Genomic DNA, 40,765 nt, shown 5'->3' on the forward strand with positions numbered 1-40,765 from the left:
ACCAACAGGAACAACCCGATACCGAGATCGGGCGATCAGCCACGCCCACTGGGACCTATACATCAGCTCAAAGCCTCACAACCAGATTCAACCCCACACCAACCGCCGATCGGTGTATCCAGGCTAAGTGACAACGCCGTCAAGGGCAGGTGCGCCGGAGGTGACCGCACCTAAAGGGCAGCGCTAACCTTCCGGACATGACTGATGCCACGCTGACCGATTCCGTTGCGAGCGCGGGGGCCGCCGTCGAAAAGGCGGTTGCGGTGTTCATGCTGCATCCCGAGACCTTCGGCGGGAGCGTCGCAGCCGGCTACCAGAACCCGCTGGCGGGCTACATCGCCGGGCGCGGCGGAGTGCTGGGCGAGGCCACCGGCAGGACGGTGGCCGCGGTGTTCGCCGTCTTCGAACCGACCGGTGTGGCCGCGCTGTGGGACGAGGGTGTCGCGGTGCGCGGCGCAGCCGGCGCGGCGCAGACCTACTGGGAGCAGACCGCCGAGTTCGGGCGCAAGTACCTGTCCGGCGCCTCCGGGCTGGACCGCATCGCGGCGCTGGGGGAGAAGCTCATCGCGGCGACGCCGATCGCGGCCCTACCGCTGTTTGCCGGCTGGCGTGAGATGCCGTTGGCCGAGGACGCCCCCGCCCGGGCGCTGCAGGTGATGTTCGTGCTGCGGGAACTGCGGGCCGGGGTGCACTTCAACGTCCTGTCGCTGTCGGGGATTACACCGATCGAGGCGCACATGCTCAACAAGGGCCCGCAGTACGCGGCGATGTTCGGCTGGCCCGAACCGTTCGCCGACGGTGCGGACAAGAAGGATCGGTACGACGAGATCGAAGAGGCGACCAACCGGCGGATGGCCGACCTCTTCACCGAGGCGCTGGACGCCGAGGAGGCCGCCGAGTTCGCCCGGCTCGCCACCGAGGCGTTGGCGACCTTGAAGGCCAACGTGCCGGCCTGACCTAGCCTGCCGCGGTCGCCACGGCGGCGCGCACAGTCGGCCGTAGCGTGTGGCACAGAACGAAAGCGCCCTCCAACGCGGTGAGCGTGATCATCGCCGGCCGCCGGCTCTCCTCTTCGCCGACACCGACCAGGCCGAACCGTGCCGCGAGACCTGTCGCGCATCGAGTGCCGGAAGCATACCGTTTCGGTAGGTAGAACGAGCTATCCAGGAGGGGCGAATGCGCACCGTCGACGTGCCGGCTGGATCGATCGCCTACGGAGACACCGGAGGGGACGGACCGGTCCTGGTGTTCGGACACGGGCTGCTCATGGACGGGCGGCAGTGGCGCAAGGTCATCCCGCTGCTGCCGGGCTACCGGTGCATCACGCCGACCCTGCCACTGGGTGCGCACACGATGCCGATGGTTGACGACGCCGACCTCACACAGACCGGCGTCGCGGGCATCCTCGCCGACTTCCTCGATGCGCTCGACCTCGACGATGTGACCCTTGTCCTCAACGACTGGGGCGGAGGACAATTCGTGATCAGCGAAGGTCGCGACGAGCGCGTCGGGCGACTGGTGCTCGCTTCCTGCGAAGCCTTCGACAACTTCCCGCCCGCGCCGGCCCGCCCCGCCGCACTGCTGTGCCGACTGCCCGGCGGTGGCTGGGTACTGAGCAGGCTGCTCGGCACCCGTTTCTTCCGACACAGCCGCCGGGCGTACGGAGCGATGGCCAAGAACGGGATCCCGGACAGTCTGTTCGACGAGTGGTTCGGTCCCGCCGCGCGCAACGCCGCAATACGTCGCGACCTGGTCAAGTTCGCCACGGGCGCGCCCCCGCGTCGCCGCCTACTCGAAATGTCACAAAAATTGGCGGGTTTCGGTCGGCCGGTGCTCGTCGTGTGGGCGCGCGAGGACCGGATGATGCCGCTCGCGCATGCCGATCGGCTGGTCGAGCTCTATCCCGACGCGCGCAAGGTGATCGTTGACGACTCCTGGACGTTGATACCCGAGGACCAACCGGCGATCATGGCGCAGCTGCTGCGGGACTTCGTGGGCTGACCCATCGCGAGCAGACACAAACTCGCATCATTTCGGCGTCTCCCGTGCGAGTTTGTGTCTGCTCGCGATACTCACGGCGGCGGCGCACACGGCTAAGACGGATTCGAAAAGCCCGGTGGCCGAGGCGCGTTGAGCTGGTAGCGGACGCCGAGCATCCTAATCACGAAGCACACCGCCGCCGCCCCGAGCGCGGCGGCCAGTCCATAGACATCCAGGCCGATGGCCGCCACGGTGATCGCGGCGGCCACCAGCGCCGGAATCGCGTACAGCTCGCTCCGCAGCACCGTCGGGACCTGCCCGACCAGGGCGTCACGAATGGTGCCGCCGCCGACCGCGGTGATCACGCCGAGCAGCACCGCGGGGCCGGCCCCGAGGCCGAACTCCACCGCCTTGCTCGCGCCGATCACGGCGAACACGCTCAACCCGACGGCGTCGAGGATCGTGATCGACATGCCGAGCCGGTCCAGCCAGTGATTGAGCACGAACGCGATGAGCGCACCGCAGACCGCGAGGGTGAAGTACGGCCAGTACAGGAACGTCGCCGGCGGCACCGCGCCGATCAGCACATCGCGGATCACCCCGCCGCCTAACGCGGTCATCATGCCGAGGGTCACCACGCCGACCACCTCGAGATGGGTCACCCGCAAGGCCGTCAGCGCCCCGTTCAGCCCGAACACGAACGTGCCGGTCAGGTCGAGCGCAAACAACAGCGGCGGTTGGGTGCTCACCCGTCCTGCCTATCACGCGGGGCCCGTACGCTGAGCAACGATGCGGGAGGGAGGCGATGCGATGAGCTCCGGCGAGGAGGAACCGGACTACCGCTTCACGCTGGCCAACGAGCGCACCTTTCTGGCGTGGATCCGCACGGCTCTGGCGTTGATCGCCGGCGGCATCGCCGTCGTCCAGTTCGTGCCGTCGTTCGGGATCCCCGGCGTGCGGCACGGTCTCAGCGTGGTGCTGACCGCCGGCGGCGGGGTGCTGGCCGTATTGGCCGTGCGCCGCTGGCAGCGCGTGCAGGCGGCCATGCGCCGCGACGAGGAGCTGCCGCCGACCCATACCCCGGTGCTGCTCGGCGGCGCGATCTTCGTCGTGACGCTGGCGGTCCTCGCGGTGCTGGTGATCTGGCCGCCAACCGGACAGTGAGATGCCCCGCCGCGAACCCTCCAAACCGGGCCTGCCCGCCGAGCGCACGTTGCTGTCTTGGGAGAGAAGCTCATTCGGTTTCCTCGTGGGTGGAGCCCTGGTGCTGTTGCGTCAGCACGGGCCGCTCGGGCCCGGACGGATCCTGCTCGCCGTCACCGCGGCGCTGCTCGCACTGCTGGTGCTGGCGCTCGGCTACCGTCGGTCGCGGCAGATCAGGGACAGCCCGGTCGTCGCCGGCCGGGTGGTCACCGGGGCCCCGCAGGCGGAGGTGCTGCTGATCGGCAGCGCCACAGTGGTTTTCGCTGCCGCCGTCGTCGGCGCATTGTTGTTCGCGATCAACTGACCAGACCGAGTTTCTCTGCCTGGTCGAACGCGTCGTCGACGAGGACCACCGTGCGGCCGGGTCGGTCGATGATCGAGGCGGCGATCGAGGAGCGGTATCCGGACGCGCAGTGCACCCATACCTCGCCGTCGGGGACATCCTGGAGGCGCTTGCTCAGCTCGTGCAGCGGAATGTTGACCGCGCCGGGGATGTGCCCCTCGGCGAACTCGCCGCTCTGGCGGACATCGAGGACGGCCGGTCGCCTCTCCCGGATGGCCTCGCCCAGCGCGGCGAAGTCGGAGACGCGGTAGGACCGCAATGGCGTGCCCGCGGCCAGCGCGCGGATGTCGCCGACTGCGGAGCCCGTGAGGTTGTCCACCCCGATGCGGGCGAGTTCTCTTCGGGCATCGGCGATCTGGTCGACATCGTCGCCGATGAGCGTCAGCGGTGAGCCCCACGAATACAGCCACCCCAGATAGGTGACGAAGGACTCCGACAACTCGAAGCCGAGCGTGCCGCCGAGATGCCCGGCGGCGAACGCGGTGCGGCTACGCAAGTCCACCACCCATTCGCGGGCTTCGATACGGCGCCGCAGTTCGTCGGGATCGACCGGTTCGGGCAGCGACAGGTCGACGGGCTCCGGGCCGGCGGTGTTGATGACGCCCATGTGCGCGTAATACGCGGGATAGGCGCCCAACCCGGCGATCAGTTCGTCGACATAGCTCTGCTCGTCCCGGGTGAGCGCCGGATTGGTCTGGCGTTGATCGGCGATCGTGGAGGAATCCCCGCTGGCCGGGGTGGCCGAGCAGAAGCTGCCGAAGCCGTGGGTGGGGTACACCTGGGCGGTGTCGGGCAGTTCGGCGGCGAGCCGACGCACCGAATGGAACTGTGCGTGGCTGAGTTCCTGGGTGTGCTCGGCGCCGAGCAGGTCCGTGCGCCCGGTGGTGCCGTGCAGCATCGACCCGCCGGTGAATACCCCGACCACCGAATCACGGGAATCGCGCGCCACGTAACTGACGTGGTGATGGGTGTGGCCGGGAGTGTGCATCACCTGCAGCCGGACCGGGCCGGCGTCGACGACGTCACCGTCGCTCACCGCGCGGCGCCGGTATCCCACGTCATCCCCGGCGGGCACCACGTACTCGGCACCGGTGACGCGGGACAGCTCCAGGCCGCCGGTCACATAGTCGTTGTGGATGTGCGTCTCGAGAACATGGGTGATCTGCACCCCGCGCTCGCCGGCCAGATCGAGCACCCGGTCGATGTCGCGTTGCGGGTCGACCACGACGGCGGTGCCGTCGGCGCTGATCAGGTAACTCCGATCACCCAGGCCCGAGGTCTCGATGATGGTGACCTCCACGGCGGTGTCCATGTCGAATCGACGTTCCTATCGGTCGTCGGTGGACTGCAGTGCCTCGATCGCGGCCCGCAGCTTGGCGGCGGCCTCGTCGGCGACCTCGCGCAGGCCCGGTTGATCCGAGACCTGGACCATGATCTGTGGGTCCATCGCGTCGACGATTACCGTATCGTCGCCGCCCGATGTGTCGGCGCGGACGGCGACGTTGCAGGGCAGCAGCAGTCCGATCTGGCGGTCGGCGTTGACCGCGCGATGCGCCAGCGGCGGATTGCACGCGCCGAGGATCAGGTAGTCCTCCATGTCCTCGCCCAGCTTCGCCTTCAGGGTGGCTTTCATGTCGATCTCGGTGAGCACACCGAAACCCTGGTCCACCAACGCTTTCCGGGTGCGTTCCACCGCATCCTCAAACGTTGTGTGCAGCGTGGTCGACAATGCGTAGCCCATGATTTTTCCGATCTGTTGGTTTTCAGGCCAGAGCCAGGAACAGCTTCTCCAGCTCGGCCTCGGACATCGGCTTCTGGCCGTCGGCGGCTTCTCCGGTCAGGCATTCCCGCAACCCGGTGGCGACAATCTTGAAGCCGGCCTTGTCCAGCGCTCTAGACACCGCCGCCAGCTGCGTGACGACGTCCTTGCAGTCCCGGCCCTGTTCGATCATCGAGATCACCCCGGCAAGCTGACCCTGCGCCCTGCGCAGCCTGTTGAGCACCGCGGCGATCGCGTCTTCGTCACCAACCATGGCGCATCTCCTTTCATCGGACGTTACAGCGATGGTACCCGCGGGGGTATTCCCCGCGTCACGCCGGCGCGCCCCCCGAGGCCCCGATGCCGGTGATCCGGCGCAGCGGGCAATGCCCGTACCGGCTGCAGGCGAACGTCATGAGCGCGGCGACCGCGGTCGATGCCGCCGCGGCGATCCCGACGCCGATGTGGATCTCCTGGGCCAGGATCACCGAGGACATCACCAGCACGAACCAGCCGAACGCCTTGCGCAGCGAATCGGGGTTGACCATCGCGGTCAGCCGCGCGCCGATCAGTGCGCCCACCACGGCCGCGGCCGTCACGGCCAGCGCCACCGTCCAGTCGATCTGCACGCTGGACAGATATCCGCCCAGACCCGCGAACGACTTCATCGCGATCACGATCAACGAGGTGCCGACCGCGACCGGCATCGGCAGTCCGCCGAGCAGCGCAAGGGCGGGTACCACGAGGAAGCCGCCACCGGCGCCGACCAGGCCCGTGACCAGGCCGACCACCAGGCCCTCGGCGAGGATCTTGGGAACGGGCAGCCGGTGGGTGCCCTCGGCGGTGTGAACGTTCTTCCGCCCGCGCAGCATGGCGACAGCGGTGGCGATCATCATCAACGCGAAGCCGATGAGCAGCACGGTGCCCGGGATGAAGCGGGCCAGCAGGCCACCACCGTAGGCGCCGGCCATACCCGCGGCCCCGAAGATCAGCCCGGTGCGCCATTGCACACACCCGGCCCGGGCGTGTGAGACGGCGCCGATGGCACTGGTGACGCCGACGACCAGCAGTGAGGTGGCGATGGCCTGTTTGGCGTCCATGCCGGCCACGTAGGCCAGCAGCGGGACGGTCAGGATCGAGCCGCCGCCCCCGAGCAGTCCCAGCGCGACGCCGACGAACACGGCTAGGCCGATGGCGAGCGCGATCATCGCTCGACCAGCTGGCTGACGATGGTCTGGGCGTCGCACGAGGCGCCTCGGTTGTACGGCAACTTCGACAGCAGCATGCCCATCGCGCAGGTGTTGGACACGCCCGCGAACGTCAGTCCGCCGCCGACCGCGCCGGCCACCCACTTCAGCTTCGGGGCGGCGATGCTGCCCAGGATGGTCGACAGCACGATCGAGCCGGCCACGAACCGGACCTGACGCTCCAGATCCCAACGCGCAGCGCCGCGGTTCACCGCGAATCCCTCAGCCTCCCAGGCGGTGATTCCGCCGTCGAGGATGTGCATGTTCGACAGGCCGGCGTTGCGCAGAGTCTCCTCGGCCTGGGCGGCGCGCTGGCCGGACCGGCAGACCAGGACCACGTCCTCGTCGAGGTGCTTGATGATCCCATCGCGGTGCTCACGCAGCAGGTCCAGCGGCACGTTGTAGGCCCCGGCGATATGGGCGGTCTCGAACTCGCCCGGGGTGCGCACGTCGAGCACCCGCGGCGGGGCGGCCGACCCGAGCATCCGGTTCAGGTCGTGGGAATCGATGGTGGCGAGTGCGGTCATTCTTCGAGTCCTTTCCTCGGGAGCGGCTCGACCTATCGATACCGCCGGGGGTATGTTGAGGGCCATGGTACACATACCCCCAGGGGTACAGACCAGATGGAATTTTTATACCCCATGGGGTACTTGACATACCCATAGGGGTATCGGCAGTCTGGGATGCAGAAGGTCGGACCCACCTACCGAATGAGAGGACCACCGTCATGAAGTTCATCCAGTACTACCTGGACTGCCTGTCCCACGCGTCCTATCTGATCGCCGACGAAACCACCGGGCGAGCAGTCGTTGTCGACCCGCAGCGGGACGTGGCCGAGTACCTGTCCGACGCCGAGGAGTTCGGCTACACGATCGAACTCGTGATCGAGACGCACTTCCACGCCGACTTCCTGTCCGGCCACCTGGAGCTGGCCAAGGCGACCGGCGCCAAGATCGTGTACTCCTCGGTCGCCCAGACCGAGTTCGACTCGATGGGCGTGGCTGACGGCGAGCGTTACTCGCTGGGCGAGGTGACGCTGGAGTTCCGGCACACTCCCGGCCACACGCCGGAGTCGATGAGCATCGTGGTGTACGAGCACGCCGACGACGAGGTGCCCTATGGAGTGCTGACCGGCGATGCGCTGTTCATCGGTGACGTCGGCCGGCCCGACCTGCTGGCCTCGATCGGGTTCACCCGGGAGGAGCTGGCCGAGAAGCTGTACGACTCGCTACACAACAAGCTGATGACGCTGCCTGATGCCACCCGGGTGTATCCGGCCCACGGCGCGGGCTCAGCTTGCGGCAAGAACCTGTCCACCGATCTGTGGTCGACGATGGGCGAGCAGAAGGAGACCAACTACGCGCTGCGCGCGCCCGACAAGGACACCTTCATGGCGCTGGTCACCGAAGGTCAGCCGCCGGCGCCGAGCTACTTCGTCTACGACGCGATCCTCAACCGTAAGGACCGGGAATTGCTGGACGAGACCAAGATGCCGGCAGCCATGACCTACGAGCAGGTGCGTGACGCGATGGCCGGCGGCGCGGTCCTGGTCGACGGGCGCGGACCCGAGGAGTTCGCGATGGGCCACCTGCGCGGCGCGATCAACATCGGGCTGGAGGGCCGCTACGCCGAGTTCGCCGGATCGGTCGTCCCCACCGACGTCGACATCGTGCTGTTCACCGAACCGGGCCAGGAGCTGGAAGCCAAAACCCGCCTCGCCCGCATCGGATTCGACCGGGTCATCGGCTATCTGGATCGCCCGTTCGAGGTGATGTCCGCCCATCAGGACGACGTCCAGAGGGCGTCGCGACTGACGGCCAAGGCCTTCGATCAGCGCGCCGCGGAACTGGCCGACCTGCAGGCCGTCGATGTCCGCAACCCGGGTGAGGTGGCCGCGGGGACCATCCCGGACGCGCTCACCATCCCGGTGGGCCAGCTGCCGGCCAGGCTGAGCGAACTGGATCCGGCCAAACCGACCGTCGTGTACTGCGCCGGCGGATACCGGTCCTCGGTGGCCGCAAGCCTGTTGCGGCGCAATGGTTTCACCGACGTCAGCGACATCCTGGGCGGATTCGGCGCCTGGGAAGAGTCCCGGCAGAACGCCTGAGTGGTGAGGAGAGATCATGACCACCGGCAGGCATCAGATCGTCATCGTCGGCGGCGGTACCGCCGGCATCTCGGTGGCGGCCCGGCTGCTGCGCAAGGGTTACTCCGATGTCGCGGTCATCGAACCGTCCGACGTGCACTACTACCAACCGCTGTGGACGCTCGTCGGCGGCGGTCAGGCCAAGGCGGCGACGACCGCCCGGTCTGAGGCCTCGGTGATGCCCACCGGTGCCACCTGGATCAAAAACGCCGCAGCGACGATCGACCCCGACAACAACACGGTGAGCTGCGCCGACGGTGCGGTCTACGAGTACGACGTGCTCGTGGTCTGTCCCGGCATCCAGCTGGACTGGAACCGCACCGAGGGGTTGGCCGACGCGCTCGGCAAGGACGGGGTGTCCTCGAACTACCGGTTCGATCTGGCGCCGCGGACCTGGGAGTTCATCCGCGACCTGCGTTCGGGGACAGCGGTGTTCGCGATGCCGTCGGGTCCGATCAAATGCGCCGGCGCGCCGCAGAAGATCGCCTACCTGGCCGCCGACTACTGGCGGGCCCAGGGCGTGCTCTCCGACATCGACGTGCATCTGGTGTTGCCGACGCCACGGCTGTTCGGCATCCCGGCGATCGCCGACAGCCTCGACGCGGTCGCCGCGGACTACGGCATCACCGTGCACACCGACGCGGAGGTGACCTCGGTCGACCCCGCGGCGCACAAGGTGGGCGTGACCCGCGGCGGGGACGGCGGCTCCGGGACCGTGCTGCCCTACGACGTGCTCCACGCCGTACCCCGGCAGTCTGCCCCGGACTGGATCAAGTCCGGCCCGCTGTCGACCGGCGATGCAAACGGATACGTGGAGGTCGACAAGCACACCATGCAACATGTGCGGTACCCCAACGTGTTCAGCCTCGGCGACGCCGGATCGTCCCCGAACTCCAAGACCGGGGCCGCGATCCGCAAGCAGGCGCCGGTGGTGGTCCAGAACATCGACTCCCTGCTGACGGGCCGTCCACTGACCGCCTCCTACAACGGCTACGGATCATGTCCGATCGTCACGTCCTCGCACGCGATGCTGCTGGCGGAGTTCGACTACGACCTCAACCTCACGCCGTCGTTCCCGCTGATCAACCCGACCAAGCCGCACCGGGGCTACTGGTACCTGAAGAAATACGGCCTGCCGTTCATGTACTGGAACCTGATGCTCAAGGGCCTGGCCTGACGGTTCGATCCCCACTGCCACACACGGACACTCGAGAAAGGAAACGTCAATGGCGACCACAAGCCTGACCTACGACGACTTCGAGTCCACCATCACCGGCAACGCGATTGTGCTGGTTGACTTCTGGGCCTCATGGTGCGGCCCGTGCCGCGCGTTCGCCCCGGTGTACGAGCGGTCATCCCAAGCGCATCCCGAGGTCGTGTACGCCAAGGTCGACACCCAGCACGAACGCGACCTGGCCGCCACGCTGGAGATCACGTCGATCCCGACCGTGATGGCCTTCCGGGACGGCGTACTCGTCTACCGGCAGGCCGGCGCCATGCACCCCGCGGCGCTGGAGGACCTGATCGACCGCGTCAAGGCGCTCGACATGGATGATGTCCGCGCCAAAATCGCCGCCCGCAAGGCCGCCGCCCAGGTGTAGCGGTGGAGGTTGCGGGGGCATCATGTCCCCATGGTCGAACGCACCCGCGACGAAGCAGGCCGGCCCCGCAACGCCCGTCCCCGGGACGCGCTGGGCCGGCCGCTTCCGCCGGGCAGCGACGGCGTGCCCCGCATCCCGGACGATCTCGCGCTGCCGCCTGCCCAGTCCTTGGCCTACGCCCAGGACCTGCTGAACAGGGGCTTGGCCTTCAACGCCCACGAGGTGCTGGAGGCGGCGTGGAAGAACCGCCCCGAGGATGAGAGGCCGCTGTGGCAGGGACTGGCCCAGCTCGCCGTCGGCATCACCCAGATCCAGCGCGGCAACCCGGCCGGGGCATCGGCATTGCTTCGCCGCGGCGCCGGCCGCTTGCAGGAGGTCGGCGCGCCCGCACCGCATTCGGTGGACGTCGACGGACTGCTCGGCTGGGCCGCCCACCTGATCGGCGCCGTGGACGCGGCAGCTGAGATCTCACCGTCGCGCCTGAGGCCGATGTTGACACGGTCCGGCTAATCGATCACTGACATGGACCGCCGGGGTGGTCCGTGTGGCAGTGTTGGTCCCATGAAGAAGCGGACGCTCGCCGCACTGGCTCCGGCCGCGGCTCTGGCCGGCATCGCGGTGCAGGACCTGCTGCAGAAGGAGCACGCCCTCCGCCACAATTTCCCGGTCATCGCGCGGATGAGGTATCTGCTGGAGTCGGTGGGCCCGGAGCTGCGCCAGTACATCATCACCAGCAACGATGCGGAGCGGCCGTTCAGCCGCGATCACCGGCGCTGGGTGTACACCTCGGCGAAGAAGGAGAACAACTACTTCGCCTTCGGTACGGACAACGACACGGAGAACGCCGCGTACCCGATCATCAAGCAGGCGACCTTCTCCGATGTCGTGCCCGCATCACCGATCCACGGCCGCGACATCGAGGTCCCCGGCGCCAAGGTTCTCGGCGGGCCCCGCGGACGCCGGCACGCCTTCCGCCCGGCCTCGGTGGTCAACGTGTCAGCGATGTCGTTCGGCTCGCTCAGCCCCCAGGCCATCGAGGCAATGAACAAGGGCGCCAAAATCGCCGGCTTCTGGCACAACACCGGCGAGGGCGGCCTGTCGGACCACCACCGCCAGGGCGGCGATCTGGTGTTCCAGATCGGCACCGGCTACTTCGGCTGCCGTGACGAACACGGGAACTTCGATCTGAACCGGCTGGTCGAGGTCGTCGGCTCCGGACCTGTGCGCGCCATCGAGATCAAACTGAGCCAGGGCGCCAAACCCGGTCTGGGTGGCCATCTTCCGGGCGCCAAGGTGAACGCCGAGATCGCCCGGATCCGCGGCGTGGAGCAGGGCAAGGACGTCGCGAGCCCGTCCCGGCACACCGCGTTCAACAACGTCGACGAGATGCTCGACGTCGTGGAGCGGATCGCAGACGCCACCGGACTTCCCGTCGGCATCAAGTCTGCGGTGGGGGAGCTGGGCTTCTGGGAGACACTGGCCGACCGGATGGAGGACGGGCAGCGCGGCGTCGACTTCATCGCGATCGACGGCGGTGAGGGCGGAACCGGCGCGGCGCCACTGGTTTTCGCCGATCATGTGTCGTTCCCGTTCCGGATAGGCTTCTCCCGCGTGTTCGGCCTGTTCGCAGAGCGCGGCTTGTGTGACCGTGTCACGTGGATCGGTTCGGGCAAACTAGGGCTGTCCGCCAATGCGATCGTGGCCTTCGCCTTGGGGGTGGACCTGATCAACGTGGCGCGGGAAGCGATGCTGGCGATCGGGTGCATCCAGGCGCAGAAGTGCCACACCAATCGCTGCCCGACCGGCGTGGCCACGCAGAACCCCTGGCTGGCAAGCGGATTAGACCCGGAACAGAAGTCACACCGGGTGGCCAACTACGTCATGACCCTCCGGCGTGACCTGCTGAAGGTTTCGGAGGCGGCCGGTGTGCGCCACCCGGCGATGCTGAGCCCGAACCACGTCGAGATTCTCGACGGCGACCGCGGGCACCGGCCGCTCGGCGATGTGTACGGCTACCGGGAATGGTGGGGAGTACCGGGTCCGGAGATCGTCGCCGAGATCGACGAGTACATGCGCCGCTACGACGACCGGCCCGGCACCCATGAGGTCGTCGAGCACGCACCGCTCAAGCTGGCGGCTGAGCCCAATCAGGCGACGGAGTAACAGAACTCAGGCCGCCCGGCGTCCTCAGAAGTCCCTGTCAGCGGTTCCCGACTCGGTGGCCGGTGCGCCTGAGAGGGCGTTGCCCGCAAGGTCCTTCGGCGTCGTCGACGGCGTCCAGACCATGGTTCCGGTTCCCAGTGCGATGTTGCGGCCGGCGCCGAGGAAGATGGAATCGTAAGTGCCCAGCACGATGGTGATCGTGCTGCCGCTCATCGTCATCGTGGACGGGCTGCCGGAAGCGCCGAATGTGATGGTGCCGCCGAGCAGCCCGGTGACGTAGTCGTCGCGGCCCAGGTCGAGGGTGCCCAATGGCAGCAGACTGCTGTTGGCCGAGTCGTAGACCTGGAGGGTGTCGTTGCCGCCCAGCAGGCCGAGCAGGATGTTGCCGTCGTAGGCCCGGACGACGACGTTTCTGGATGTGCCGTTCCAGCCGGACAGGATCGAAGCGGGATCTATCGGCTCGCTGAAGGTGTAGGTGATGCTGTCGCCTTGCTGTAGAAGCCCGTTGGTGCCGCCGCCGTTGGAGGTCTGAACCCCGACCGCCGCCGGCGCCACGTTGTCCATGACCGTGATGCTGACGGCGGCGATATTGCTGTCCGCAGCACCGTCGTTGAGCCGGTAGGTGAAGCTGTCGGCGCCGTGATAGCCGGTGTTCGGGGTGTAGGTGAAGGTGCCGTCGGCATTGAGGATCAGGGTGCCGTTGGCGGGGCCGGTGACCACCGTGGCGGTCAGCGCGGTCTTGGGATTGTCGACATCGGTGTCGTTGTTGAGCACGTTGCCGCTGACCGCGATGTTCTGGTTGGTGGTGACGGTGTCGCCGGTGGCGACGGGGGCGTCGTTGACGGCGTTGACTGTGATGCTCACGGTGGCCACCGTGCTGGTGGCAGTGCCGTCACCGGCGGTGTAGGTAAAGCTGTCGGTGCCGTGGTAGTTGGCGTTCGGGGTGTAGGTGAACGAGCCGTCGCTGTTGAGGGTCAGGGTGCCGGACGTGGGTCCCACGACCATGGTCGCGGTCAGGGCGTTGCCGTCGGCGTCGACGTCGTTGGTCAGCACGTTGCCGCCCAATGGCGTGTCCTCGGCGGTGGTGTAGCTGTCGTTGACGGCCGCGGGTGCGTTGTTGACCGGGCTGATCGTGATGCTCACGGTGGCAAAGGAACTGGTGGTGGTACCGTCGTTGACCGTGTAGGTGAAGGTGTCGATGCCGTTGTAGTTGGTGTTCGGGGTGTAGGTGAAGGTGCCGTTCTCACTGAGGGTGAGGGTGCCGTGCGCGGGCCCGTTCACCAGGGTCGCTTTCAGCATGTCGCGGTCGACGTCGGTGTCGTTGGCCAGGACGTTGCCCGTGAGGGGGGTGTCTTCGTTGATGGTGTAGCTGTCGTTCACGGCTGCGGGGGCGTCGTTGACGGCGGCGATGGCGATACTCACGATCGCGGTCCTGCTGTTGAGCGCGCCGTCGTTGATCGTGTAGGTGAACACGTCGGTGCCGTGGTAATTGGCATCCGGGGTGTACTCGAACGACCCGTCGGCGTTGAGGGTCAGGGTGCCGTGCGCCGGTCCGGTGCCCACCGCCGCGGTGAGCGGGTTTCCGTCGGCATCGGTGTCGTTGGTCAGCACGTTACCGGTGAGCTTGGTGTCTTCGTTCGTGGTGTAGCTGTCGTTGACCGCGACCGGTGCGTCGTTGACCGGGCTGATCGTGATGCTGACGGTGGCAACGGAACTGGTAGCGGTGCCGTCGCCTACTTCGTAGGTGAAGGTGTCGGTGCCGTGGTAGTCGGCGTCCGGGGTGTAGGTGAAGGTACCGTCGCCGTTGAACGTCAGTGTGCCCCGGCCGGGCCCGGTCACCACCGTTGCGGTAAGCGGGTTTCCGTCGGCGTCAATGTCGTTGGTCAGTACGTTGCCGGTCAGCTGAGTGTCTTCGTTGGTGGTGTAGGCGTCGCCCGCGGCGACCGGTGCGTCGTTGACCGGCGCGACGGTGATGTTGACAGTGGCGGTGCTGCTGGCGGCCGCGCCGTCGCCGGCGGTGTAGGTGAAGCTGTCGGTGCCGTGGTAGTCGGCGATGGGGGTGTAGGTGAAGGTGCCGTCGGCGTTGAGCGTGAGCGTGCCGTTGGCGGGTCCGGTGACAAGCGTTGCGGTGAGCGGGTTGCCGTCAGCATCGGTGTCGTTGGCCAGGACGCTTCCGGTCAATGAGGTGTCTTCGTCGGTGGCGTAGCTGTCGTTGTCGGCGACCGGGGTGTCGTTCACCGGGTTGATCGTGATGCTCACGGTGGCAGCAGAACTCGTGGTGATGCCGTCGCCGGCCTCGTAGGTGAAGGTGTCGGTGCCGTGGAAATCGGCGTTCGGGGTGTAGGTGAAGGTGCCGTCGGCGTTGAGGATCAACGTGCCGTTGGCGGGTCCGGCCACCACCGTCGCTTGCAGCGCGTCGCCGTCGACGTCGGTGTCGTTGGCCAGGACATTGCCCGTCACCGAGGTGTCCTCATTCGTGGTGACGTTGTCGTGGATCGACACCGGGGCGTCGTTGACGGCGGTCACCGCGATCGTGACCAGTGCGGTGTTACCGGTCGTGGCTGCGTCCGAAGCCCGGTAGGTGAAGCTGTCCACACCGTGGTAGTCGGTGTCGGGGGTATAGGTGAAACTGCCGTCGGCGTTGAAGGTCAGCGTGCCGTGGGCGGGTCCGTCCACCACCGTCGCGGTCAGGTTGTCGCCGTCGACGTCGGTGTCGTTGGACAAAACGTTACCGGTGAAGGTGCCGTCCTCGGCGACGGTGTACGAATCGTTGCCGGCGACGGGGGTGTCGTTGACCGGGTTGACGGTGAAGCTCACGGTGGCCACCGAGCTGGTGAGGGTGCCGTCGGTGACGGTGTAGGTGAAGCTGTCGGTGCCGTGGTAGTCGGCGTTCGGGGTGTAGGTGAAACTGCCGTCGGCGTTGAGGATCAGGGTGCCGCGGGCGGGGCCGTTGACGAGGGACACGGTCAGCGAGTCGCCGTCCACATCACTGTCATTGGCGAGCACTCCACCGGTCAGGATGTGGTCCTCGTCGAATGTGAACGAGTCGTCGCCGGCGACGGGGGTGTCGTTGACCGGGTCGATGACGATGCTGACGGTGGCCACCGAGCTGGTGAGGGTACCGTCGGTGACGGTGTAGGTGAAGCTGTCGGTGCCGTGGTAGTCGGCGTGCGGGGTGTAGGTGAAGGTGCCGTCGGCGTTGAGGAGCAGGGTGCCGCGGGCGGGTCCGTCGACCAGGGACACGGTCAACGGGTCGCCGTCCACATCGTCGTCATTGGTGATCACCGTGCCGGACTGGACGGCGTCCTCGTCGATGGTGAAGAAATCACCGACCGCGGTGGGGGTGTCGTTGACCGGGTTGATGGTGATGCTGACGGTGGCCACCGAGCTGGTGAGGGTGCCGTCGGTGACGGTGTAGGTGAAGATGTCGGTGCCACGGTGGTCGGCGTGCGGGGTGTATTCGAACGAACCGTCGGCGTTGAGGATGAGGGTTCCGTGTGCCGGGCCGGTGACCAGCGTGGCGGTCAGGCTGTCGCCGTCGATGTCGGTGTCGTTGGTCAGCACATCGCCCGACAGCCCGGAGTCTTCGTCGGTGCTGAAGGAATCGCCGACGGCGACCGGCGCGTTGTTGACTGGCGTGACGGTGACGGTGACAGTCGCTGTCCGGCTGGTGAGGCGGCCGTCGCCGATGATGTAGGTGAATGAGTCCGTGCCGTTGTAGTTCGCGGCCGGTGTGTACACGAACGTGCCGTCGCCGTTCAACACCAGCGCACCGTTCGCCGGCGCGCTGACCAGAGACACGGTCAGTGAATCTCCCTCATCGTCAACGTCATTCGACAGCACGTTGCCGGCCAGGATGCCGTCCTCGACCACCGTGTAACTGTCGTCGTTGGCCACCGGCGCGCCGTTGACCGGTGCGACCACGATCACCACCACCGCCGGTGTGCTGACGGCCGAGCCGTCGGAAGCGAGGTAGGTGAACCAGTCCACTCCGCTGAAGTTCGCGTTGGGCGTGTACTGGAAGTTGCCGTCGGAGTCGAGAACCACGGTGCCGTTCAGGGGGCCGTCGGCCACAGACGCCGTCAGTGACTGGGATTCCACGTCACGGTCATTGGTCAGGACGTTGCCGGTCAGCACGGCACCTTCGTCGACGCTGTAGATGTCGTCACCGGTGACGGGAACATCGTTGACCGGGTTGATCGCGATGGTCACGGTGGCGGCGTTGCTCGTGGCGGTGCCGTCGCTGAGGGTGTAGGTGAAGCTGTCGGTGCCGTGGTAGTGGGCGGTGGGCGTGTAGGTGAACGAGCCGTTCGCATGGAGGACCAGCACACCGTGGCTCGGTCCGGATGCGACTGCGGCGGTGAGGGTGTCGCGGTCCGCATCCGCGTCGTTGAACACCACCGAGCCGGCCAGGATGGCGTCCTCGTTCATCGAGTAGGTGTCGTCATGGGCGACGGGCGCGTTGTTGACGGGGGCGATCGTGATCTGGATGACGGCGGGCGCACTGGAGACCGTGCCGTCGGAGACCGCGAACGCGAACCAGTCCGTCCCGCTGTACTGGGCATCGGGGGTGTAGATGAACGACCCGTCGGTATCCAGTGTCAGCGTGCCGTGGTTCGGGCCGGCGATGACCGTGCTGGTCAGGGTGTTGCCGTCGACGTCGATGACATTCACGGTGCCGGTGTAGCTGGTTCCCTCGTTGACGACGAACGACCCGTCATGCGCGACGGGGGCATCGTTGACCGGGGCGATCGTGATGGTGGCGGTGGCGGTGTCGCCGGCCGTTCCGTCGCTGAGGGTGTAGGTGAACGAGTCGGTTCCGTTGTAGTCGGCGAACGGCGTGAACGAGAACGTCCCGTCCGGATTCAAGGTGAGGTTGCCGTGGGCCGGCCCCGAGATCAGCGACACAGTCAGCGGATCGGCATCCACGTCGCTGTCGTTGCGCAGCACCGAACCGGTCAGGATGCCGTCCTCGTTGATGGCGAAGGAGTCGTCGCCGGCCACCGGCGCGTCGTTGAACGCGGCAACAGTGATCGTCACCAGCGTCGGTGCGCTGGTGAGCAATCCGTCCGAGGCGGCATAGGAGAAGTGGTCGATGCCGTTGAAGTCGGGGTCCGGCGTGTAGGTGAACGATCCGTCGGCATTGAACGTGAGGTCGCCGTGACTGGCGCCGGTCACGAGCGCCGCGGTGACAGCGTCGCCTTCGCGGTCGCTGTCGTTGTTCAGGACGTTCCCGGTGACCGCCATGTCCTCGGTCGTCGCGTAGGAGTCGTCGACGGTCGTCGGAGCCTGGTTGACGGGGGTGACGGTGATCGTCACGCTCGCAGTCGAGCTGAACGTGAGATTGGTTGCGGTGTAGGTGAAGTCGTCTGTGCCGCTCCAGCCGGGCCTCGGTGTGTAGGTGAACTCTCCGTTCGGCGTCAGCGTGACGCTGCCGTGGGAGGGACCGAATAGCAGTGTGGCGGTCAAGTTCTGATGGGTGGGATCGCTGTCGTTGGACAGCACGTTGCCCACCACTGCGTTGTTCTCGGCGGTCGCGTAAGAGTCGTTGTTCACCACCGGCGGGGCGGCCGGGGTGACGACGTTCAGGGTGATCCTCGCGGCATCGGTATGGCCCCGGTGCGGCCGCAGAAATCCGAACAGCCCGTGGAGGTGGAAGCGGCTACGGGCATCGCTTGCGGTGACGAAGAAATCGTCAGTGCCGGTGAAGCCCGCGTCGGGCGTGTAGGTGAACGTGCCCGTCGCCTGATCGACGGTCACGGTGCCGTGCTTGGGGCCGCCGGGGACACCGCGCGTCGGCACGAAGTAGGTTATCGCGTCTTCTTCGTAGTCGTAACCGTTGAACGAGATGGGGCCACTCGCCACGCCCGGGTCCAGCACGAGCGTCAGCTCCTGTGGCCGCACATCAGGGGTGCGGTTGAAGAACGTGCGCTGGATCTCGCGGTGAATCCATCCCAGCAGTGCCCACAGAAATGGGGGCCGTGCCGGTGCGACCGGCCCCGGCGCCACGAACGGGGACAACAGCGAGGAGACGAAGGCCTGGACGCTCCCGACCGCGGCGACCGGAGCGGCCGCGGAAGAAGACGCCGTGGCCGGCGGCTGGGATTCGTCGGTGAGACTTGTCTGAAAGATGTTGGTCCCGAAGTCTTTTCCGTCCTCGTCCAGGGCCGTTGCCTCCGGGTCGGCCGGTGAATCCAGCTCGACCGATGTGCCGGATGGATCCGAGGTCGCCGCGCCGGAGTCGTGCGATCCGGGAAGCGGCGCAACGTCGGCCGAACTTTCGGTGGACTCGGTGGACGCGGGCGCGCTCTGCGGCACGGGCTCCTGCTCGGCAGCCTCCGGTGCCGCATCGTCGACCGGCGGAACAGCCACCACTTCGGTCGACGGTTCGGTCTCCTCCTCGACATCCTGGGTCGGCTCGTCCACCGTCTCGGAGTCGTCGAGTTCGGGGTCGTCGAGTTCCGTGTCGGCCGTCTCCTGGTCGGCGGCATCGGAGTCGTCTGCGGTGTCTTCGGCGTCTCCACCGTCCTCGTCAGACACCTGGTCGGTCGACTCATTCGACGCTGTTGAAGACGACGGATCCTTCGACGAGGAGTCCTTGGATGCCGCGCCGGTGTCGGCGTGCGCTGCCCCGAGCCCGTGGCCTGTGGTGACCGCAGCGCCGACACCAAGAGCCACCGCCAGCACGCCGACCCGGCCGATGTACTTCGCGTAGGTGCTTGCGGTGAGCGGAGGAGCGGTCGAGGTGGAGGTGCCGCCTGCGAGGCGGAAGGTCGGGTAGGTCGCCTGTGCGTTGCTGGAGTTCTTCTGCTTCTGGTGGCGAGGTTTGCTCGGTACGGCATGCCGACGATGGGTTCCTGAGCCCATTTTGCAACCCTCGCTCGTCTGGCCCGCCCGGGCCGTCCTCTTGGCTCCGCACACGCCCATGACGGATCGAGACCGGACGTGCACTTCTAGCAAATTTGACTGCCAAGATAATAAGCAGCTCTTGGCGATCTTTGAAAGAGAAACAGCCAAAGTCGGCACTGGCGACTTAGGGGCCGCACAGCATGCCTCACGGTTACAAGCGTGAAGATTGAGCAAATAGACTACCGATGTCACCATATTCAGACGGCTTGAAATGCCGTCCGTATGGCAATGTTACGGAGGCTGACAGGAGGCCGATTAACCTCCTAGAATATGCACTGTATGTACAGCACAGCTACTAATTATCCGCCCCAAGGACGTGTTTTCTCAGCCGGGGGCGTCGGTTTGGCATACAAGGTTGCTGCTCTAATCGACTCGGGATGTGAGGGGCGTACTGTGCCGTATGCGGTGCCGGAACGTCAGGCAGCATTGCGCAGTGTCGCGACCATCTTGTCGCCAATGTCGGGTTGGGCGACGAGGTGGCACCTCGCGCGGCGACATCAGGAAGGGCCCCTTGCGAGGCACTATGGTCACGACCAGGGTGTGCTTAACCTTCGCGCCGTTGCAGGAACTCTCATAGCGGTCCGCGGTCGGCGGCGGGCACGTTCTCGCCCTGCGTGTAGATCGGTGCCACTCTTTGCGCCTCGACCCGATTGGGTTCGAGCACGTACCGCAACGACTGCGGGAATCGGTTCAGTGCACCGCGTTTGAGCGTCGGCACCGAGCAGCGCGGCGCGACCTCGCCGCAGTCGAGCCCGTGGGTGAGGACGTCATCAGGTCGGACCGCTCGACCGCGGCGGCCGACCGACTACTTCCAGACCGGCACACCGCTCACCGAGCATCGACTTCACCGGATACCGGTTCAGCGTGGAGATGGTGCCGACCACCATGACCTCCCGGCTCAGCGGAAGCGGATGTGCATCGTGGCGAGACCGAAGATCTTTTTCCCCGCCGACTTCGCGCCGACCAGCACGATGCCGGAGCGGGTCTCGGGGTCCAATGACTTGATTTTGCCGCTGTATTCGATGTCGGCGCCCTCCTTGGCCGACACCACCGCCGGCTGGGACAGCCGCACCGTGTAGCGGGTCACCGCGCCGGGGTCGCCCGACCAGGCCGAGACGAAGCCGGCGCCCAGACCCATGGTGAGCATGCCGTGGGCGATCACGTCGGGCAGGCCGGCCAGCCTGGCGATGTCCTCGTCCCAGTGGATCGGGTTGGCGTCGCCGGCGACGCCGGCGTAGTTCACCAGATCGCCGCGGGAGAGTCGGGTGTGGTGGACGGGTAACACGTCGCCGGCCTTGACGTCGTCGAAGGACGGCGTACCCGGCGTGCGGGTCAGCGCCCCGTCGGAGATCCGGATGTCGCCCGCGGGCCGCACCGTCTTCTCGTAGTCGTCCTCGGATCCCCCGATGTCGAGGATGTTCATATCGTGCATCATCGCGTTCTGCACGGCGGTCTTGACTCCGGCGTCGATGTCTTCGGCCGTCACCCCGACGACGGTGGTGTGCAGGGTGTGCACCCGCTCGCCGCGCGTGTCGGTGAAGGTGTTGGTCACGGTGATGAAGTCCCGGCCGGCCGTCCGGCGCACCGACGACAGCTCCACGTCGATGACCAGCTCGTCACCCGCGACGATCGGCCGGTGCTGCTCGAAGACCTCTTCGGTCTGCAGATACGTGTCGTAGCCGACGACGATCTCCTCGAACATCCGGCGGTTGCACTGCATGCCCGGGGCCGAAGTAAATGTCAGCGGCGCGACGACGTCGCTATAGCCCAGCTCGGCGGCCGCGGCGACGCCCCAGTGCGCGGGGTGGTAGTCCTGCACCGCGCGGGCGTATTCGCGGACCTTCTCGCGACCGACGAGGTAGGTGCCGTCCATCTGGTAGTGGTGGCCGACCCGCGCTTCGAGCGGCGAGGCTTCTGCTGGTGCAGTCATAGATGTGCTCAACTCTTCCGTCGGCTGGTCATGGAGGCCGACCCAAGCACACTAACGCGCCGAGGTCGGCCCGCCACAAGCCGAAGCAGGCATCGCCGGTCGAGCCCTACACGGTGAAGCCGCCGTCGACGTTCAGGTGCGCCCCGGTGATGTAGCCGGACTCCGGGCCGGCCAGGAAGCTCACCAGGGATGCGACGTCGCTGGTGTGTCCGTAGTGGCCCTGCGCGGTCACCTGCTTCAGACTCTCGGCGAAGGCACCGTCGTCGGGGTTGGCGTCGGTGTCGATCGGGCCAGGTTGGACGTTGGTGACGGTAATGCCACGCGATCCGAGGTCGCGGGCCAGTCCTCTGGTGAACGAGGACACCGCACCCTTGGTCATGTTGATCGCGACCAGGCGGTCGAACTCCTCGGCCGGGAACTCGTCGATCGGTGCGAGGTGGGCGACGGCCGAGTTGTTCACCAGGATCTCGAGGCCGTCGAGTTCGGCCACGGTCTGCTCGACGGCGCGTGCCACCTGCGCCGGGTCCGCGGAATCGGCCTGGATGGCCACCACCGTGGCGTCGTCGGAGGCGAGCCGCCGCACGATCTCGGCACCGATTCCACGCGATCCTCCCGTCACCAGTGCTCGCTTTCCTGCCAAGGGTGCTGTGCTCATCCGTGTGCGGTACATGGCCGTCGGACGACCCCGCGAATTCGAACCCGAGCACGTCGAGCGGGAAGCGATGAAACTCTTCTGGGAACGCGGCTTCGACGGCGTGTCGATCTCGGACGTCACCGCGGCGACCGGGGTCCACCGGCGCAGCATCTACGCCGAGTTTGGATCCAAGGAGAAGCTCTTCGAGCGAGCCACGCTGCGCTACCTGGCCGGCCCGGGCGGCTACCTCACCGACGCGCTCGCAGAGCCGACCGCCCGCGCTGTCGCACGGGGGGCCACATGGATAACTGACGGTGGGGAACGCGCCCGGACTCCCCGAGCTGCGCGACGCCACCGTGCACCGGATCGCCAAACGTTTCGACGCAGCCGTGGCCGACGGCGATTCCCTGGGGCCGTCGGGCCCGAAAGGTAGTGCGACGATAGCGCCATGACCGCAACGCTCGTCGCGAAGAATGTGGCGGGCGGATTCGCCCACCGCACCCTCTTCGAGAACCTCGACCTGACCGTCGCCCCGGGCGATGTGGTCGGAGTCGTCGGCGCCAACGGCGCCGGCAAAAGCACCCTACTGCGAATCCTGGCCCGGGAACTGGATCCGCTCCGAGGTTCGGTCAGCGTCGCGCCGGCCGACGCATTCGTCGGGTGGCTGCCCCAGGAGCACGAACGCGTCCCGGGCGAGACCGTGGCGGCCTACGTCGCGCGCCGCACCGGATGTGCCCAGGCCACGCGCGCCATGGACGCCGCGGCCGCCGCGCTGGACGACGCGGGCAACGGCGCCGACGCGTACGCGGCCGCGCTGGACCACTGGCTTGCCGCCGGCGCCGCCGACCTCGACGAGCGACTGCCGGCAGTATTGGCCGACCTCGGACTCGACACCGATGCCGTGCGTCCGGACACGACGCCAATGACCGCCCTGTCGGGCGGGCAGGCCGCCCGGGTGGGACTGGCGGCGCTGCTGCTGTCGCGGTTCGACATCGTGCTGCTCGACGAACCGACCAACGACCTCGACCTGGACGGCCTGGCCAGGCTCGAGCGGTTCGTCGGCGAGCTGCGCGGCGGAGTTGTCCTGGTCAGTCACGACCGGGAATTCCTGTCCCGCACCGTGACTCGCGTACTGGAACTCGACCTGGCGCAGAACACCGCCACCGTATTCGGCGGCGGATACGACAGCTATCTGGACGAGCGCGAGGTCAACCGCCGGCATCGGCGCGAACAGTACGAGGAGTTCGCCGAGAAGAAGGCCGACCTGGTGGCCCGCGCGCGTATACAGCGGGAATGGTCGAGCCAGGGCACGCGCAACGCGATCCGCAAGGCACCCGACAACGACAAGATCCGTCGCCGTGCGGCCACCGAATCCAGTGAAAAGCAGGCGCAGAAGGTGCGTCAGATGGAGAGCCGGATCGCCCGCCTGGACGAGGTCGAGGAGCCCCGCAAGGAATGGACGCTGCAGTTCACCATCGGGGCGGCGCCGCGATCGAGTGCGGTGGTCGCGACACTCGACAAAGCTGTTGTGCGGCAAGGCGCTTTCGTGCTCGGCCCGGTGTCACTGCAGGTAGACGCCGGGGAGCGCATCGGCATCACCGGCCCCAACGGGGCGGGTAAGTCGACGTTGCTGCGCCTGCTGCTGGGCCGTCAGCGGCCCGATGAGGGGCGGGCGAGCCTGGGTGCCAGTGTCGAGATCGGCGAAATCGACCAGGCCCGTGCGTATTTCACTGGCCCTGATCGGCTTCTCGACCGGTTCGAGCAGCAGGTGCCGTCCTGGCCGACCGCCGACGTGCGGACGCTGCTGGCGAAATTCGGGCTCGGCGCCGACCACGTGGAACGCGCCGTCGACCACCTCTCGCCTGGCGAACGCACCAGGGCCGGGATGGCACTCCTACAGGCCCGAGGCACCAACGTGCTGGTGCTCGACGAGCCGACCAACCATCTCGACCTGCCCGCCATCGAGCAGCTCGAACAGGCCCTGGACGCCTATGCGGGCGCGCTGCTGCTGGTCACCCACGATCGACGGATGCTGCAGAACGTCCGGTTGGATCGCTCATGGCGGGTCGAGAACGGTCGCGTCGAATAGACCCCGCGAGCGTGAAGCCAGGGCTCCCCCGCAGGGTGTAACCGCGACCAGGAAGGCTATTCCGCGGGTCGGTCCGACTCGACCGGCTCGATGAGGAAGACCGGGATCTGTCGCTCGGTTTTGGTCTGGTACTCGGCGTACGGCGGGAACGCCGCGACGGCCAGCTTCCACCAATGCTCGCGTTCGTCGCCGTCGAGCTCACGGGCGGTGCCCTCCACTACCTTGTCACCGTCCTGGACGGTGACCGCGGGGTTGGCCTTGACGTTGAAGTACCAGCTGGGGTGCTTCGGATCGCCGCCCTTGGACGCCACCATTGCGTAGCGGCCGTTCTCCTCGACGCGCATCAACGGCACGTAGCGTTTCTTGCCCGACTGCGCACCGGTGGTGGTGTACAGCACGACCGGGCGGTCGAGAATTTCGACGCCGTCGGTGGTGCCTTGCTCCAGGATGCGCTTGGTCTGGTCGCGGACCCAGTCGGTGGGACTCAACTCTGCTTGTTCGCTCACGCTGCCTCCAACGATCGTGATTCCTATGGGTATTCCCGGTGTATCCCGTACGAGGCGATGCAACCCTTCAGAGCCGGGCCAATAGTGTGTCGATGGCTGCCAGTTCGGCCGCGCTCACCCACGACGGATTGGCCTGCTGAGGGGAGCGGAACACCTCCATCGACGCCAGCGTGGAGATCGACGACAACCTCACCGCGGTGAGCGGCTCGCGCAGCAGCGGAATGCGTACGGGCAGCTGCAGCCCGCCCCCCTCGGCGACGGGCCGGCCGGTGACGCGACCGTCGCCCCAGAATCCCCGCTCGGGGTGTGACGACACCCAGAACAGGACCCGGTGGCCCGGCCGGATGAGTCGAGACCGGTAGTTGCCGGCGATACACCAGATGCGTTTGGCCTCGCCGGCGGCAAGCATCGGCGCGAGCGGGGTCTTGTTCGGGTTGCACTTGATGACCCACGCCCCGAGCGTTTCCAGGGTCACGCTGCGCGTCGGGGCCATGAAAAGTGTCTACCAAGAGATGTCGTCGGGCAGCTCGATCTGCGCGACGGCCATGTTCTCCTCCAGGTGCGCCACCGACGACGTGCCGGGAATCAGCAACACGTTCGGCGCCTGCTTCAGCGTCCACGCCAGCGCGATCTGTGCCGGCGTGCGATCCAGTTCGGCGGCCAGGCGCCGCACCGTCGCGTTGCCGAGCACCGGATTGTCGGGGGTGAACGCCGAACCCAGCGGGAAGAACGGTACGAACGCGATTCCGCGCTCGACGCACAGATCGAGCACCGGCTGTGACGAGCGGTCAGCCAGGTTGTACGCGTTCTGCACGCACACGATATCGGTGCGCTCCAAGGCGATTTCGAGATGCTCGCGGCTGATGTTGCTCAATCCGATACCGGCGATGAGGCCCTCGTCGCGCGCGGCGATCATCGCGTCGAGCTGACGGTCGAACAGCGGGCGGTCAACCGCACCCGGCTCACCGCTGTCGAAGATCCGCAGATTCACCGCTGCCAGCTGATCGGTCTCCAAGGTGTCGAGGTTGACTTCGATGTCGCGGCGCAGTTGCTCCGGCTGCTGCGCGGGCAGCCAGTTGGCCTGGTCGTCGCGGGTGCCCCCGACCTTGCTGACCAGCGCAAGGTTGTCCGGGTACGGGTGCAGCGCCTCTCTGATCAGTTCGTTGGCGACATCGGGCCCGTAGATCTGTGCGGTGTCGATGTGGTCGACGCCGAGTTCGACGGCGCGCCGCAGCACGGCGATCGCCTGGTCATGATCGCGCGGAGGTCCGAACACGCCGGGTCCGGGCAGCTGCATCGCGCCGAATCCGACGCGGTGAACCTCGTACTTTCCGAGTGTGAACGTGGATGGCGAGCTCATCGACAACTCCTTTGATATCAAACTATTGTGCCTCGAACTATATGGCGAGAGGTCAAGGGTGTCAACGGACGTGGCCGGCACCGATGAACGCTTCGGAGCCCTCGGTGTGGGGCGGTGCTCAGCTCAGGCTGTCGGCGAGCTTGGTGAGGAGTCGGGTCAGGGTCTCCTGCTCGTCGCGGGTCAACCCCTTCAGCAACTCGTGCGCGGCCGCGGCGTAATCGGCCAGCCAGCGCTTTGCCTGTGCTGCCCCGGCCGGCGTCGTCGTCAACCGGACCGCGCGGCGGTCATTCGCGTCGGGCGCCCGCTCGATCAGCCCGTCACGCACCAGCGCGTCGACGAGGCTGGACGCGGTGCCCTGCGTGACACCCACCGCGCGGGCCAGATCGGCCAGCCGAACCGGTTGCAGCCGTTGGACTTCGGCAAGCAACTTGGATCGCGGCGTCGACACGCCGTGCTCGCCGAGGCGCTCGTCGAACGACCGCACCACCGACTTGGCGGCACGGCCGAACGCGTCGGCAACTTCCACCGCACGACGTTGATCGGCCCTCACCGCGCTTACCTCCGTTGATCTCGCGGTCAGAGTACGTCACGCACATAGCCGTGAGTGCGTCACGCAGCCCGATGTCGGCGACGGCTATGTTTCCCGCGACACCGCATGAGTCACAGGAATCCGCCTTTTCCAGAGGTCTACTCGCCCATTCACTGAAAACCGCGGCTTCCTGTGGCAATTGGGGCGCATCGACGTCCGGAAGAACCCGCCAGGGTGTTCCGCATGGCCCGACGCTCAAGCGCCCATGCTCAGCCCCCGCTGCGCGCGCTCTCGAACGGCACCGGGTCCGGCGCCTCGTCGGTGCCCGGCGTGACGGTCCCGCCGATCGGGCACCGTGCGGTCTCGGGCACCTTGAGCAGTGCGATGGCGCCGATGACGCACGCGCCCATCATGTAGTAGGCGGGGAACAGCAGGTCGCCGGTCTCGCCGATGAGCCAGTCGTTGACCGCCGGTGCGGTGCCGCCGAACAGCGACGTCGACACGTTGTAGGCGATCGCGAATCCGGCGTAGCGCACCTGGGTGGGGAACATCGCCGGGAACGTCGCCGAGATCGTCGCCAGCTGCGGCACGTACAGCAGCCCAAGGAGCGCGTAGCCGATCACCGCGCCCCATAGGTTGGTGCCCATCAACAGGAACATCGGCACGGCGGCGACGAACAGACCGACCAACGAGAACCACCACAACGGCTTGCGTCCCACCCGGTCACTGAGCAGTCCGGCGAAGGGGACGAACACCATCATCGACAGCATGCCGATGACCGGCACGATCAGCGACTGGTCCGGCGTCAGCCCGATCTTGGTCTCCAGGTACGTCGGCATGTAGGTCAGCAGGGTGTAGTTCACGACGTTCAGCGCGACCACCAGTCCGCCCAACTGCAGGATCGGCCGCCAGTACCGGCCCAGCAGATCGCGGAACTGAGCGGTGGTCTCCGATTCCGTCTCACCCTTCTCCTCGAGCTCCCGGAACACCGGGGTGTCCTCCAGCCGTGACCGCAAATAGAGCCCGATCAGGCCGAGTGGCGCGGCCACCAGGAACGGCAGCCGCCAACCCCAGGCGTGCATCTGCTCGTCGCTGAGGACCAGGGAGCAGCCCAGCATCAGCAGCGCGCCCAGTGAAAACCCGCCGAGGGTGCCGAACTCGAGGAAGCTGCCGAGCAGCCCGCGGCGCCGGCTCGGCGCGTACTCGGCCATGAACGTGGCGGCGCCCCCGTACTCACCGCCGGTAGAGAAGCCCTGGATCATGCGGAGCAGCACCAGCAGGAACGGTGCCCACATCCCGATCATGTCGTAGCTGGGCACCAGTCCGACGCAGAACGTGGCCCCGGCCATCAGCACGATCGTCATCGCCAGCACCCGCTTGCGGCCCAGCCGGTCACCGAGCGGTCCCCAGACGAATCCACCCAGTGGACGGACGAGGAAGGACACCGCGAACGTCATCAACGCCAGCAACGTCGCGCTGGCGGCGTCCCCGGGGAAGATCGCCGCCGAGATATAGGTGACGCCGTAGGCGTAGATGCCGTAGTCGAACCATTCGGTCGCGTTGCCGATCGCCGACGCGGTGATGGCCTTCTTCAGGACTCCCGGTGGTGGGTCTTCGTGGGTGGTGGACATGAGAAGCGCTTGCTCGTTATCTGCCGGGGCTAAACATCCCGGACGTCATCGCTCGTGTGGTGCTCATCGTCCGGGGCTGGATCTTCCCTGCCGGAATCAGGCTCGGCCTTGGTGTCCGACAACTCGGGTTCCAGCGCGACGCTCCACGACCGCTGGTGAGGGCTGCGGCCTGGTTGCTGATCTGCGGCGGGGCGGAGTGCCACCACGTTGCCGACCGCGCGCCGGAGCCCGGGCGGGCCCTCCACCCGCAGGAAGTCGCTGATCCGCCCGGCGCGGTAACGAAGCGGCGAGCCGGCCAGCTCACCCATGACCACGCCGGCGCCGATCGCCAGCGCAGTGGCCGCCGCCGCGAGTGCCTGCGCCATGCCCGCGGTGAAATCCCGCTCCACGGCGAAGTAGAACACCGCCCGGAAGACGGCCATGCCCGGCAGCATCGGGGTGATGCCGGCAGTCGCGGTGACCAGCGCGGGCGCCTGCCGCCGAATCGAGATCACGGTGGCCAGGAGGCCGACACCCACCGCTGCGGTGCCGGTCGCGACGACCTGGCCGAAACCGGCGCTGCCGAGGCCGATCAACACGGCCTCGGCGAGACCTGCCGCGATGCCCGCGGTCAGCACGGACCGCCATTTGGCGTAGCTCGCGATGACCAGACAGGCACCCGCCAGCGCCGCGCCCGTCACCGCCAGCACGATCTGTGTCGGCGTGGTGGGCAGTACGAAGTACTCGGTCGCGTCGACACGGAGTTGGATCTCGATGCCGGCCAGGGCGGCGATCTGCAAACCGGCCAGGATGCCGACGACGATGCCGAGGGTCAAGAACAGCACGTCGCCGAGCCGGGCCACCGCAGTGAGCATGTATCCGGTCAGCGCGTCCTGCACCGAGCCGACCAGGGTCATGCCCGCCAGCAACATCACGATCCCGGTGGCCACCAGCGCGGTCGGGCCCTGCCCGGCGAACAGGAACGCGGCCACGGCGATCAACGTCGCGATCAGCGCCCCCGCCGCCTGCTGGAAGAACAGCGGGGTGCCCAGCTTGTTGAGCAGCCGGCTGCTGCGGTCGATCAGCACCGAGGTGACCGCGGCCAGGATGCAGGTCAGCCAGGTACCGCCGAGCAGCATCGCGATGCCGAGGGCGAAGCCGGCCCACCCCGCGGTCGCGATCCAGCGGGGGTAGGGGTGCGGCTGCTCGCTCAGCTCGTCCATCGCCTCGTGGGCCTCATCGACCGATACCCCGCCCGAGGTGATCCTGCGGACCAACCGGTCGAGGTCGGCGAGCCGCGTGTAGTCGGTGGAGCGTGCCTGCACCGCCCGCACGATGGTGACCGGCGGGCTGTCGGCGGTGGGCAGCGCGGACACGAAGATGGTGGTGACGAAGACGTCCACCACGCAGTCGGTGAGCTGGTAAGCCTGCGCGACGTCCTGGGCGGTGGCGACGACGTCCGCGGTGCCCGAGCCGGACGACAGCATCACCTCGGCGAGCCGGATGGTCAGGTCGAGAACCTTGCGGGTGTGCCGCTCGCTCAGCCCGCCGGAGGTGCGTCGGCGCTGGCCGGCGCCCGACGCGGGCTCACGGCGCCCCTTCAGGGCGAAGTGCAACGCGCGCCGGCGCCGCGCTGCCCCGTCGGATCGATCGGCACCCATCACGGGACACGATACTGAGCGGCGCAGGGCGGACCCGCACTCACGCCGGTCGGTCGAGCCTGCGGCGCACGGCCCGGTCGATGAGGTCGCGGTAGAGCGCGACGTACCGGTCGGCCATCGTCGCGACACTGTGTCTCGCGACGGCCTTCGCGCGTACCGTCGTCCGGCACAGCGCGGCGGCGTCGGGGATCGCCGCGGCCATCGCCGCGGTGTCCTCGGGTGGGACCAGGCGTCCGCAATCCCGGTCGACCAGTTCGGGGACGCCGCCGCGGGCGAAGGCGACCACCGGAGTGCCGCACGACAGCGCTTCGGCGACCACCTGCCCGTACGGTTCATTCCACCGCGGGGTGACCAGCGCCGCCGCGGCGCCACCCACCAGCGACGCCAGACTTCGCTGGTCGAGGTGTCCGGCGTAGCGCACCCTGTCGCCCAGATGGGGCTCGATCCGGCGCCGGAAGTACTCGGCGTCGACGGTCGGGCCGGCCAGCGTGAGGTGGTGACCCGACCGCACCGCCGCGTCGATCGCCAGGTGCGGCGCCTTCTCGGGGACGATCCGCCCCGACCACACCAGATACCGGCCGCCACCGGCGCCCAGCGGCCACCGCGACACGTCGACCCCGTTGGGGACGACCGCCAGCCGCTCGATGCCGACGTGCGCCCACGCGTCCGCGGCGTTGCGACTGACCGCGGCGAAGGCGAGGTCCGAATCCTTCATCGACCCGATCGCCGCCTCGAGCAGGGGGAGGGGCGGGGTGTGCAGCGTGGTCAGCATCGGGGTGCGCAGGTACGGCGCCCACCGGATCGGAACGTAATGCAGGCTGTGGTTATGGATCACGTCGAAACGCCACGGGTGGTCCTCGGTGAGCTCGGACATCACCGCGACGTACGCGTCGTGCCGGGACTGCTTCACCGCGCCCGGTAGCGGGAACGGAACCGCGGCGGCTTCGCTGCGCGGCAGCGCGCGCACGGTCAACCCGGGATGGGTGAACCCCGGGTCCGTGCCCTGAGCGGCGAACAGGGTTACCCGATGGCCCAGACCGACCAGCGCGCGAGTCAGATGCCACACGTGAGCTTCCAGGCCGCCGGCGAAGGGTTCGCGGATGGGGAAGTGATTGTGGGCGATCAGCGCGATTCGCAGCACCCGTGGTCCTCGATTCCGTCGAGGGGCGGCATCGGCGCCGGCCCGCGAAGGGGAGTACCCACCTCGACGGCGGTTGGCACTCGCTGCACAGCCCCACTAAGTTTTCTCGCGTGACGTTTTCCGCCGTTGCTGTGCTCGCCCGCCTGATCGCCCCCTGCGCCGCCGTCGCGGCTGTCGCCGGCGCCGTCCTGGTCACCGAACCCGCCCCGGCCGCCGCGCCCGCGGTGCGGCTGGCCGCCGAGGCGAACCCGTTGGTCGGCCTGCCGTTCTACGTCAACCCCAACTCGAAGGGGACGCGTGCCGCCGCGGGCAACCCGGATCCGCTGCTGGCCGCCGTCGTGAACACCCCGACCGCGTACTGGATGGACCACATCTCCACCCCGGCGGTGGACGCCAAGTACATCGCCACCGCCCAGGCCGCCGGCACCATGCCGGTGCTGGCGCTCTACGGCATCCCCAACCGTGACTGCGGCAGCTACGCCGCGGGCGGCTTCGGCTCGGCCGGGGGGTACCGGTCCTGGATCGACGGTGTCGCGGCGGCCATCGGGTCCGGGCGCGCGGCGGTCATCCTCGAGCCCGACGCGCTGGCCATGATCGACTGTCTGTCCCCCGGTCAGCAGCAGGAGCGGATCGAGCTGATCCGCTACGCCGTCGACACCCTGACCCGCAACCCGGGCACCGCGGTGTACGTCGACGCCGGTCACCCGCGCTGGGTCGCCGCGGACGTGATGGCCGGCCGGCTGAACCAGGTGGGCATCGAGAAGGCCCGCGGCTTCAGCCTCAACACGGCGAACTTCTTCACCACCGAGGAGTCGGTGGGCTACGGCGGCGCGATCTCGGGGATGACGGGCGGCAAGCCGTTTGTCGTCGACACGTCGCGCAACGGCGCCGGGCCGGTCGAAGGCGACGATCTCTATTGGTGCAACCCGAGCGGTCGCGCCCTCGGTGCGCGCCCCACCACGGACACCGGCAACCCCATGGTCGACGCGTTCCTGTGGGTCAAGCGGCCCGGTGAGTCCGACGGCGCCTGCCGCGGCGCGCCCAGCGCAGGCACGTTCGTCAGCCAGTACGCCATCGACCTGGCCCGCACCGCCGGCTGGTAGCCCGTGCGGTCAGCCCGCCAGCACGAAGGACAGGAAGAACCCGCCGGCGGTCGCGAACGCGTTGAGCGGGCGGCCGTGTTCGAACGCCTCGGGCATCAGCGTGTCGGCCAGTGAGGCCAGCACCGCGCCGCCGGCGAACGCGAGTGCCAGCGCCAGCACCGGTTCGCTGAGCTGACCGGCGGTGACCCGACCGACCACCACCGCGGCGGCGAGCAGCGCGGCGCACCCCAGCCACACTCCGATGACCGCCCGTCCGCTCATCCCGGATTTGCGCATCGACATCCCGCCGACCAGGGCCTCGGGAAAATTCGAGAGGAAGATCGCGACCAGCAAGGACAGCGACGCTCCACCGACGAGGGAGACACCGAGCGCCAGGTTCTCGGGAACGCCGTCCAGGGTGACTGCGGCCAGCAACGCCAGTCCGACCCCGCGGCCCGCGCCGTCAGACACCACTTCGCGTTGCTGGGGGCCGGAGCTCCCGCTGATGTAGCGGTCGAGCAGGCTGTCGGCCACGACGAACGCGGCCGCGCCGCCGAGCAGGCCGAGTCCGGAGTGCAGCGCCCCGCCCAGCTGGAACGCGTCTTCGAACAATTCGAAGGCCAGCGCGGAGATCAGCGCGCCGCTGGCGAAGGCCAGCAGCACGCCGGTCACCTTCTTGGGCAGATCCCACCGGACGCCGACGAGGGCTCCGATCACCAGCGCGCTCGATGCGGTGATCCCGAACAGCGCAGCAGTCAACACCCGCGGTGGGTACCCGCCGCGCGCGTACCGTCACCGGGATGAGCGACGAAAAACTGGTGGCCAACGTCTCGGACACCGCGCGATGGGTCGCGGCATATCGCGCCATCGAGTCGGCACGTGCCGACGCGGTGTTCGACGACCCCTATGCCGACCGGCTCACCGGCGAGCGCGGACACCAGATCGTGGCGAACGTCCCGCGGATGTTGCGCTCGGGTTGGTGGATGGTGGCCCGCACCAAGACGATCGACGATCTCATCCGCGACGCCGTCGCCGCCGGCTGCGACCGTGTCCTCAATCTTGCGGCCGGACTGGACACCCGGCCGTACCGGTTGGACCTGCCCGCAGACCTGGACTGGGTGGAAGGCGATCTGCCCGGCCTGATCCGTGAGAAGGAACAGCTGCTCGCCGGTGAGACGCCCAGGTGCCGGCTGACCCGCTATCCCGTCGACCTCGCCGATCCGGCCGCGCGGGACCGGTTCCTGGACACGGCGCTGGCCGGCGCGACGAAAGCGCTCGTACTGACCGAGGGCCTGCTGATGTACCTCGAACCCTCCGACGTCGACGAACTGTCGCGCGCGCTGAACCGGCCAGAGGTGGCGTGGTGGCTGCTGGACCTGGCCGGACCGGGGCTGCGGAAGTGGATAAACGAGAAGACCGGCGGGCTGCTGCGCAATGCGCCGTTCAAATTCGCCCCGCCCGAGGGCGTCCGATATTTCGAGCAACGCGGTTGGCGCGCAGGCGAAGTCGAGTCGGTGTTGGTCGTCGCGAGACGGCTGCGCCGGCTGCCGTGGCTACTGCGGCTGGCCGCGCTGCTGCCGCAGCCCGACCCGCACCGCCCTCCGGTGGGCCGGCCGTGGAGCGCTGTGGTCCGCCTCACCCGCCGGGATCGCGAGGACTAATCCGCGGTGCGGAGGGGAACCCCCGCAGCTGAACTGTAGGCCGATCGGGGGTGATGCATGGACGAGGGCTGTCCCAAGCGGATGACATTCGGGCCGTGCGGAGGCGTACGGCCCGGCGGCGAGTGTGAAATGCGCCCCGGCCCCTGCGCTTTTCCCGACGTCGTGCCATGGCCGGCCGACGCGCCGGCCCCGCGTGAACCGGCCACGGCCCCGCTGATCCTGACGGATTTCACCTGCGCCCCCTTCGATCCCCCCGATGTCGCGGCGACCGCGGCGGCGTTGGCGCCGTCCTGCGATGCCGTCCTGGTCGGCGAACACCAGAACCGGCCCGACTTCCCGCCCACCCTGATGGGGCGACTGCTGCTGGACGCCGGTGTGACCCCGTGGATCACGCTGTCCTGCCGGGACCGCAACCGGGTGGTGCTGGAGCAGGAGGTGCGGGGGCTGTCGCTGATCGGCGTGCAGACGGTGCTGTGTGTGACCGGCGACGGGCGCGGCTACGACGTGCGCCCCGATGTCACCCAGACCTTCGACCTCGACGGGCCGCGGCTGGTCGAGTTGGCCGCGTCGCTGGGAGTGACCGCCGCGGTGCCGGAGACCATCACCGCGCCGCCGATCGCGGGACGCCCCCGCCGGCTGGTGCACAAGCAGCACGCCGGAGCCCGGATCGCCGTCCTGAACCACGTGTCGTCGCCGGCTTCGGTCGCCGGGTTCATGGCGGCGGCACATGCTGCGGGACTGAGCATTCCGGTTCTGGCGGCGGTGGCGGTGTTCACCGACGAGGTGTCCGCGGCCGTCCTGCAGGGACTTCCGGGATTGGCCCTTGACCCGGAGGTGGTCACCGCCGTGTTGAACGCGGCGGACCCGGTCGAGGCGGGCATCGAGGCCGCCGTCGCCGAGGCGCGGGCGCTGCTGGCCATCGACGGCGTGGCCGGGGTCAATATCTCCGGACTGGCGTCGGCCGGCGGGACCAAGGTCGGCGCCCGCATCAAAGCCGAAGTCGGGGAACGTATTCGCGCGGAAAGGTTGGGGTCATGAGCGAGGCGATGGAGGCGGAGTTCGACACCGTGGCCGAATGGACCGCCGAACTGGCACGTGATCTCGGCCCGGAGTACCACATTCCGGCCGGCTGTCGTGGGAGCGGTAACCCCGCGGCGCTGGACTGGCTCGTCGACCGGTTGCAGCTGCGACCAGGTGAGGCGTTGCTCGACTGCGGGGCCGGTGTCGGGGGGCCCGCCGCCTACGCCGCCGACCGCATGCCGGTGTCGCCGGTCCTGGTGGAACCGCAGGCCGGGGCATGCCGGGCGGCGCGCACATTGTTCCCGTACCCGGTGGTACAGGCCACCGCGGGTGCGCTTCCGTTCCCCGACAACGCGTTCGATGCCGCCTGGTGCCTCGGGGTGCTGTGCACCACCTCCGACCAACTCGGCGTGCTCACCGAACTGCGCCGCGCGGTCCGGCCACCGGGCCGGATCGGCCTGCTCGTGTTCGTCGCCCAGCAGGACCTCGACGCCGACCAGCAACCCGACGGCAACAACTTCCCGACCAGGGACTCGTTGCCGAAACTGCTGAGCGCGGCCGGATTACGCGTCGACGCCGAGCTCTGCACCGCCGACCTGCCCGCCATGCCGCACGCGTGGGAACAGTGCGTCGACACGGTGGACGAGGAACTCCGCCGCCGGCACGCGAGAACACGCACCTGGCAGCTCTCCGAGCAGCAGTCCGACCAGATGGGCACGCTGCTCGGCGACGGACTGGTGGTCGGCGTGGTGATGAGCGTGCGTCACGCGTGACGCCGCGCCTGAGTATGAACGAACCGTCATGTTTGGCGCCCTAGCCGCGGGGTAAATCGGCTGGGCCGAGTTCTTCAGTACGCAGGGACATCGTGCGTTCCCAACGTATTCACATTCCGGGTGAGGAGACGATCGTTGCTGCGTGTGGCTTCAGTGCCGGCCTCCCATGTGTATGTACGACATCTGGCCGACCCGGCAGGTGGGGACGACGTGGTCCGGCTGGTCGATCCGGTGCCCACCGACGGACGCAAGGTGCCGGGCGGGTGGTGGCCTCCGCTGATGCTGGAACCCGGTTGGGTCACCGCCAACCATGACCGCTTCGACGTGTTCCACGTCCACTTCGGGTTCGATGCCGTGGGTGCGGAGGTGCTGTCCGAGGTGATGCAGGAACTGAAGTTCCACGGCAAGCCGTTGGTGTACACCATCCACGATCTGCGTAACCCGCACCACCGTGAGCCCGAGGCGCACCGGCTGCAGCAGAACGTGTTGGTCGCCGCGGCGGAAACAATCATCACCCTGACACCCGGTGCCGCCCAGGAGATTCGGCGCCGGTGGGACCGCACCGCTCACGTGCTCGCGCATCCCCATGTCTTGGAGCGGCCGCACATCGAGGCCACCCGAAGGGAACAGGACCGCTTCGTGGTCGGGGTCCACGTCAAGAGCTTGCGCGCCAACATGGATCCGCTGCCGGTGCTGCACGCGCTGACCGGGATCACCGATACTCTGCCGGACGCGCTGTTGCGCATCAACATTCACGATGAGGTCTTCGAACCTGGCAGCCTTTGGTACGCACCACGATTCGGGAAGGCGGTGCTGGCCTTCGACCGATATGAGCATGTCGAGGTGTGTATGCACCCCTACTTCTCGGATGCGCAACTGTGGGACTACCTTTCCGGACTGTCGGTGTCGGTGTTGCCCTACCGATTCGGAACGCATTCAGGTTGGCTGGAAGCCTGTTTCGACCTGGGCACCGCCGTGATCGCACCGAGCTGCGGGTTCTATGCCGAGCAGCAGCCGTGTGGTGTCTTCACGTTCACCGAAACCGAGTTCGATGTGGCGTCCCTGGAGATGGCCGTGCAGACGGCTCATGAGCGCTGGCGCAGCGGCACGCCGGCCCCCCGGGCCTCCTGGAGGGAGCGGTCCGCCGAACGGGCGCAGTTGGCCGGCGCGCACAGGACCCTCTACGAGAAGGCACTGAAATGATGCGCCCGCTGCGGATCGCGCTGATCGCATCGTCCCGCCACCCCGTCAGCCAGCCGTTCGCCGGCGGCCTGGAAGCGCATGTCTGGCACCTGGCCCGAGCGCTGGCCGACCAGGGGCAACGGGTCTCACTGTTCGCCGCCCCCGGCTCAGACCCCGCCCCGGGCTGCGCGTCGCTGACGGTGCGCGAGCTGAAACTCTCCGATGCGGCACGGTCGGACGTCTCCATGCCCGCCGAGGAGTTCATGGACGACCACCATGCCTACCTGGCGCTGATGTTGGGCCTGGCAGGCAGCCACGCCGAGAGCTTCGACGTCATCCACAATCACAGCCTGCACTATCTGCCCGTGGCGATGGCGCCCACGCTGTCCACACCGATGCTGACCACGGTGCACACCCCGCCGACGCCGTGGCTGGAGTCGGCCGTCCAGGCCACCGGCGGCCGGGGTACCCGCTTCGCCGCCGTCTCCGAACACACCGCCACTGCCTGGGCGCCCGCCGGCGTCCCGTTCACTGTGGTGCCCAACGGAATCGACGCCCGGCGGTGGCCGCTGGGACCGTGCGGGCAGCACGCCGTCTGGTTCGGGCGTATCACCCCGGAAAAGGCTCCGCACCTGGCTATCGATGCCGCCCGGCTTGCCGGTCGCAATCTCATGCTGGCAGGGCCGATCTCCGATCCCGCGTATTTCGCCGATGCCGTCGAACCGCACCTGGGTCAAGCCGTCCGGTATGCCGGCCATCTCACCCAGCAGCACCTGGCCCGCCTGGTGGGAGCCGCCTCGGTCGCACTGGTGACTCCGACGTGGGACGAACCGTACGGTCTCGTGGTCGCCGAAGCGATGTCCTGCGGCACACCGGTCGTCGCCTTCGCGCGGGGCGGGATCCCCGAACTGGTGACACCCCAGTCGGGCTGCCTGGTAGCTCCCGACGACATCGAGGCGCTGGCCGCGGCGATCCCGGCGGCCGCGCGGCTGCCCCGACGGCAGGTGCACGAGCACGCCGTGCGCCGCTGCTCTGCCGCGGCAATGGTGCGGGCCTACCTCGCAATCTATCGACAGATGATCTCTCCCAGGGGTGACGACACCGATGATCGGCTACTACATCCACCATCACGGGTACGGCCACCTCGCCCGGGCCGTCAGCATCACCTCGCATCTGTGCAGGCCCGTGACGGCATTGACCTCGGCGACTGTGCCGCAACAGCATCCGTTCTCCTCGATCGTCAGGCTTCCGCGTGACGACGTGGCTGAACACGTCTCGGAACCGACGGCGCACGGGGCGCTGCACTGGGCGCCCCACTACGACAGCGGCTTCGGGGCGCGCATGCAGGCGCTGGCACAGTGGGTCGCCGACGCGCGGCCCGAGTTGTGCGTGGTCGATGTGTCGGTCGAGGTGGCGATGTTCCTGCGGCTGTTGGGGATTCCGACCGTCATCGTCGCACTGCCCGGGGACCGGACCGATCCGCCGCATGTCGTCGTGCACCAGATGGCCGACCACATCCTGGCCGCCTGGCCCGCCGGTCTGAACACCCCGCACTGGCTGAAACCGCACGAGCACAAGACCAGTTACGTCGGTGGCGTCAGCCGCTTCGAGAACCGACCGATGCCGACACGGTCCAGTGACCGGCGCGACCTGCACGTGCTGCTGCTCGGCGGCGCTGCCGACGGGTTCGGCGCCGCCCGGGCGTGCGTGCAGGACGTCACCTGTACCGCCCTCGGTGGCGCGTCCGGAATCTGGACCGACGACCCGTGGCCTTACCTGTGCGACGCCGACGTCGTGGTCAGTCACGCCGGCCAGAACAGTGTCGCCGACATCGCGGCGGCCCGCCGACCTGCGGTCGTCATCCCGCAGCCTCGGCCCTTCGACGAGCAGCACATGACCGCGTCGGTGCTGAGCCGATACGGTCTGGCTGTCACCGCACCGCGGTGGCCATCCGATGACGACTGGCCCGTCGTGCTGCAACGGGCACTCACCACCGACCCGCAGCGGTGGAGGCAATGGCAGGTGCACGGAGCGGCAGCGCGGGCCGCCGCGGCGATCGAGTCGACCGCGGTCCGGTGCCGTGGAAAGGCGGCCCGGCGATGAAGACAGCGGTGATCACGATCGTGCACGGACGGCACCGGCACCTGCGCGCCCAGATACGGGGTCTGCAGTGCAGCACGGAGCCCGTCGACGACCACGTCGTGGTGGCGCTCGGTGACCCCGACGTGGTCGCGGTCGCGGAGTCTGAACGGCACACCGGCTACGTCGTCTCGTGCCGGGCGGCGGCACCGCTGCCGCTGGCGAGGGCGCGGAACGCCGGCGCCCGAAGCGCCCTCGACCGAGGAGCCGAACTGTTGATCTTCCTCGACGTCGACTGCATCCCGTCGGCCGTGCTGACCGGCCGTTACCGGGCAGCGGCTCGGCGGGCCGAGCACAGGGACGCGCTGCTGTGCGGTCCGGTCACCTACCTGCCCCCGGCCGGACCCGCCGGGTATGACCTGGCGACACTGGACGACCACCGGCGACCGCACGCCGCCCGACCGTCACCTCCCGACGGAACTGTGCTTCCGACAACGGATTACGCGTTGTTCTGGTCGCTGTCGTTCGCCGTACGCGCAGGGACCTGGGATCGGATCGGCGGCTTCTGCGAGGAGTACGTGGGCTACGGTGGTGAGGACACCGACTTCGGGCAGTGCGCCGCAGCCAGGGGCGTGCCGATGTGCTGGGTGGGCGGGGCGCACGCTTTCCACCAGCACCACCCGGTCGAGAACCCGCCGGTGCGGCACCTCGACGACATCGTGCGCAACGCACACATCTATCACCGCCGATGGGGTACCTGGCCGATGGGCGGATGGCTGGATGCCTTCGCCGAACAGGGACTGATCAGCCGGGATCCTGGCGGTGCGCCGCATAAGACGGTGATCAGCGTATGAGTTCAGGAGGCTGACGGCATGTTGCTCTTCTTCGGGTACGGCACCAAACAGGCCTACCTCGGCGCCGGACAGGTGCGGACCTGTCCGCGCTGTCACAACACCAGCCAGTGGAACCGCATGCGGGAGTTCAAACAACTCACGCTGTTCTTCATCCCGGTGGCGCGATGGAAGCGGCGCGTGTTCGAGGTCTGCGGTATCTGCGGCACCGCGGTGGCGGCCTGAGGGCTAGCTGCGACGCGGAGAGATCCGCATTGTGATCCGGGCGGCGACACACACCGTGCCGGCCGCATCGGTGATATCCACTGGAACGACGAGTTCGGTTGCCTCGGAGCCGAACTCAGGAATCGATTCCAGATGCGCGATGGCGGTGACGTCGGTCTTGGCCTGTGCTCTGTACTCGACGGTCATCCCGACCGGGATCCAGCGGTGCGTCGGCGGGATGGTGGCGTCGGTCATCAACGCGCCCGCGAGCTCGGCCATGTTGCACGACGCGATGGCGTGGAAGGTGCCGAGGTGGTTGTGCGCGCCGCGGCGGTTATGTGCGGTCGCGCGGCAGTAGCCCACCCGGAGTTCCTCGACGGCGGGATGCACGGAGCGGAAGTAGGGGGCCTTCAGGCATACCGCCTGACTGAACATCCACGTGCCGAACGGAATCTTCTGCAGCGTGTTCCAGATTCGGAGATTGGTGCGCAGCGCGGGACCTGTCCTCATGTCGGTTCCTTCCTGGACTTGGGTGCCGGGGGTGTGAGTGCGAGGACTGCGCGGACCGCGGCGGTGAGCCGGTCGCGTGTCCCGGGGTCCGGCGGATGCTGCGCGCGCAGCAGCAACGCGGTCGGCAGATCGACCACGCAGGCCCGGATCGCCGCGATTGCGTGCCGGTCACGGCGGCCCCACATGCTCTCGGCGAGCTCGACGATGAGCGCCCCCAGGTCGCCGTCGAGAGCGCGGAGATCGGCCGCGAGTTCGGCAGCAACGTCGCGGGCGCCGAGCAGCTCATGGCGGGGCAGAGCGAGCAGGTACAGCGCCGAGGACGGGTGGCTTTCCAGGAATGTGGCCGGACATTCGGCGGCGGCGACCACCGCGGCCTGCACATCACCGTCGGCGAGCGCCCCCGCGACAGCCCTCCGCTGCTCCTGCAGGTACCGCCGAGCCGCACGTAACCAGACGTGACCTAAACCTGGATACACCGATTAGGTGGCGGCCTGGGTGGGTTGAAACAGCGAAATGCCCTGTCGTGGTGGGAGAATGAGATTTGTTCAGGATCCAATTCAGCCACTACGAAGGGCATCTCGTAGATGCAACT

Annotated in this window: 38 protein-coding genes and 1 pseudogene; 20 read left to right on the forward strand and 19 right to left on the reverse strand. The window is 67.9% G+C overall.

The genetic code is table 11. The annotated features are described in order from the left end of the window. The first annotated feature begins 197 nt into the window (after positions 1–197). Both ACXMYJ_RS22050 and ACXMYJ_RS22055 read left to right on the forward strand, forming a co-directional pair. A complete protein-coding gene (locus ACXMYJ_RS22050) occupies positions 198–956 on the forward strand; it encodes an SCO6745 family protein (RefSeq protein ID WP_443188285.1) in 759 nt (252 codons plus the stop codon). A 220-nt stretch (positions 957–1,176) separates the two neighbouring features. Continuing rightward, positions 1,177–2,001, forward strand: a complete 825-nt coding sequence (locus ACXMYJ_RS22055; RefSeq protein ID WP_443188286.1) for an alpha/beta fold hydrolase — start codon at positions 1,177–1,179, stop codon at positions 1,999–2,001. 92 nt (positions 2,002–2,093) lie between these two features. On the opposite strand, the gene ACXMYJ_RS22060 is transcribed toward ACXMYJ_RS22055, so the two are convergent. Further along, positions 2,094–2,729 carry a trimeric intracellular cation channel family protein gene (locus ACXMYJ_RS22060; RefSeq protein WP_260756007.1) on the reverse strand — a complete coding sequence of 212 codons (636 nt, stop codon included), beginning with the start codon at positions 2,727–2,729 and terminating at the stop codon, positions 2,094–2,096. Positions 2,730–2,790: 61 nt separating this feature from the next. Between ACXMYJ_RS22060 and ACXMYJ_RS22065 the strand changes: the two genes are divergently transcribed. Both ACXMYJ_RS22065 and ACXMYJ_RS22070 read left to right on the forward strand, forming a co-directional pair. Then, positions 2,791–3,144 carry a YidH family protein gene (locus ACXMYJ_RS22065; RefSeq protein ID WP_260756006.1) on the forward strand — a complete coding sequence of 118 codons (354 nt, stop codon included), beginning with the start codon at positions 2,791–2,793 and terminating at the stop codon, positions 3,142–3,144. 1 nt (position 3,145) lies between these two features. Further along, positions 3,146–3,487, forward strand: coding sequence for a DUF202 domain-containing protein (locus ACXMYJ_RS22070; RefSeq protein ID WP_260756005.1), 342 nt, complete (start codon positions 3,146–3,148; stop codon positions 3,485–3,487). On the opposite strand, the gene ACXMYJ_RS22075 is transcribed toward ACXMYJ_RS22070, so the two are convergent. The 5 genes from ACXMYJ_RS22075 to ACXMYJ_RS22095 are packed head-to-tail and all read right to left on the reverse strand — an operon-like array spanning position 3,480 to position 7,059. After that, entirely contained in the window at positions 3,480–4,826 is a 1,347-nt protein-coding gene (locus ACXMYJ_RS22075; protein ID WP_260757869.1) for an MBL fold metallo-hydrolase, read from the reverse strand. The genes ACXMYJ_RS22070 and ACXMYJ_RS22075 overlap by 8 nt on opposite strands. A gap of 27 nt (positions 4,827–4,853) precedes the next feature. Then, positions 4,854–5,267 (reverse strand): DUF302 domain-containing protein, encoded by a 414-nt coding sequence (locus ACXMYJ_RS22080; RefSeq protein WP_260756004.1) that lies wholly within the window; start codon positions 5,265–5,267, stop codon positions 4,854–4,856. A 22-nt stretch (positions 5,268–5,289) separates the two neighbouring features. Then, positions 5,290–5,559, reverse strand: coding sequence for a metal-sensitive transcriptional regulator (locus tag ACXMYJ_RS22085; protein WP_260756003.1), 270 nt, complete (start codon positions 5,557–5,559; stop codon positions 5,290–5,292). A gap of 58 nt (positions 5,560–5,617) precedes the next feature. Then, positions 5,618–6,493, reverse strand: coding sequence for a sulfite exporter TauE/SafE family protein (locus ACXMYJ_RS22090; RefSeq protein WP_260756002.1), 876 nt, complete (start codon positions 6,491–6,493; stop codon positions 5,618–5,620). After that, positions 6,490–7,059 (reverse strand): rhodanese-like domain-containing protein, encoded by a 570-nt coding sequence (locus ACXMYJ_RS22095; RefSeq protein WP_260756001.1) that lies wholly within the window; start codon positions 7,057–7,059, stop codon positions 6,490–6,492. Before ACXMYJ_RS22095 ends, ACXMYJ_RS22090 begins: the two co-directional genes overlap by 4 nt. A gap of 200 nt (positions 7,060–7,259) precedes the next feature. Between ACXMYJ_RS22095 and ACXMYJ_RS22100 the strand changes: the two genes are divergently transcribed. From ACXMYJ_RS22100 to ACXMYJ_RS22120, 5 genes are read left to right on the forward strand one after another with little or no spacing between them, the layout of a single operon-like run. Continuing rightward, complete coding sequence (locus ACXMYJ_RS22100; protein WP_260756000.1) at positions 7,260–8,639, forward strand: MBL fold metallo-hydrolase; 1,380 nt, start codon at positions 7,260–7,262, stop codon at positions 8,637–8,639. Positions 8,640–8,655: 16 nt separating this feature from the next. Next, positions 8,656–9,855: an NAD(P)/FAD-dependent oxidoreductase gene (locus tag ACXMYJ_RS22105; protein ID WP_260755999.1), complete on the forward strand. Its 1,200-nt coding sequence runs from the start codon at positions 8,656–8,658 to the stop codon at positions 9,853–9,855. Between the two features lie 49 nt (positions 9,856–9,904). Further along, positions 9,905–10,279 (forward strand): thioredoxin, encoded by a 375-nt coding sequence (gene trxA, locus ACXMYJ_RS22110; protein ID WP_260755998.1) that lies wholly within the window; start codon positions 9,905–9,907, stop codon positions 10,277–10,279. Positions 10,280–10,309: 30 nt separating this feature from the next. Further along, positions 10,310–10,789, forward strand: a complete 480-nt coding sequence (locus ACXMYJ_RS22115) for a DUF309 domain-containing protein (protein WP_260755997.1) — start codon at positions 10,310–10,312, stop codon at positions 10,787–10,789. Between the two features lie 51 nt (positions 10,790–10,840). Further along, positions 10,841–12,442, forward strand: a complete 1,602-nt coding sequence (locus tag ACXMYJ_RS22120; protein ID WP_260755996.1) for an FMN-binding glutamate synthase family protein — start codon at positions 10,841–10,843, stop codon at positions 12,440–12,442. Positions 12,443–12,466: 24 nt separating this feature from the next. Here ACXMYJ_RS22120 and ACXMYJ_RS22125 read toward each other — a convergent pair whose 3' ends face one another. From ACXMYJ_RS22125 to ACXMYJ_RS22135, 3 genes are all read right to left on the reverse strand, one after another. Next, positions 12,467–19,309, reverse strand: a complete 6,843-nt coding sequence (locus ACXMYJ_RS22125; protein WP_460358875.1) for an Ig-like domain-containing protein — start codon at positions 19,307–19,309, stop codon at positions 12,467–12,469. Positions 19,310–20,249: 940 nt separating this feature from the next. Further along, the gene (locus ACXMYJ_RS22130; protein ID WP_260755995.1) at positions 20,250–21,281 is read right to left on the reverse strand and encodes a fused (3R)-hydroxyacyl-ACP dehydratase subunits HadA/HadB; all 1,032 of its coding nucleotides are present in this window, start codon (positions 21,279–21,281) and stop codon (positions 20,250–20,252) included. A 106-nt stretch (positions 21,282–21,387) separates the two neighbouring features. Beyond that, entirely contained in the window at positions 21,388–21,936 is a 549-nt protein-coding gene (locus tag ACXMYJ_RS22135) for an SDR family oxidoreductase (protein ID WP_260755994.1), read from the reverse strand. A 13-nt stretch (positions 21,937–21,949) separates the two neighbouring features. Here ACXMYJ_RS22135 and ACXMYJ_RS22140 point away from each other — a divergent pair. Next, a pseudogene (locus ACXMYJ_RS22140) lies at positions 21,950–22,328 on the forward strand (TetR/AcrR family transcriptional regulator); the annotation flags it as partial. Between the two features lie 35 nt (positions 22,329–22,363). Beyond that, positions 22,364–24,004: an ABC-F family ATP-binding cassette domain-containing protein gene (locus ACXMYJ_RS22145; RefSeq protein ID WP_460358876.1), complete on the forward strand. Its 1,641-nt coding sequence runs from the start codon at positions 22,364–22,366 to the stop codon at positions 24,002–24,004. A 56-nt stretch (positions 24,005–24,060) separates the two neighbouring features. Here the strand turns inward: ACXMYJ_RS22145 and ACXMYJ_RS22150 are convergent, their stop codons facing one another. The 7 genes from ACXMYJ_RS22150 to ACXMYJ_RS22180 all read right to left on the reverse strand — a co-directional run bounded on the left by ACXMYJ_RS22150 (position 24,061) and on the right by ACXMYJ_RS22180 (position 30,811). Further along, complete coding sequence (locus ACXMYJ_RS22150; protein ID WP_260755991.1) at positions 24,061–24,510, reverse strand: nitroreductase family deazaflavin-dependent oxidoreductase; 450 nt, start codon at positions 24,508–24,510, stop codon at positions 24,061–24,063. Between the two features lie 67 nt (positions 24,511–24,577). Beyond that, the gene (locus ACXMYJ_RS22155; protein ID WP_260755990.1) at positions 24,578–25,003 is read right to left on the reverse strand and encodes a hypothetical protein; all 426 of its coding nucleotides are present in this window, start codon (positions 25,001–25,003) and stop codon (positions 24,578–24,580) included. 9 nt (positions 25,004–25,012) lie between these two features. Next, positions 25,013–25,870: an oxidoreductase gene (locus tag ACXMYJ_RS22160; protein ID WP_460358877.1), complete on the reverse strand. Its 858-nt coding sequence runs from the start codon at positions 25,868–25,870 to the stop codon at positions 25,013–25,015. 118 nt (positions 25,871–25,988) lie between these two features. Beyond that, a complete protein-coding gene (locus ACXMYJ_RS22165; protein ID WP_260755988.1) occupies positions 25,989–26,396 on the reverse strand; it encodes a MarR family winged helix-turn-helix transcriptional regulator in 408 nt (135 codons plus the stop codon). 272 nt (positions 26,397–26,668) lie between these two features. Further along, the gene (locus ACXMYJ_RS22170) at positions 26,669–28,030 is read right to left on the reverse strand and encodes an MFS transporter (protein ID WP_260755987.1); all 1,362 of its coding nucleotides are present in this window, start codon (positions 28,028–28,030) and stop codon (positions 26,669–26,671) included. A gap of 29 nt (positions 28,031–28,059) precedes the next feature. Then, the gene (locus tag ACXMYJ_RS22175) at positions 28,060–29,670 is read right to left on the reverse strand and encodes a threonine/serine exporter family protein (protein WP_443189291.1); all 1,611 of its coding nucleotides are present in this window, start codon (positions 29,668–29,670) and stop codon (positions 28,060–28,062) included. 40 nt (positions 29,671–29,710) lie between these two features. Next, positions 29,711–30,811: a glycosyltransferase gene (locus ACXMYJ_RS22180; RefSeq protein WP_313901356.1), complete on the reverse strand. Its 1,101-nt coding sequence runs from the start codon at positions 30,809–30,811 to the stop codon at positions 29,711–29,713. 110 nt (positions 30,812–30,921) lie between these two features. On the opposite strand from ACXMYJ_RS22180, the gene ACXMYJ_RS22185 reads away from it, so the two are divergent. Next, positions 30,922–31,914: a glycoside hydrolase family 6 protein gene (locus ACXMYJ_RS22185; protein WP_260755985.1), complete on the forward strand. Its 993-nt coding sequence runs from the start codon at positions 30,922–30,924 to the stop codon at positions 31,912–31,914. A 9-nt stretch (positions 31,915–31,923) separates the two neighbouring features. On the opposite strand, the gene ACXMYJ_RS22190 is transcribed toward ACXMYJ_RS22185, so the two are convergent. Then, positions 31,924–32,655: a ZIP family metal transporter gene (locus ACXMYJ_RS22190; RefSeq protein ID WP_260755984.1), complete on the reverse strand. Its 732-nt coding sequence runs from the start codon at positions 32,653–32,655 to the stop codon at positions 31,924–31,926. 38 nt (positions 32,656–32,693) lie between these two features. Between ACXMYJ_RS22190 and ACXMYJ_RS22195 the strand changes: the two genes are divergently transcribed. The 8 genes from ACXMYJ_RS22195 to ACXMYJ_RS22230 all read left to right on the forward strand — a co-directional run bounded on the left by ACXMYJ_RS22195 (position 32,694) and on the right by ACXMYJ_RS22230 (position 39,684). After that, positions 32,694–33,554, forward strand: a complete 861-nt coding sequence (locus ACXMYJ_RS22195) for a class I SAM-dependent methyltransferase (protein ID WP_460358878.1) — start codon at positions 32,694–32,696, stop codon at positions 33,552–33,554. Positions 33,555–33,611: 57 nt separating this feature from the next. Further along, entirely contained in the window at positions 33,612–34,592 is a 981-nt protein-coding gene (locus ACXMYJ_RS22200; RefSeq protein WP_443189289.1) for a methylenetetrahydrofolate reductase, read from the forward strand. Next, positions 34,589–35,347, forward strand: a complete 759-nt coding sequence (locus ACXMYJ_RS22205) for a class I SAM-dependent methyltransferase (RefSeq protein ID WP_460358879.1) — start codon at positions 34,589–34,591, stop codon at positions 35,345–35,347. The genes ACXMYJ_RS22200 and ACXMYJ_RS22205 overlap by 4 nt, the downstream gene beginning before the upstream one ends. Positions 35,348–35,482: 135 nt before the next feature. Further along, on the forward strand, positions 35,483–36,550 hold the full coding sequence (locus ACXMYJ_RS22210) for a glycosyltransferase family protein (RefSeq protein ID WP_460358880.1): 1,068 nt from the start codon (positions 35,483–35,485) through the stop codon (positions 36,548–36,550). Further along, the gene (locus tag ACXMYJ_RS22215) at positions 36,547–37,785 is read left to right on the forward strand and encodes a glycosyltransferase (protein ID WP_460358881.1); all 1,239 of its coding nucleotides are present in this window, start codon (positions 36,547–36,549) and stop codon (positions 37,783–37,785) included. Before ACXMYJ_RS22210 ends, ACXMYJ_RS22215 begins: the two co-directional genes overlap by 4 nt. Then, complete coding sequence (locus ACXMYJ_RS22220; protein ID WP_460358885.1) at positions 37,739–38,632, forward strand: glycosyltransferase; 894 nt, start codon at positions 37,739–37,741, stop codon at positions 38,630–38,632. The genes ACXMYJ_RS22215 and ACXMYJ_RS22220 overlap by 47 nt, the downstream gene beginning before the upstream one ends. After that, on the forward strand, positions 38,629–39,462 hold the full coding sequence (locus tag ACXMYJ_RS22225) for a glycosyltransferase family 2 protein (RefSeq protein ID WP_460358882.1): 834 nt from the start codon (positions 38,629–38,631) through the stop codon (positions 39,460–39,462). Before ACXMYJ_RS22220 ends, ACXMYJ_RS22225 begins: the two co-directional genes overlap by 4 nt. A gap of 18 nt (positions 39,463–39,480) precedes the next feature. Further along, positions 39,481–39,684 (forward strand): zinc ribbon domain-containing protein, encoded by a 204-nt coding sequence (locus ACXMYJ_RS22230; protein ID WP_260755977.1) that lies wholly within the window; start codon positions 39,481–39,483, stop codon positions 39,682–39,684. A 3-nt stretch (positions 39,685–39,687) separates the two neighbouring features. Here the strand turns inward: ACXMYJ_RS22230 and ACXMYJ_RS22235 are convergent, their stop codons facing one another. Continuing rightward, positions 39,688–40,173, reverse strand: coding sequence for a hotdog fold domain-containing protein (locus tag ACXMYJ_RS22235; protein WP_460358883.1), 486 nt, complete (start codon positions 40,171–40,173; stop codon positions 39,688–39,690). Then, a complete protein-coding gene (locus ACXMYJ_RS22240; protein ID WP_460358884.1) occupies positions 40,170–40,649 on the reverse strand; it encodes a TetR/AcrR family transcriptional regulator in 480 nt (159 codons plus the stop codon). The genes ACXMYJ_RS22235 and ACXMYJ_RS22240 overlap by 4 nt, the downstream gene beginning before the upstream one ends. Positions 40,650–40,765: the final 116 nt, after the last annotated feature.

Source organism: Mycobacterium sp. ZZG (assembly GCF_054786995.1).

Coding starts and splice junctions, on each gene's coding strand:
- ACXMYJ_RS22050 (WP_443188285.1), top strand. CDS start 198: ATGACTGATGCCACGCTGACCGATTCCGTTGCGAGCGCGGGGGCCGCC.
- ACXMYJ_RS22055 (WP_443188286.1), top strand. CDS start 1,177: ATGCGCACCGTCGACGTGCCGGCTGGATCGATCGCCTACGGAGACACC.
- ACXMYJ_RS22065 (WP_260756006.1), top strand. CDS start 2,791: ATGAGCTCCGGCGAGGAGGAACCGGACTACCGCTTCACGCTGGCCAAC.
- ACXMYJ_RS22070 (WP_260756005.1), top strand. CDS start 3,146: ATGCCCCGCCGCGAACCCTCCAAACCGGGCCTGCCCGCCGAGCGCACG.
- ACXMYJ_RS22080 (WP_260756004.1), bottom strand. CDS start 5,267: ATGGGCTACGCATTGTCGACCACGCTGCACACAACGTTTGAGGATGCG.
- ACXMYJ_RS22085 (WP_260756003.1), bottom strand. CDS start 5,559: ATGGTTGGTGACGAAGACGCGATCGCCGCGGTGCTCAACAGGCTGCGC.
- ACXMYJ_RS22090 (WP_260756002.1), bottom strand. CDS start 6,493: ATGATCGCGCTCGCCATCGGCCTAGCCGTGTTCGTCGGCGTCGCGCTG.
- ACXMYJ_RS22095 (WP_260756001.1), bottom strand. CDS start 7,059: ATGACCGCACTCGCCACCATCGATTCCCACGACCTGAACCGGATGCTC.
- ACXMYJ_RS22100 (WP_260756000.1), top strand. CDS start 7,260: ATGAAGTTCATCCAGTACTACCTGGACTGCCTGTCCCACGCGTCCTAT.
- ACXMYJ_RS22105 (WP_260755999.1), top strand. CDS start 8,656: ATGACCACCGGCAGGCATCAGATCGTCATCGTCGGCGGCGGTACCGCC.
- trxA (WP_260755998.1), top strand. CDS start 9,905: ATGGCGACCACAAGCCTGACCTACGACGACTTCGAGTCCACCATCACC.
- ACXMYJ_RS22115 (WP_260755997.1), top strand. CDS start 10,310: ATGGTCGAACGCACCCGCGACGAAGCAGGCCGGCCCCGCAACGCCCGT.
- ACXMYJ_RS22120 (WP_260755996.1), top strand. CDS start 10,841: ATGAAGAAGCGGACGCTCGCCGCACTGGCTCCGGCCGCGGCTCTGGCC.
- ACXMYJ_RS22125 (WP_460358875.1), bottom strand. CDS start 19,309: ATGGGCTCAGGAACCCATCGTCGGCATGCCGTACCGAGCAAACCTCGC.
- ACXMYJ_RS22130 (WP_260755995.1), bottom strand. CDS start 21,281: ATGACTGCACCAGCAGAAGCCTCGCCGCTCGAAGCGCGGGTCGGCCAC.
- ACXMYJ_RS22135 (WP_260755994.1), bottom strand. CDS start 21,936: ATGAGCACAGCACCCTTGGCAGGAAAGCGAGCACTGGTGACGGGAGGA.
- ACXMYJ_RS22145 (WP_460358876.1), top strand. CDS start 22,364: ATGACCGCAACGCTCGTCGCGAAGAATGTGGCGGGCGGATTCGCCCAC.
- ACXMYJ_RS22155 (WP_260755990.1), bottom strand. CDS start 25,003: ATGGCCCCGACGCGCAGCGTGACCCTGGAAACGCTCGGGGCGTGGGTC.
- ACXMYJ_RS22160 (WP_460358877.1), bottom strand. CDS start 25,870: ATGAGCTCGCCATCCACGTTCACACTCGGAAAGTACGAGGTTCACCGC.
- ACXMYJ_RS22170 (WP_260755987.1), bottom strand. CDS start 28,030: ATGTCCACCACCCACGAAGACCCACCACCGGGAGTCCTGAAGAAGGCC.
- ACXMYJ_RS22175 (WP_443189291.1), bottom strand. CDS start 29,670: ATGGGTGCCGATCGATCCGACGGGGCAGCGCGGCGCCGGCGCGCGTTG.
- ACXMYJ_RS22195 (WP_460358878.1), top strand. CDS start 32,694: ATGAGCGACGAAAAACTGGTGGCCAACGTCTCGGACACCGCGCGATGG.
- ACXMYJ_RS22200 (WP_443189289.1), top strand. CDS start 33,612: ATGGACGAGGGCTGTCCCAAGCGGATGACATTCGGGCCGTGCGGAGGC.
- ACXMYJ_RS22205 (WP_460358879.1), top strand. CDS start 34,589: ATGAGCGAGGCGATGGAGGCGGAGTTCGACACCGTGGCCGAATGGACC.
- ACXMYJ_RS22215 (WP_460358881.1), top strand. CDS start 36,547: ATGATGCGCCCGCTGCGGATCGCGCTGATCGCATCGTCCCGCCACCCC.
- ACXMYJ_RS22225 (WP_460358882.1), top strand. CDS start 38,629: ATGAAGACAGCGGTGATCACGATCGTGCACGGACGGCACCGGCACCTG.
- ACXMYJ_RS22230 (WP_260755977.1), top strand. CDS start 39,481: ATGTTGCTCTTCTTCGGGTACGGCACCAAACAGGCCTACCTCGGCGCC.
- ACXMYJ_RS22235 (WP_460358883.1), bottom strand. CDS start 40,173: ATGAGGACAGGTCCCGCGCTGCGCACCAATCTCCGAATCTGGAACACG.